Consider the following 57,671-nt stretch of genomic DNA (forward strand, 5'->3'; position numbering starts at 1 on the left):
TTTTATCAATAATCCCTCATTCATTATCTTCATCTGATAATCGAGTGGAAACGCATAGGATAAACTTGTAACCTGAGATCCGTCTACGCCGGGACTATGGATAAAACTCTAAATAGATATCAAAGGTTTTGACAAGTCTGGTTTTTTTAAGATAGTCTCCATTAAAACGTAACAAAGTGATAATTGGCGTCTAAATGGTTTAGTTGCATTATCTATCTGTATTTTCTATTAAAAGTAGAAAAAAGGAGGTAGATATGGACAGAGACCAACTAAGGAATATCAACCCAAACCATCTTCACGGATGCCATCCAGCAGATCTCAGCAACCATTTTGGAGAACCTCTATTCCACTTAAGGGTCAAAAAGCCTGAGAACAACTTTCCTTCATTTTCCTCCCGGCTTGGATTGCTTAAACGTATTTTAAGCGACATGTTACGAAGTGATCTTCCCGAAAAAGATCATTTAGCAGAATATATGCGCCAGAGGTATCGTTTAGGTTTAATTATCGCAACAAACAGCTTTTCAACTTCCTGATCGTGAAAACTCTGCAGCAAGGGTTTGGGAACACGGAGGGAGATTCAAGATAGATGCAAGGTCAGAAACCCCTTGTAAATCAATGGCCTTTGCGAAATGGTCGTCGACCAGTCCTGAAATATCATTACTTTTAAGCAGATTAAAACGTACCATCAAATCAGCCAGATGCTGAATTTCCTCTTCTCTTGGTACAAATTGATCGTATTCAATTCTGTTTTCAGGCGTCGTTAATGCAAACTCTACCAGCTCCACCGGTTGATTCCAATAGTCGGACGCAATAGTTGCCGCCGCCCTGCAGTTTTTCTTCGCCCACACTCCAGACCTGGCAGCGCCCTGAACAAGGATCTTAACAATCTCATGATTATTTTCTATAAAATCTTTCCGTACCAGAGCGAGGTTACAGATAAAATTGGGCCAGACATCCTCCACATACTTTAGAACCTTTGCATCACCACTTTTTAGCGTCTGAGCGGCAAAAGGCTCACCGACATAATATGCGTCAAGGGAACCGGCGGTTAATGCAGAAGCCATATCAGGCGGATTCATCTCTACCACTCTGATCTGCCCGCCTAAAAAATTTTTTTCCATAAGCTGCATGATACTGATGTTATGCCCTGAATAACGCATGGGAACAGCAACAGTTCTGCTGGCAAGATCACTAATGTGATTAACATTTAGGCCTTTTCTGACCACAAGCGTACTTTCGTGACGGTTGCCTATATAAATAATTTTAACATCTTCGCCCTGCTGCCTGAGCACTATCGCAAGCGGAGCAATCATAAAAGCAACCTGAATTTTGTTGTTTCGAAACGCTTCCGCCATCTCTGCAAATGAGTTAAACTTTATTGCGCTGAACCGAATACCGTTACCGCCTACGGTTACATGATCCAGCAGGGGAGCAGCAAGATTTGTGATCACCGGCATATACCCCATTTTAACAATTTTTCTTTTTCCATGATCGAAATTGAGCCACCAATGGAGTGACGATATAACCGCTAGCCATCCCACACTTAAAACACATATACGCCAGGCTAAGGAGAGCTGGAAATTATTTTTAAAAAAATTATACCGCATAACTTACACCGAGCATTAAGAATACTTCATCACGAAGTTCTCTGAGCTTTGCTTCTTTCTCAAAATTGCGAGGGTGTGGAAAATCAAGTTTGCGTTCAAGTTTTACACACGAAGGTCTTCCGCTCATGACAATAATACGGTCACCCATAATAAGAGCATCATCAATATCATGTGTGACCAGCAAGGTTGTTTTGCCGAGGAATTCATGCATGTTGACGACTTCTTCTCGTATTTTCATATGCGTTAAAAAATCAAGGCCGCTGAAAGGTTCGTCCATAATAAGCATATCGGGATTAACGATAATTGCCCGTGCCAGTTCAGCCCGTCGTTGCATTCCACCAGAGAGCTGATGAGGATAGTGATCTTCAAACCCTTCAAGTTCAACCATTTCAATAAATTCTTGTATCTTTTCTTTTTTCAGATCGATATCCTTCATATGCCGCAAGCCAAGCTCAATATTCTCCCATACGGTCATCCAGGGAAGAAGACCGCTGTGCTGAAAAACAAAAATATTATCTGAACTCGGTCCGTCAACCTGGTTATCATCAATAAGAACACCCCCCGAGGTCGACTTATCGAAACCGGCTATTATACCAAGCAAAGTAGATTTTCCGCATCCGGAAGGGCCTAAGATACAAACCATTTCTCCATGATCAAACTGAAGGTTTATATTGTCCAACACACGGATTATCTCTCCGAACCCTTCCGGGTCATCAGGCTCCCGGCGAATCCGCCGCCTGTTTTTAAACTCCTTGGTTATATTTTTTAAAACAATATGCCTCATACTTTTACTACTTCCCAGCTGTAACCGCCAGTTTGCTTATATTGCCTTCTTCTATGTTCTTTGTGTGTTTGTGGTGAAATTTGTTAAACCACAGATCCCCAAAAAGCCGAATCTATCCTGCCTAGCCGTCTCATGATGTAATCGAGCAACAAACCTATTATGCCGATAACTATCATTCCGTCCATCACATAATCCATACGAAGGGCATTCCGGGAATCTAAAATCAGGTACCCCAAGCCCGACTGGACTGCAATCATCTCAGCGGCAACCACAACAAGCCAGGCTATGGTTACAGTTAATCTCAAAGCTGTAACCACTTCCGGGATTATTGCAGGAATGACAATTTTCAATACTACTTCAGACCTGCTGAAGTTAAAGTTTGAAGCAACCTGGAAATAGATTGGATTGATTGAGCATACAGCTACGGTAGTTGACACAACAAGAGGGAAAAAGCTTGACAGGAAAATAAGAAAAACAGCGGGTTTATCACCTATTCCAAACCATAGCATTGAAAGCGGAATCCAGGCAAGTGGAGATATGGGACGTAAAAACTGAATAATCGGATTCAGTAAAAGTCTGGCTGACTCCAGTCGTCCCAATAAAATACCAAGCGGGATCCCCAACAGTATAGCAAAGTAGAACCCGGTGGTAACCCTGAAAAGGCTTGCCACAGAGTGCTTAAATAAAGTACCGTCGGCAGTCAATTCCCACAATCCTATAATAACTTCAGACGGCCCTGGGAAAACATGCTCACTCCAGCCGCTGAAACGCGCTGTCAATTCCCATAACAAAAGAGCAAGGGAAAAAATGAAAATCGACAGAATAAAAGGTGAATTTCTTGTTGGTATGGTAGTCACTTTAGTTGTTCTTCAGCTATTATTTTTTCTTTATCAAACCGAACATTATAATAATCAAAGGCTTTAACCATGTTTTGCATATCCTCGATATCCTGCCGGACTATTCTAAGATCATCTTTTATTTCCTCAGGGATACCGTCTCCCCCTGATTTTGCACCGCATACCCTGACAATCCTATCCATCAGTATAATATCCTGGCCGGTATGACTCCAGACATGCAGCAGTATTTCCTGCAAATCTATTGCCAGGTCATTGATCAGCTCTCCGATCTTATTGATTTCGCTATTGGCGCATTCCGACACCATTGCATCCAGATGTCCCCTGGTCATCTGGTATACAGTCTTTCCCATGTGATCAATAGGTCTGACAAAATAACGCATAAAAACATACATGGATGCGATCACACACAGCAACAAGGCGGATATGCCCAAGATCACGCGATCTTGTATGCGCCTCAGTATATTTGTTATTTCATTCACCTCCGGAAGTGCATATTCGCTCTGCGAAAACTGCCTGACCATGTCCTCTGCGATTTCCTTTTGCAGGCGGTCACGCCCCAACTCGTAAATCAAACCGATCCCAACAAGAAAAATGACAAAAAATACCAGGGAGAAATAGATCAATATTTTTTTGCTAATACCGGGAACGCGATTTCTCCTGATCTCATCTATAACATTCCCAGACCGCTTTAGGTAATGACCTCTTTTTTTATTATCTTCCACTGCACCTGATCCTTAATATGAATCATGATTCTCTGAAATTACGGATTTTCTATAATCTCAAGTATTTCTCTCGATTTGTTCTTGTTGACATACCCTACGGCACCCAGACGCTGAGCATCCTCACCATATTTATCCTTGTCCAGATTGGAAAGGAAGAGGATCCTTGCTTCATCGTCGTATCGAAGAATTTCCTTTGCAGCGGCAAAGCCGTCCATATCCCGCATGGTAATATCCATTGTCACCAGATCCGGTTTTAAAGATTTGTAAAGCTCCACCGCTTCCTTACCGTTTTTGGCTTCCCCGACTATGTTATGGCCTTCGGGTTGCAAAATTTTAGTAATCATCTTTCGCATCATGGAAGAGTCATCAACAATTAAAATGCGCTTGCTCATTGGCCTTCACCTTTTCATTGATAAGTTTTAAAGCTGTTGTCCATTACAGTTAACGTCTGAAAAATTGAGCACTGGTTAGTTTACTTGCCCAAAAAGATACCATCCAGCCATCGCCCGGTCTTTACGGTTCCGTCCGCATAAGTCAACGTTCCATAACCGGTAATCATTCCATCTTTCCATTGCCCGGTATATACCCTGCCATCCGGAGATGTCAGCGTACCATGCCCGTTTCGCTTGCCGGCATTGAATTGGCCGACGTACCTTCGCCCATCGGGGAATATGTATGTGCCGTAGCCTTCCTGCCGATCGTCGATAAAATCGCCTTCGTATTCCAAACCGTCGGGATAAATCAGTCTGCCGAATCCGTATCTCTTCCCATTAATAATTTTCCCTTCATATATCTTTCCGTCCGGAAGTATTACGGTCTTTTCTTCGGAAAACGTTTCACCGGCTTCATTTTGGGATCCGCCTTTTTCCTGGTGAGTTGAGGAAAGAGGTTTTAATGCCCGCTGCCTGCTTTTCTTTTTTCTGCCGGTACTTTTCTTGCTGAATTTTTTACGTGTCGCACTGTCCCTGCCTTCTCTATTCTTGACAGCAGTCGGTAAAGATCCGTTTAAAGACGACTCCGGCTCAAGTTCGGGCTTTTGCTTCACGAATGTAGGTTGTACAGCGGTTTCTTTCTCCAGATGTAGATCCCTGTTTAACCGGCCCTTATGGCTTCCACTGCTGATACAGCCTGCAAAAAACAATATCACCGAAAAACCGATGATTATCCGTAAAAATACAAGCGCGGTCGTTTTCAAGGTTTTACCCCTTTCCCCAATCGGCTACATATTGGCGAAAATACCGTATTTGATGTCAACCAGACAATCACGCACCGGCTCATAATCGGCCGGGTAAGTCCAGCCGGTCACCTTGGAATCTCTGGAAACCTTTGAATCCGCCTCAATGAGCATCAGAGCCTTGGATACTTTTCTGGCGATTATCGTATCGGTTTTTACCGTTTTTGCCATTGGCCATACGGGATAAAGTCGCGTGCTGTGAGCAAAGGGAAAAGAGTCACGAATCTGATTAATGACATAAAATTGACTCATACTGATCAGACCCTCTTCTTCCATCCTTTCAAGGGTGTCCGACCTCACGGTACCGACATCAACGGCTCCTGATTTTACCGCCATCACGACCTTATCATGCGTGCCGCCTTCCAAAAAGGCCTTACAATCCTTCCTGGGGTCTATACCGTTTTCCATCAAAAGTCGCCAGGCCATGTGAGCACCGCCAAAGGAAGAATATTTCACACACATAAACTTTTTTCCTTTGATGTCGGATAATTTTTTAATGGAACTGTTTCTCCTGGCAAAGATAACACCGCCGAATTCATAGGTGGCAAGGCCTTTTTTAGCATTCATCAGCGTTGCAATTGCCTTCACGCCGTACTTTTCACGCATCACCACATAAAATGCCGAGTTTGCCAGCAGGAAGTCAATTCTTCCGGTCTTTACTGCCTGGTCAATTTCTACAAACTTAAGAGGCACAACGGTAAACCTTTCTCCAACCCTTCTTGTCAGGTACTCTGCAGTGGAATTCCATTTTTCATAAGTCTTTTGAGCTCCCCGTTTGGCCAAAATTCCGATCTGATAATCTGCCTGCACCGAGGCGGAAAATGCCATTGTGATCATCATTGCCATAGCAATAATGACTAATTTAATTTGATTTTTTTTCATAATCTATCCTCCATTTTAATAGAACGGTTCAAGTTCAAAACCTCTCTGTTCATGCGTTATCTGCCGAGCATACCTTTTGCCAGGCTGTAATACTGAATCCCGGCTCTGCTCTTTTTGTTATGGTAAATGGCTGGCTTGCGCAATATTTGTGACTCCTTGATTTTCGTATCGTACTCTATAATGGTGTTAAAGGTTCTGCCGTCATATTTTTGTTTCAATTTAGTACGGATCAATTCTGATACGACAGCACTATCTTCGTACATGGTAAATAGTATCTTATAATCGATATCAGGATTGGTTTTTTCTTTGATCAGTTGAATGATCTTGATTATCCGGTTCACTCCGTATGTCGCCAGATATTCACACTGGCAGGGAATGATTGCAAGGTCGGCAGCCGTCAAGGCATTTATGGTAAAAAATTCAATCGATGGTGGCGTGTCTATCAATATATAATCAAATTGATCTTTAATGGCATTCAGTTCATGCTTTAGAATGTATTCATAATTGGCTGCATTAAAGTATTTTTTGTTTAACAAAACCATATTCTTACCTGAAGGCAACAGTGAAAGATTCGGATAAGGCGTTTTGATGAGGATTTCGGCCAAATCCTTATTCTCGGAATTTAATATCTCATAAAAAGATTCCGTACTCTGGTAACCCAGACAAACGGTTAAATTTGATTGGGCATCAAAATCGACCAGCAAAACCCTCTTGTTAAGCAGGGCCAGAGATACACCAAGGTTCAGGCAGGTGGATGTTTTAGCCACACCTCCCTTTTGATTGGTAATAACGATGGTCTTCACCGGGGTTTGTTTTTCACTTTTTCCCTCCCCCACGCCAAAAAGCTGATTTGTCCCAGATGAAGCAAATTGAACTTCCTGTTGAACTGCCGCAGTTTCCACCGCATGTTTAGTGCAGTCTGCTTCTTGCTCAGGTTCCTGGATTGTGCCTGGCCTGAATACGGAAAAAACATAATTGCATTTGGAGCATCTGACCTTAACGCTTTGTTTTTTTATAACGCCTTCATCCAGCTTAAAACTGGATTCACAATTTTTGCATGTAACAATCATGACAACACCTTATTTGGTTTCTTCAAATTTCCCGAACTTTTATGGACCGATTTCAAGTTTCCAGCCGTAAACGGCTTTGAAAATTTAAGCGCATTTCTTGCACACCCTATGCCGACCTGCTCATTATCGATTCTATGGTCCCGGGCATTGTTTTCTCATTCACCACGATATCCACCGTTCCGCTTTGAATGGCATGGTGCGTCAGGTTGGGGTAAACACAACATTCGGCATCCTGAGCGACAGTGACCCCACCTTCGCTTTTAATTCTTCCAAAACCCTCTGCCCCGTCATCCCCAAGTCCGGTCAATAATAAACCGATGGCATCTTGGCGATAGATCTCGGCCGCTGAGGAAAAAAGAACATTCAAAGGACGCTGGGTACCATTATGCCTCTTCAAACAGGCTTCTCCGTCAGAATTCAGATCCATACAAAATTTGTTTTTATTGGAGCTGATATAGCAGGTTCCGGGCTTAAGAGTCGTGCCATCTCTGGCAACCTCCACCTTCCAGGGTACCAGCATATCGAACCTTTCCACGAAAGAAGAAATAATTTGCGGTGAGATTTCCTGCACCACCACCACCGCAGCCGGCAACTCCGGCGAAAGGCCCGAGATCAAACGAATGATCGTATTCGGTCCGGTCAGGTTTGTTCCCACTGCAAGAATATGATCCAATGAGCGGTACCCGTATAGATCGGACAATTTTTTAGCGGTATTTGATTTTTTTAGCTTTACCCTGCGCATGTTTTCAAGATTCACTGAATGTGCGATTTTGATCCGATCAATTACATGCTGCCTTTCTCTGCCAATATCCTGGGAAATGGCACCGGATGGTTTTGGAATAAAATCCACTACGCCAAGCCGCAGGGCGTCAAATGTAATGGCCCCATCGCTGAATAAAGAGCTTAAAACAACAATGGGTACCGGGGATTCGATCATAATATGTCTTATGGCCGTCAGCCCGTCCATCACCGGCATGTCAATATCCAAGGTAATGACATCGGGATGCAGCTTTTTTATTTTACTCAACCCCTCTTTCCCGTTTTTCGCGGTATCCAGAACTTGAATACCGTCATCCTTTTCCAGAATATCAGTTACGGCTTTTCGCATGAACAAGGCGTCGTCCACCACCAGCACTTTTATTTTTTTTTCCATATCATCATTAGTTACAAATTCGAGCCTGATTTTAAAAACGTTTTGCTGACGACTTCAGTAAAAATGGCCAGCAAAGCCAACACAGATTTAAATAAAATATCCTGATTCAATCGTTCACTTACTACTCATTCCTTTTGCTCCAGGATCTGCTCCACGATTTCTTTGGTACCGGCCTCGCAATCCACCAGCCCGGACTGAAAGGCTTTTTCCAAGGGACCCGGAACCATACAGGAGCGCAATGGTTGAGTAATAATTCGACCATTTCTTTCTTTAATACTCCGCAAACCCTCCAGATCACCGACATCGGCACCTGACAGCAGCACTCCCTGAATGGGTCCGCTGAATGAATTGCAGACAGAAAGTAGGAAACCGTCAAAATGATGATTCGTTTGGCTGCCTGCTCCAACCGTATTTTCCATATCCACATTATAGTCGCCCTGTACGTTATTAAGCCTTAAAGAAACCCTATTCGTGCCTATATAACATTGTCCCCCAAACAAAGAAGCGCCCTTTTCCACCGGCAAAACGGTCGCATCGCTCCTTTGGTTTAGATAATCCGACAGAGGGATTATGAACTCAGGCGGCATATCATGGAGGGCAAAAATACCGACCTGTGTATCATGGCGTAAAAGATTGAACATATTCACCAGTTCGTTAAATGCTCCGGCCCCCGAACTGATTACCACCAACTGTTCACAGGGTAACCGTTTTCCTGAGGGGCTGGATGGCCTCATTACCACCTTGGCATCTTTCCCCCGTTTGAATCCGCTGATTCGAGCTCCTGCGGCAATTCGTATTTTTTCTATTATTTTCAGTTGCTTTACCGCCACATCATCGGTCTTTTTCGGCTTGTTGATAAAATCAACCGCTCCGAGACGTAAAAACTCAAAAATATTTTTCTGGGACCTGTTACCGATGCTGCTGATGATAATTACCGGGCAGGGGTTTTTTATCATTATATGCTTTAATGTCGTGCTGCCGTTCATCACCGGCATATTCACATCAAGTGTAATAATGTCCGGCTGCAGATCATTCATTTTTTTTAAAGCCTCTTCACCGTTTTGTGCGGTTCCGACGATTGCAACATCACCCTCAGCGATGAGGATATTTGTCAGGATTTTGCACATCATGGGCGAATCGTCCACAATTAGCACCCGTATTTGGTGAATCTTGTCAACTGAAACAACCTCGTTGGAATCTTTTTGCTTATCATGTTCAGGGTCGGTTTCCTCATCTTCCGCCAACATTGCCTCATTTCTCATATCAGTCTTGTGCGCTGCTTCCAGAAGAAGGTACTGATAGCTCTTTTCAATTGTCGGTTCAGCAACTGGTACACCGGTTAGCGTTTCGAAACGGCCACTCTCCCACAGCAGGATCTCGTAAAAGGCTTCTTCCCCGGTTATATCCTCATAAACAGCATGAACGATCTCCCCGTCTTCAATTACGATAGTTCCTTTCTGAAAGTCCTGCACGACGCTGATAGCCATGCTGGCCCCGGCCAGGCAGCACATTTGAATCAGATCCGACAGCTGAATATTTTTCAAAGTGCCGGCGAATCCATTCTCTTTTGCGGTGATCTGTTCCCGCACCATCTGTAACAACTGCTCTGTCTTGAATGGTTTTTCAAGAAAACCGAGGCAATTACTCTGTTTAACCTCATGCCTTATATCAGGAGTACTATAGCCGGTCATAAGTATTACTTTGACTCCAGGATGATGGCCCCTTATTTCGGCCAAAAGATGCAGACCAGAGATACCCGGCATCTTAATATCTGAAACAACTATCAAAACATCTTCACGGGATAAAATCTCCAGGGCCTCCCGTCCGTTTGATGCGGTCAGCAAACCGTAGCACTCATGGTCATCGGCCATGGCCTTTGATAAACAGCTGATTATCCTCGGATCATCATCTACGATTAGAACCTTTTGGGTGTTGTCTCCCATGCCTGCCTTTTCGACTCCAAACATTGTTTTGTTTAGGGCTTGCTAATAATTGTTTCTTTGGGCGCGTTGTGCCCGGCTGTAAACATAAAATATTATAACCGGTTTTATTAAAGAATATATGTGCTCATGATTTGTGCAAATCCTGAACCGCTGTTTCTATCTATCGTTCTCAGTGAATGGAATGCTCCGGTTGATGCTCTGCTTCGGCCCTAGCATCGGAAATCCAGGACGGATTATATCCCGCAATTTCTATAAGGTCAGGATTTACTATGGTATTTAACTGTTTCCCAATGGAAAGTTCAACCAGTTCAAATATATCAAGGATAAGGGATATTCGCCCGTCTCCGATGATGGTGGCGCCGGAAAATCCACTTTTTTCCTGTAAATAATCCACCAAGGGTTTTATCACCACTTCCGCCTGACCTTTCAGTTCATCAACGACCAGTCCGACCCTTCTTGTGCCCGTGCTAACGATAACCACAAAAATCCTGTCAGGATCGAGCGCTTTCGACACTGTGCCAAATTCTTTCGACAAACGTACAAGGGGAAGGGTGCGATCCCGGAGTCGAATGATTTCCACGCCTTCTAAAAACGAAGTTTCCGATTCGCTAATTCGGATCGTCTCTTCCACATTGGATAGGGGAATGGTATAAATCTCGGTACCCACCCGGACCAGCAAAGCCGGAATAATGGCAAGCGTCAACGGTATTTTAATGCAAAAACGGGTTCCTTCGCCAACCACAGAGTCGATGTCGATGGTGCCGTTTAATTTTTCAATGTTTCTTTTGACGACATCCATGCCGACCCCGCGACCGGAAGTGTTGGTTACTTTCGCCGCAGTAGAAAATCCCGGTTTCACTATAAGATCCAGCACTTCCCTGTTGGTCATTTGATTCAACTCGGCTTTCGAACAGAAATTTTTTTCTACAGCCGTGGCCTTTATTAAATCGGGGTCGATGCCCTGTCCGTCGTCGGACACTTCTATGACCACATGATTGCTTTCATGGTATGCCTCCAGCGTCAGCCTTCCAAAATCTGGTTTACCAAGGATTTTACGCTCCTCAACAGCTTCGATCCCGTGATCAACGGAATTGCGAATAATATGAATAAGCGGGTCGGAAATTTGTTCGATAATCATTTTATCCAGTTCAGTGTCTTCACCCTTGACTTTCAGCCGCACTTCCTTTGAGGTATTGTGAACGAGATCTCTGACCAGCCTCGGGTAACGATTAAAAAGCTGGGAAATAGGCAGCATTCTTATTTTCATCACATCTCCCTGCAGTTCGCCGGCGACTCTGCCTAAAGAGACGGTTGCTTCGCTGAGTCTGAAAGCAAGGCCGTTAATCTTTTTCACCTCGCCTTTGCTCATTCTATAGCTTTCCTTTAAATATTGCTGTAACTCCCTTAACTCGTTGTGTAACTGTGAAAACCAGGCCCGACTCACCACCAGCTCACCCACCTGGTTCATTAAATTATCTATTTTTTTGGCATCTACACGAATGTTGCGCTGAACTGATTTTACATGTGCCTCAGGAAAGGCTTCTTCTTTAATCAGATGTCTTTCGGTTCCTGTCCGATCGTTTTGTTGTTCCTGGGTTGCATGCAGGCCGTTTGGTAACTCATTGGCTGCAAGGTTTTCTGGCAAGTCGTAAGAGCCACTGCCGTCTGTAACGCCCTCACCGCTTGAGAATAAGCCCTCCTCCGCTTCGCCGTTCGTGTTTTGAACAGCCATAACCGGTTTTATACCGGTTTCACTGCCGTCATGATCTGGATCGGTAATTTTGCAAGTCTCATCGCCCTGGGTAAACAGCAGCTTTTCTATTTCATTTTGAAGATTTTCTTCTGAGACATCATGTTCCGGCATCATGAAAGCATCAAAGGCTGTGCTTAGTTCATCGCGAAGTTGCCGATCTTTCCCTGTCCCTTCCGATTCATCCTTTGCGGTATGCTTGCCTGTCTCAGATATCGGTTCATCCACGGGATTCACTTCCGGTTTTTCTTCCAAAGAGTCTTTTATATTAGAAGCGTCGATCCCATTATGGTTTAAGTCTAATAAATCTGTTTCCCTAAGTTGAGGAAAAAACCCCAGCACCTTTTTAACATTTTCCTCCATAAATCCAATTAACACCTCATTGCCTGAAGCCAATTCCTCTAATGCCTGGGCAATACACTTACGCCAGTCATCATAAAACGCTACCAGGTTTTCATACCCCATGTAGTTTGCAGATGATTGAAGGCTTTCGACGCAGTCCGAACAGTTGTTCAACATCTCAGTCTTGTTTTCCGCACTATCTACTGACCATATGCTCGATCTTAACGTAGACAGGTTCTCCTTCAGCTGCTCAATAAAGATGTCAAAAAGCTCCTTGTCATATTCTTCTTCATTTATCTCTTTGCAAACAGCCCTTAAGACAGTTTCCTTATCAGTAACGGTCTGTGTTGTCCTATCGTCTTCGTCCCCGGGCTCACGTAAAGCTTCTTCAAGGTGCTCAACGATTTCTTCAGGCTGTGCACGCTGATCTTCAACGGCGCATTCCTTTTCGGAATTCTCTTCAATATTCACATCACCGTTTGATAATTTGGTGATTTCTTCGATAAGATCGTCAATTTTTGTCTCTTCCTTTTGACTGTGCACAAGGTCATCGACCAGTGTTGACAGTCGGTCCTTAGCCTTAATGAGAATATCGATGATTTCTTCATTGAGCTCTTTATCACCATGTCTCAGCGTTTCCAGAAGGCTCTCCAGTTTATGGGACAACGTGGAAATTTTCTCCGTACCGATAAATTCTGCAGCGCCCTTTATGGTATGCATCGATCTGAAAATATCGTTTAAAATTTCACTGTTCTCGGGGTCTGTCTCCAGTTTCAACAGACTGGCTTCGAGTTCTTCAAGATGTTCCCCCGCCTCGGTTATAAAATCTTGAAGTAAGGATAAATCAATCATAATATTCTCCTTTGAGGCAGTTTCAAAATGCTTCCCAGTGAAAGCTGAATTTGAAATCAGGGAAGGTGACTGCGGCGTCATCAAGGGACAAAAAGAGCGTTATAAAATTTTCTCCTGTGGATATTCGCCATTTTCTCATTCAGCTGAGTATCGATTAACTTCAGCTTTCGCCGGAATTTCGGTTTTCTAAATTTTAGGCCGATTTGACTTCTTTGAGTAACTTGATATCCTCTATCTTTAGAATATTATTAAAATCCAGCAGGATAAGCAGGTTCGCATCAATCTTGCACACACCCTGAATATAATGCCTTTTCAGCCCTGCCACCACCAGGTCGGGTGGCTGCTCAATTGTACTCTCCCCGATCTTGAGGACCTCTGTTACTTTATCGACTATAAAACCGGTCACACGCCCACCGATGTCGAGAATCAGAATCCAGGTATCTTGCGACTCATTGCTGTTGGTCTTTCCTTCCCGCTTGATAAGATTTAGCCGTTTCCGCAATTCTATCACCGGAATAATGCTTCCGCGAAGGTTAATTATACCTTCAATAAAATCCGGTGAATTGGGTACCGGAATGACCTGAGCCGATCTGATAATTTCCTGAACCATAAGAATATCTACACCGAACATTTCTTTTCCGATAACAAAACCCACCAGTTGCCTGATTTTTTCTTTTACCGGTTCGTTCTGCGTTACGGTTGTGTTTGCTTCTGGCATTTCAAACCTCTTATTTAATTAATTAAACAATATTGCCTGATACCAGCAATATGGGGTTTTTAAGCGCAGGCACCATCTGTCGTTTAACATTTAATGAAATGGGTGACTGGGTGTTTTTCGCTTATTTATCCCTTCAGCTTATATCTCCGGAAACTGCCTGTATACTTCTATCGATCTTGAACTGCGCCACCTGCTTGGTTAATTCCTTTGAAAGGTTTTGCAGTTCATTTGTAATCTCCACTACCTGCCCGGCCCCTTGAACGGTTTGTTTCGCTCCGGCTGCCTGTTCTTCGGCAATAGACGTCACCTGCTGAGACCGTTCAGCCTGCATGCTGGTCAGTTTCTGCATTCTGTCGGTACGTCCGGCAATTTTCTCCATTTCCCCGGCGATGGCAACAGCATCCATGTTTGCCTGTTCAACCATGCCTGCGATTTCTTTTGATTTGCCTACCAGCACTTCGAGCGCAGCCTGAGTCGTTTCACGCCGCTCACCCTGTTTCCCGGCCATTCCACCGATTTCAATGGCTAGCACATTCAGCTCTTCCATCATGGCATTTACTTTTTCGTTAGATTCCGCCATGAGTTTTGCCGCGTTTGATATTTCCTCGATCGCTTTCAGGTTGGTCTCGCTGCCCTCAGCAATTTTTTCCAGGGCCTTTTTGGACTGGGTGGAAAGCTTGGTTCCTTCGGAAACACGGTTCGCCGAATCCTTTATAAGCTGCGTAATCTCCTTGGCGGCTTCGGAAGAACGCTGCGCAAGTTTACCAACTTCGTCCGCAACCACTGCGAACCCCTTTCCGTGCTCTCCTGCACGGGCCGCCTCAATAGCAGCGTTGAGTGACAGCAGGTTGGTTTGCTCGGCAATTTCGGTGATCACGGTGATGATTTCCGCGATTTGCTCGGAAGATTCGGAAATGGCACGCATACCATCAACCGTAGCGGCAACCGATTCGGAACCTTCCTCAACCGCCTTCAGTGCCCTTTCCCCGAATCGAGTAGCCTGAGCGGACGCTTTGTTCATCTCCTTAACTGATTTGGCCATTTCACTCACAGTCTCGTTAACCTTTTTCACTGATTTTTCCTGTTTCTCAGCCAATGCCACCACCTGGCCTCCGGTTTCCCCCATTTCGGCCACACGTTCAGTCGCCGTTTTCGCTTCCTGGTCCTGGGCTTTTACAGATTCCACCACCAAATTCATAGCCCTGGTAAGTTTCTCAGTCGTTTTGGTTGATTCCTCGGCGGCTTCCTTCTGGGCGGAGGATCCTGAAGCGACTTCACCGGCCGTTTCTCCCATTTTGCCGAGGACATCGGCAGCCCTTTCCACTTTCGGCACCGTTCCCTCAGCACGTTCCTTGTTGGCCGCAGCTCGTTTCGCCACATCTTCGGCATGTTTCACCACATCTACGGCTGATTTCCCCACCACCCCGAAAGAACCGCTGAGCTGGTGAAGCATGTTGTTAAATTCCCTTCCCATTTCACCGATTTCGTCATTGCCTTTCACCGGTACCTCAATGGTGAGGTCACGCTCCGTGGCAACCTTGTGGATGACCTCCGATGCAGCCACAATCGGATTGGCTATACCTCTGGCCACAAAAAACACGACAGCTACGAGTAGCACTAGCGCGACAATACCAATTGCGATACTGATATTCCTGATTTTCATCACGCCGGCTAAAACCTGCGCCTTTGGAACAGAGGCAAGAACCAGCCAGGGAGTACCGGTCTTTCCGATTTCAACCGGCATACCGATCCTTTTAACAAACGCCTGCGCCGTCTTTGACCAGCTATCAGCGGTAAAACCGTTACCCGATTTCATGTCGCCTAAATAGGGCTCTGCCCACGGGTTGGTATTTATAAAAGAATTACCGTGTCTTTCCTTTTTTGGATGGCAGGCATAGAGTGCCCCATTGGATATCAGACTAATATAGCCCGTGTCGTAGAGTTTGGTAGTCGACATAATTTCGTTCAGTTTAGTCAATTCCATATTCACACCGGCCACCCCGACAATTGTATTGGCATACTTGATGGGAACGCACAGAGTCGTTATTAACACATCCTTGCCCTTTACCTTTGATTTATAAGGCTCGATAATTGTCTCTTTTCCTGTTTTTTTGGGGAGCAGATAATAGTTCCCTTTCCCTTCTTCAATATAGTCCTTTAAAGGCTCAATATCGACTTCTCCCTCCATCTTATTCCAATGAGGTACATAACGGCCTGTACTGTCATGCCCCACGGCGTTAATAAAGTCCTGATCCCTGCCGTCCAAAGCATTCGGTTCCCAGCATGTCCACACTCCGACAAACGACGGGTTCTGTTCGAGTACGTTTTTCAAAATACCGTCGATCATGTCTCTGGGAGGAACACCCCTTTTTTTCATACCCTCCAAAGATTGTGACAGTGTTCTGGCGGCTTCCATACCGACCTCCAGCTCTGCCAGCACTCTTCCAGCCATCTTGCCGGCGGTTTCAGTTGCGCTCTCGATGGCCATTTTACCGGCAAGGGTGGACGACTGTTGAGTAATGATAAAAATTGCAGCCGCAAAAGCGATGGTGGTCACCGACAAAATGTAAACCAGCATCTTTGTTCTTAATTTGAGTTTTAATTTCAGCTTTTTTAACATAACGAATTCCTCCACTGATTTTTTGTTGAAAACACCCGTAGTTACCGGTGGCTTCCATAGTTTGTTTTAAATATATAAAGTTTATGAATCTGATATCGGCCTGTTAGACGAATTCCTTTAATATATATTATTCTCTTCCAACGGTGCATCATCCAATGGATGTTTCGGTAATGTTAATTGTTCCTGTTAAGATGGTTGCGGCTCAACGCATTGATCTTTTCGGCGATCTTCACATCCGGTATAATTAGCGGGTGTTTGCATTTATCGATGGCGGCACAGGGCATCTCTCTAAACAAACAACATTTCGGATCCTGAACAATGGCTCTTCCCCCCACTCTGACAACCTCGCCAAGTCCCTCTGCCCCGTCATCACCGGAGCCTGAAAGTATTACGCCAACCGCACGGTTTTTCATGACCTCTGCCACAGAAAACATAAGCATATTTACAGAACCTCTTCTCTCTGAAAAAGGAGAAAGGCTTATCTGTAAATTATACCTATTGCCCGACGAATGAACCGTCACATACTCCTCACCTGAGCAAAGATAACAAACACCCCCTTTGATGGCATCTCCATCTTTTGCCCGCCTAACTTTTACAAAACTATGGCTGTCAAGATAGCCTGCAAAAGCATCCACATGCTGCGAATCTGCATAAATAACTACCAGCAGTGCAACCGGAAGATCAGGAACAATTTGTGGTATAATTTTTAAGAGTGCGCCGTATCCGCCCTCGGACGAACCGATTGCAAAAATACCTTTGCACTCATTTTTATTCGGTTTCTTTTTTGACTTTTCTTGGGGAATCGATCTAATATAATGGACCGATTCAATCTTAACTTCGGCTGCAAGCTTTACCTTCTTAATTATATTCAGTTCCTGCTCTCCGAGACTGTTTCCATTTGTTTTGGATGGTTTTGGAATAAAATCGATCGCCCCGTATTTTAACGCGTCAAATGTCACCGACGCTCCTTCCTGAGTCAACGAACTTAGCATAACCGTGGGTGTTGGACTCTTAATCATAATGTGTTTCAATGTGGTAAGCCCGTCCATGACAGGCATATTTATATCCAGAGTAACCACGTCAGGATTCAACTTGGGTAGAAGCTCCAAAGCTTCCCTGCCATTGCCGGCCTCTCCCACCACCTGAAACTTATCCTGATCCTTAAAAATATTTGAAACAGCTCTGCGGATTAACCTAGAATCATCGACTATTAAAAGTTTATACGGATCACTCATAACGTATTCTTTCTACTAGCAATTTGGCTTGATCTACATTGCATAAAATATATATCGTCCAATTGGTTAAAAAACTTAAATTTTTTTTATCTATTTTGCTTTTTCGACGGATGTTTCAGTAATCCACAAAACTGCCTTTAATTGTCAGCCATAAGTAAACCCACCGGCAAATTGCTTTCCTCAGTCAAGATATTGACGCCAAATCGCTTGCACATGCGACAGCACCGCCTTATAAATATCCCGGTTAAAACAGCACTATTTACCTGAAACCATAAGGAATATGCCATATCGGTCCAACCGAACTTAAGTGATTTGTCCCTAAGGTTTTTCTATTCCCAGTAAATTATCAGCAATAACTATGCCACAGAAGTTTTTCCTCTGGAAAAGGAATAGTTATGCCGGTAAATGGATGTAATAAAATGAAGTTATAAAAACAGGGAGAGGAAAACGGGATGCCCTGGACCAATAAAAAAGGGACACCGCTTTCTTGCTTCGGTATCCCTTATCTTTTAAAATGGCGTCCCCAAGGGGATTTGAACCCCTGTCGTCCCGCTTGCAAAGCGGGATGTCCTGGACCAATAAAAAAGGGACACCGCTTTCTTGCTTCGGTATCCCTTATCTTTTAATGTGGCGTCCCCAAGGGGATTTGAACCCCTGTCGTCCCGCTTGCAAAGCGGGATGCCCTGGATCAATAAAAAAGGGACACCGCTTTCTTGCTTCGATATCCCTTATCTTTTAATGTGGCGTCCCCAAGGGGATTTGAACCCCTGTCGTCCCGCCTGCAAAGCGGGATGCCCTGGACCAATTAAAAAGGGACACCGGATTCTTGCTCCAAGGTATCCCTTATCTTTTAATATGGCGTCCCCAAGGGGATTTGAACCCCTGTCGCCCCGCCTGCAAAGCGGGATGTCCTGGACCAATTAAAAAGGGACACCGGATTCTCGCTCCAAGGTATCCCTTATCTTTTATTGTGGCGTCCCCAAGGGGATTTGAACCCCTGTCGTCCCGCTTGCAAAGCGGGATGTCCTGGACCAATAAAAAAGGGACGCCGGATTCTCGCTTCGGTATCCCTTATCTTTTAAAATGGCGTCCCCAAGGGGATTTGAACCCCTGTCGCCGGCGTGAAAGGCCGGTGTCCTGGACCAGGCTAGACGATGGGGACGGATGCCATCTTTGCGTCCCCTACCCCAAACTACGTGATCTTTAATAGCCCTTTATTCCTGTCGTCCCGCTTGCATAAGCGGGATGTCCTGGACCAGGCTAGACGATGGGGACGCATGGTGGGCCGTGCGCGGCTCGAACGCGCGACTCTCTGCTTAAAAGGCAGATACTCTACCAACTGAGTTAACGGCCCGATGAAAAACTGTTTATTTAACCATATATTTTGTTGTTGTCAACAAAAAGTATCGAAATTTTTTATTTGCGCCAAAATTCGGGGACCAGAAAAATAATTACCGTAAATATCTCCAGCCTCCCTAAAAGCATGCACCATATCAGCAGCCATTTGCCCAGATAGGGTATCTGCGAAAAATTTTCTGCAGGGCCCACCATCCCGAACCCCGGGCCGATATTCCCAATACAGGCGGCAACCGCACCAAAAGATGTCACCAGATCAACCCCTAAACCGGCAAGAAGAACCGAGCTTAACGCAAATATCCCAATGTAAAGTGCAAGAAAACCCAGGATGCTTCTCATCACATCTTCAGGCACTGTTTTTCCGCCTATTTTTATATGGGTCACCGCACGGGGATGAATGATGGAAAATAGTTCCTTATAACAAAACTTAAAACAGAGCATCACCCTGAGGCATTTTACCCCTCCCCCGGTGGAACCGGCTGAAGCACCTAAAAACATACATATTAAAAGAATAAACTGGGACATGGCCGGCCATTTTTCATAGTCCGCTGTGGCATAGCCCGTGGTGGTCACAATCGATACCACTTGAAAAGCGCCATAACGTATGGCCTCTCCAACCTTCTCATATACACTGCCATAAATATTGAAACTCACAACGGCAGTCAGGAGAATCACCCCTCCGAAAAAAAACCGGCATTCCGAATCGCGCCAGAAAGCAAGCGGCTTTCCCTTTAGCATCTGGTAATGAAGAGAAAAATTGATACCTGCCAACAGCATAAATACAATAAATATGATGTCAAAATAAACGCTGTTAAAATGAGCGATGGAAGTATTTTGAGTTGAAAAGCCACCGGTGGGCATGGTTGTAAAAGTATGACACAGTGCATGATATAAGTCCATGCCTCCCAGCATGAGGAGGATGACTTCTGCCATTGAAATAAGCGCATAAACCTTCCAGAGAAGCCTGGCCGTATCCCTGATGCGGGGTTTCAGTTTGTCGGGAACAGGGCTTGGTACTTCCGCCTTATAAAGTTGCATTCCTCCCAGCCCTAAAAAAGGAAGAATCGCCAACGACAGGACAATAATACCCATTCCACCCAGCCATTGAATAAAGCTTCGCCAGAAAAGAAGTCCTTTGGATTGAGACTCAATATTGGCTATAATCGAAGATCCGGTGGTGGTAAAACCTGACACCGATTCAAAAAAGGCATCGATAAAACTAAAGTCGGTTCCGATATAAAACGGAAGTGCGCCAAACAGACCGGCAGCCGTCCATCCCATGGCCACAATCGCCATACCTTCACGCTGGCTGATAGAGTTGGTTTTTTCGCTTCTGAAAAGAATATGAAATATGAAACCGAAAAGGATGGTGATCCCCATTGACTTTAAAACAGGGAACACACTTTGATCCTGGTAATACAGACCGACAAACAGCGGGAAGACCATGGTGAATCCCAAAAAAAGGGTCAATATTCCCGTAATATTCAGAATATAACGCCAGCGCATCTAAAAATACTCTAGTTTTACCGCAAGAATTTTTTCAATTTTGGAAACCGCTTTTCTTCTGGCAAAAATAATGACCTTGTCATCCGGCATAATGACACTTTCCCCGGAAGGAATAATAATTTCATCTTTCCTTATTATTCCGGCAACCATGGCTCCTTTGGGAAATGAAATGTCTTTTAAGGGCTTGCCCACAATATCGGATGTTTCCAGCGCCACCGCTTCCATGACCTCAGCCTGTTCCCCTTTGATGGATATGGAGGAAAGCACCTTACCCTTTCGGATGTGCTGCAAAATCGTATTAATGGCCGAAAGTCTGGGGCTCACCACCTGCTCAATACCGATGGCTTTCATCAAGGGGAAATAGCTGAATTTGCTGATTCTAGCAATGGATTTTCGGGCCCCCATCCGTTTTGTTAAAAGTGAAGTTAAAATGTTGGTTTCTTCATCATCGGTAAGGGTGATGACAAAATCAGTATCCTGTATATTCTCTTCCGAAAGAATTCCCTGATCCGACCCGTCTCCACAAAGGACCACTGCCCGGTTTAATTTTTCTGCCAGCTCGGTGCACCGTTCGGGCTTAATTTCAATGATTTTGCTGTGAATCGGCTTTTCTTCCAGAAGTGCGGCCAGACGAAATCCGATTCGCCCCCCTCCCACAATCAAAACACGGCGCAGGGGCTGAGCATGCTTATCAAAAACACCTAGGGTATCTGACAGCTTATCGGCTTCACTTATAAAATAGACCAGGTCTCCTGCCATCAGTCGATCATTCCCCCGCGGGATAATCAACTCTTCATCACGAACAATGGCAGCAATCAGCGGCCGTTTCCCCCCTGTTTTTTCGGGAAGATCTGAAAGTTTTACCCCGGAAAGCCCGGCGCCCTGGTCAAGGTAGATCCCGATAAATTTGATGCGGCCATCGGCAAATTCCCCCACATCGGCCGCACCCGGCACACTCATCAGGCGGTCAATGGTTTTTACCACTTCAATCTCAGGATTGATCACCGTATCGATGTGGGGTGCATATTTTTTAAAATTTTCATGATATCCATCATAATCCGCATTGCGGATACGTGCCAGTTTTTTGGTGGTGGGAGAAATAATGTCCGCCACCAGACAGGAAACAAGGTTTGCTTCATCGCTGTTGGTGACTGCCAGAAATATCTCGGCGCTTTCGATGCCTGCTTCCGCCAATACCACCGGACTGCTTCCGGAGCCCTTCAACACCTGGACATCTATATTATCCGACACGCGGCGCAGGGCCCCATCGTCCTTATCAATCACCACCACATTTTTATTCTCGTCGGCAAGATGGCTGGCGATATAAAAACCAACTTCACCTGCGCCCACAACCACGATTTTCAAATGAGTTATTCCTTTGTTTTACTTTTAATTCAACCACCACGATCGCCAAACATGGCGAGGTGATAAAAAAGACCTATTACTATGCCATCATAGTACCACGGCCACTGAACACAAGCATACGATAATGAAAAGTGCAACCCAATCTTTTCCTGAGGCCGAAAGTACCGGATCTGTCCTGTGTTCAGAAAAGCATCTCGCCTCCATGGCCAGTGCCAGGTCATCTGCACCATCAAAAGTACGCCGGATCACCGGGATTAGCAGTTTTATCAAGCGGAATAGCGGATTTTTTCTAGCTTCGATACCCCTTGCCCGCTGGGCATCCGCCGTATCTTTTACCTGCGTATAAATCACCGGCATAAATCTCAAAATCAAACTCATCATCACGGCAATCCTTTTCCGCGGAATAAAAGGAAAAGGAAGTAAAAACCATTCAACGGCGGCCTTTATTTCTGAAGGCCGGGTGCTTAACACAAATGACAGGCTGAAAAAAACCACCAGTAAAAGACGCCAGCAGACCATCGCGGCCTCATAAACACCCTGTTGGGAAAGAACGATAAACCGCCACTCGACCAAAGCGGATCCTGTAGTGGAAAATGCCCGGGCAAAAAATATCAAAATCATCAAAATGAAAAAATACCTTAGGTCCATTAAAGACGATCGTAGGGGAAAACGTATGTAAAGCAAAACCGTGATAAGCATCAAACTGATAATAAATAGTGCCGCATGGTCTGCTTGAATAACCGTCAAACTGACTAATACCAGGGAAAAAAGCTTAAACCGAACATCAAGTTGGTGCAACATTGATTTTCCGCAGTGATAGCTTAAAACCGTCAGCTCAGCCATGAGACAACCTCCATCCCCAGTCGGGTCGCGCATGGCATTTTTACCCCGAACATTTCTGCATCCCGCATTATTTCAGCAGGCACCCCGTCCCTGGCCACCTTTCCATCCTGCATGATCAACAGTCGATTTGCATGGGCAATCACCTTTTCAATATCGTGAGTGGTCACAATAATGGTGTGTCCTGAATGATGCAAAGATACAATCTGTTTTAGCACCTGTCTGACTCCGGGATAGTCAAGGCTGGAAAAAGGTTCATCAAAAACGATAATTTTCGGCTCCATGGCAAGAATGCCTGCAATCGATAGCCGCCTTTTCTCACCACCCGAAAGCAAATGAGGACTTTTGTCTGCGTGCTGTGTCAAATCAACCGATACCAGGGCGGTTGAAACTCTTTTATCTATCTCCTGCCGGTCAAGGCAAAAATTCTCCGGGCCAAATGCCACATCCGCATATACCGTTTCTCCCACAATTTGGCTGTCGGCATTTTGGAATACCATGCCGACCATTTGCCTTGCCTTTTTAATATGGCGTGATACCTCGAGTCCTTCTAGTAAAACCGTCCCCTGGGTTGGCAGAAGAAGGCCGTTTAAATGTTTTAAAAGGGTGGTTTTGCCACTACCGTTTTGCCCTCCGATAACGATGAACTCTCCTTCACAGATTGAAAGGTTGATTCCGTCTAGTCCAACAGTACCGTCTACAAAACGGTGAGTCATATTTTTTATTTCGATAATGTTCACTCAATTCCTCATTATTACCGGCCGCAGTGACTTTGCAATAGCCGCAGCAGCTGCAATCTTTAATGCGTCACCGATTAAGAATGGATACATCCCCACTGCCAGAGTTTTTGAAACAGTCATGCCGGTCAGGATCTTTAGCCATGTCACCCCACATAGATAAATAATAATACAACCACAACTCATTGCAATTACATCAAAAACCATATTTTGCTTTACTTTTTCCGTGATAAGGCCGATGACGTATACCGCAGGAAGATATCCTAAAAGATATCCACCGGTAGGTCCGACCATGCGTGAAATTCCCCCAAGACCACCGGAAAAAACAGGCAGTCCGCACGCCCCGGCTAAAAGGTATACACCAACACTGGCAAGACCCCACCTGCTTCCGAGCAAAAGACCGGAAAGCATGACAAACATATTTTGCAAAATAATTGGAACCGGCCCGATCGGTATGGACAGATATGCCCCGGCTGCGGTTAAAGCGGCGAGCAAAGAGGCATATACCGTCATTCGAAGTTGCATTGACGTGTTCATATTTGATGAAAGCAGTCTCCGTAAATAATTTTTTTTATGGATCCGTTTTCCAGTTCCAGAACCAATGCACCGTTGTCATCCACATCGATTGCCAAGCCTGCGGAAACCTCCCGGTTGGTGACTATTTTTACCCGTCGACCGATAGTGGTGTTGCACTTTTTCCACCTGGATATCGTCTTTTCCAGTGTATTCAGCTGAACTGTTTTTTCAAATTCATCTAAAAATTCGGACAGAAGTTTTTTTCTGGTTAGCTGTCTTCCGATCATTTTTTTTAATGATGTGGCCCCCGGTTCTTTTTTTTCTGGATCATTATTCACATTGATTCCCATGCCTACGTTTATAAAGGTAACCATATCCCCTTCCGCTTCCATTTCAGAGAGCATACCTGAAACCTTTTTTCCATCACATAGAATATCGTTGGGCCATTTTACCATGGCATCCACGCCGTATAATTTGCGCAATACCCTGACCAGGGCCAGAGAAGCGGCAAAGTTTATCCTCGGGCTTAGGACCGGGGATATCGGAGGCCTTAGAATAATTGTAAAATACAGACCTCCTTGGGATGAATACCAGGTCCTTTTTAACCGCCCTCTTCCCTTTGTCTGACATTCGGCAATCACCACAGTAAAATCAGGACTCCCTTTTCTGGCAAGATTTCCGGCGATGTCCATGGTAGAAGTCACTTTAGGAAAATATTGAATCTTTGGTTCCCTTTGGGGAAATTCCCATGGAAAAAGAACGTCAGGGGATCCTGCAAGTTGATATCCCTTTGAGGTGGTGATGATATCATATCCAAATTCCTGAAGCTTATTCATATGTTTCCAGATGGACACCCTTGAAATCCCCAGCTGGGAACTGAGTTTCTCCCCGGAAACAACTCCCTTTTTTTGTTGTAAGATACTAAGGATGCGTCCTTTCATTTCCCAAATAACCTTTTTTTGGTTAACCTTTAAAGAAAGCTACGTTAACGACACTTTCATCGGGTGTCAACTAAAATTATTTTTCGGCGAGCCTGAGTAAATCTTTTCACAAAATTAGGGTAATTTTTTCTATATTATTATATTATTTCGTTTAGTTATAAATTCTTATTATTTTGTAATAGTTGAATAACTGTCTTATAAACTTGACAATTATGGGTTATTATTGTAATTGGCATAAAGCTTGCTTTGACCTATGGGGAAAAAGGTCAAACCGGACAAGCAGGATTAAATTAATCATAAAAAGGCTGCCCCTTGATAAACACATTAAAAAAAGAAATATTTAAAAATGATAATGGCGGAAGACGTTCGGGTGAAGACAGGCGGGAATTTGCATACTCTGATTACACGCCGGAAAGAAGATCATTCAAAGAACGCAGAAGCGGGTTTGACCGCAGAATCGAACTTTGTCTTGAAAAAATAGCCACAGAACGCAGAAAATATTTTAATAATGCCTCATTATCTCTCTGTTGAATCTGTAACAGGACGAATGAAAGACCTATGAAAGGAATCACTTTCATGCTGGAAGGCAACCCGAAACCCGTTATTATTAAAATGGTAGATGGAACAAAGGCCAGAGGCTCTATTTACGTTTATGAAGGAAAGAGAATAAGCGATATTATTAAAAATGCGGATAAATTTATCGCGCTTTACAATACTTCAATCGCAGGTTTTCGCGATAAAACGGCCATCTTGAATAAAGAACAGATACTATATATCATTCCGGAAGATTGATATTATTCACCCCGCCAGAGACCCGGTAATGAACATACTAAACAGAATGACTAAAAAAAAGAAAACCCCTGAGGACCTGACGGAAATATCAAAAATTATTGCACCGTTAATTGATAGAACCGCCAATGATATTTTTATGTCCCACTGCAACGAGCTGCTGGAAAAACCAATCACCTATATTGTTCCGGCAATATGGGGAAAAGGGGTAAATGGTGATCTCACTTTAACCCAGGCAAAAATAAACGATAAAATAGCGCCGGTGATTGCACGAATAAAACGGCTGTTTGAATTTAAAAATTCCAGCGGTGAGCAAGAGTTTGCCTTTGAATATCTTTTGCGAGGTTTGTTTGTCGCCAAAATTACCTTTATGATTGAATTGAAGAAAAATCTTGATTTAAAATCAATCGTTGCGGCAAAGGCCGGCAACGAAATTCTTTCCAAGACCAGGCCCATCGGAAATGCGTAAAGCATAGATAATTTGTCATATCCTACAACCTTCCCAATAGCTTATCGTGTATATTGTCAAACCCGCCGTTAGACATAATCAGTATAATATCATTCGGCTTTGCCCTGTCCAGCAGAAAATCAATCATCAATTCGGTGTTGGGAAAAAAGTAAGCATCCTTTCCCCGCTTTTTCAGGTCATCCACCAGCTTTTCAGATGAAAACCGCTCAGCACGAGGAATCTTGTTCAGCAATGGGGGTTTGCGGATACATATCAGGTCCGCCGATTCAAATGAATCCGGATAGCTATGCTGAAAAACCTTCCGCATGGAAGAATTTGTCCTGGGTTCAAACACCGCAATAATCCGCCCGCTATTATAAAAAGGTCTGACCGCATGGATGGTTTCTTTAACCGCAGTGGGGTGATGGGCAAAATCATCCATCACCGTTACCCCACGTTTTATCCCTCGAACCTCCTGCCTTCTTCTTATACCCTGAAAGGTTTCCAGGGCACCGGCAATGACTGCAGGTGGGATATTCAACCTGTCGGCCACTGCGATGGTGGATAAAATATTTAGCAGGTTATGCAGGCCGATAAGGTTTGTCTTAAAGGCTCCAAAGGTCAGTCCCCGCTTTAAAACCTCAAACAATGTCCACGGAGGTTCTATGGAGATATTATTTAGCTGCCAGGTTGACCCCATGTTCCGACCATAGCTGTCAACCTTGCATTTTTTGCCTCTTATAAGTTCCTGTACATGTTTATCACCATCATAGGCAACAAGGGTGTTCCTTGGCGAAATTGAAGATATAAACCGGTTAAACGCTTCCTTTACATGATTCATATCTTTAAATATATCCGCATGATCGAATTCTATACTGGTAAGCAGTGCCATATATGGATGATAATGTAAGAATTTAGGACCTTTATCAAAAAAGGCCGTATCGTACTCATCACCTTCTATGATAATATGATTGCCTTTCCCCAGCCGATAGTTGCTGTCAAAGTTTTTTAATAATCCCCCTATCATGAAGCTGGGATCAAGACTCGCTTTATAGAGTATCCAGGCAAGAATCGATGATGTGGTTGTTTTGCCGTGCGTCCCTGCAATAACAATCGGTTTTTTGCCCGCCGCAACAAAGCGGTTTAGGGCCTGTGGCATGGAACAAAAATGAAGCCCCATTTTATCCGCTTCCACCACCTCGATGTTATCCTGGGAAACTGCATTTCCCACCACCACCAGATCTGTGTTGTGGGTGATATTTCTCTCGTTAAAACCATCGGCGACCTTTATGCCTTTCTGGGTAAGAAAGCTGCTCATGGGGGGGTATATTTTCCGGTCTGAACCGGTGACCTCAAAGCCCATATCCTTGAGCATGCTGGCAAGGGCTCCCATACCCGTACCGCACACTGCAATCAGGTGAATTTTTTTAACCTGTGGCGGAATTCGGTTTTTGCTTAAATCCATTTATTCAGATCCCGTTATGCGTTTCACTCAAATTTCACATCCTTTCATTAATCAAAAAAGTTTTCAAGAAATCATTGAATGATCTGTTTTTTTAGCACATGATTGGCAAACATAATTGACCCACACGGATGGCAATATATGGACCAGGGAATTAAAAAAGTTTTAAGAAATTTTGCCAAGGGTTCGGGGCATATCACCGTTCTCACCGGAGCCGGTATCTCTGCGGAAAGCAATATCCCCACCTTTCGCGGGCCGGAAGGATTTTGGACCATCGGCTCAAAAGAATACCATCCCCAGGAAATGGCCACTTACCGGATGTTTATGCAAAAACCTGATGAAGTGTGGAAATGGTATTTGTATCGCCTCGGTATCTGTAACCAAGCCGAGCCGAATAAAGGGCATCTTGCTTTGGTGGAAATGGAAAAGTTCTTTCAAGACCGTTTCACCTTAATCACGCAAAATGTGGATGGGCTGCACTTGCGCGCGGGCAATTCCTTGGAAAGGACCTTTCAGATACACGGAAATATTTTTTTTACCCGTTGCGCTGATGAATGCACTTCAACCATTTACCCTGTCTCCCCAAATCTTCGAGCCATAACCAAAGGTGAAGATCTTGACGAAACTCACAAAAGGCTACTACTGTGTCCAGAATGTGGAAGGTACACCCGCCCCCATGTTTTATGGTTTGATGAAACCTATAACGAAGAATTTTATCGCTATCATAGCTCCTTAAATGTTGCCGGACGAACCGAACTGCTTATCATTGTCGGAACATCAGGTGCAACAAACCTTCCCAACATGGTGGCCCGGGAAGTAAAAAACCACCACGGGATCATCCTGGATATAAATATTGAGGAAAACCCGTTCTCAAATCTGGCTTTAAACAGCCGGAGAGGCTATTTTATCAAGAAACCGAGTAGTGTGGCCTTGCCTGCAGTAATGGACATATTTGCCGGTTAACTTATTTTATCAAATCGCTGAACACTTCCTCTGCAGCCTTAATCGTTTGATCAATGTGTTCATTTGTATGGGCCGAAGAAACAAAAAGGGCCTCGAACTGAGACGGAGCAAGATAAATCCCCTTGTCCAACATCCGTTTATAATAGGCGGAAAACATATTTAGATCACTGGTTTTGGCCTCGTCAAAGTTATTGACCTTTTTATCGGTAAAAAAGAGCCCCATCATTGAACCGACCCGGTCCACTGAAACCTTTACACCTTCTTGTTGGGCAGCTTTTTTTAGACCGGCAGCCAGTCGGCTAGACTTTTGGTCGAGTTCCTGGTAAAACCCCGGTTTTTTTATCTGTTCAAGGGTGGCAATACCGGCCGCCATGGCCACGGGATTGCCGGAAAGCGTCCCCGCCTGGTAGATAGACCCCTGCGGAGCGATTTTTTCCATGATATCATGCCTGCCGCCATATGCGCCCACCGGCAAGCCGCCACCGATAATTTTTCCAAAACAGGATATATCCGGAGAAATTCCGTATAAGGATTGTGCCCCACCATAGGCGACTCTGAAACCGGTCATTACCTCATCAAATATAAGCAAGCTGCCGTTTTTCTCAGTCAGCTCCCGTAATCCTGCTAAAAAACCGTCCGCGGGCACCACCAGGCCCATGTTCCCCGCCACAGGCTCCACAATGATACAGGCTATGTTTTTCCCCTGCTCATCAATGATTTTTTTCACCCAATCAATGTCATTATAGGGTAGTGAAAGGGTGTGTCCGACAAACGATTCCGGCACACCTGGGCTTCCGGGAATGCCCAGTGTGGCAACTCCGGATCCTGCTTCCACCAGAAGTGAATCCGCATGCCCATGATAGCATCCGTCAAATTTAATGATCTTATCCCGCCCGGTAACGCCGCGGGCGAGCCGTATGGCGCTCATGGTGGCTTCCGTACCGGAGTTTACCATTCGCACCATCTCCACCGATTCAACCGCTTCAATAACAAGTTCGGCAAGCCGGACTTCAAGATCGGTTGGTGCGCCGAAACTGGTACCTCTCTTCAGGACATCCCCGATCGCTTGGACCACTTGAGGATGCCTATGCCCAAGGATCATCGGGCCCCATGAACCGATATAATCGATAAAGCGATTCCCGTCTGAATCATAAACCATGCATCCGTCTGCACGATCGATGAAAAGCGGCTTTTCCCCCACCGATTTGCATGCACGTACGGGACTGTTGACACCCCCCGGGATCATACCCAAAGCCTTGTTAAAAAGTGCATCTGATTGTTCGCGTTTCATGTTAAATTCCTTTCCCTATTATTTCCAAACCTGTTGACATTTCTAATGATAAAGATAAAAAATATCAAACGGAATATACATATTTTTTTAAACAATGTAAATAGTACCGTTTATGAACGAATAATCAGTACCCATCACCAAACAAGAACAGGCGAAATCACATATTTTGGGTTTTTGTGCTTTGGTGTAATTTTTCCAATCCCGCTTTTCATTTCTTTAAAAAGGTTTTAATACATGGGGCATCAAAAAAGATCTCCTCAGCAACTTGCCAAGCTTATTTTCTACATGCTGGGTCGCAAACCGGATGAGTTCGGACTGGTGCCGGATACGGATGGGTTTATCAAAATCAAGGAATTATTAAAGGCCCTTGGTGAAGAAGAAGGCTTAAGATATGTACGCAGGTTTCATATCGATGAAATCCTTTTGACCCTGCCTGACCCGCCCATTGAAATTTCACAAAACCTTGTCCGGGCAAAATCCCGTGAACATTTGCCTGAGCGGATACCGGCACCCAATCCCCCCAAACTCCTGTATACCTGCATCAGAAGAAAAGCGTATTCCGTTGTCATGGATAAAGGAGTATCCCCCATCGGCCGCGGGCATGTGATTCTTTCATCGGAGAAACAGCTGGCTGAAAAAATGGGAAACCGGATCGATAACCCCCCGGTGCTCCTTACAGTTCAGACCCAAAAATCGGCTAACAATGGTGTGATATTCTTTCGCGCAGGCGATTCGCTTTTTATGGCGGACAGAATTCCTGCCGGCTGTTTTACCGGTCCGCCCCTGCCAAAAGAAACACCTGAGCCTAAAAAAGAAGATCCCTTAAAAAAAGAAAAACCAAAAAGCCTTCCAGGGACTTTCTTAATGGATCTAACCGATGAAAAAGACGGCCATAAGAGATCCAAACAGCAAAGAAGACGAAAGGAAATCGCCTGGAAAAAGGAAAGGAAAAGGATGAAACGGAAAACAAAAAATAGGTGGGAATGGCAATGAGCTTTATTGCTGTGACCCAACCCGGTGATCCGATTGTTTTTGTCAAAAAATAAATTGACAGTCAGTTTTAAAACTGATACCAAGCTTACCGTCTGTTTGCATCCCTTACCGGGCCGTTAGCTCAACTAGGCAGAGCACCTGACTCTTAATCAGTAGGTTGAAGGTTCGATTCCTTCACGGCCCACCATAAATTTTTTTTCAGTAAACACCTGCCCGGAAAAAATCCAGATTTTCCTCTGAATCGATCATTACCACAGCTGTTACATAAATTTCACATCTGGAAATAACAGTCTCTTGATTTGAAACAGATTTTCAGTTATAATTAGTGTTTATCTTTATTTTAAATCAATCGGATTCGAACTATCATCCGGATGGTTTTGGAGCGTTTATTTGCCAAGGGTACAAAATATTAAAAAATGTCCTGGCTATGATTTAATTTTTCCGAAATTAGATAAATGCATAAAATCATAAATCCCAAACCTTACCAAACGACAAACATCTTTTATAGATGATCCAGGGACAATGATGGCTGAAAAACCGACCTATGAAGAATTGGAAAAAAGAATCCTCGAGTTAGAAAGCGCTGGATTGGAGCGGAAGCCGGCAGAGGAATGGCAGCGAGACAGCGAGCAATTGATGACCGACATATTTGAAAGTATTCAGGATGGCATTTCTGTTTTAAATCCTGATCTTTCTATCCGCCATGTGAATGGTGTCATGAAAAAATGGTATTCGGCAAACCTTCCCCTTGAAGGCAAAAAGTGTTTCCAGTGCTATCAGAATGCCAACAAGCCCTGCAACCCATGCCCCACACTGCGATGTCTCCAATCAGGGAAGACGGAAATGGATATAGTGGCTGGACTCCCGGGTAGTGATATTGAGTGGATACAACTTTTCAGCTATCCGATTAAAGATCGGAATTTAGATAAAATAACAGGGGTGGTGGAATTTGTCCGTAACATCACCGAAAGAAAGAAAAGGGAAAACGCATTAAAAGAAAGCGAGAAAAGATTAAACATCATATACGAATCTGCACCTGATGCATACTACATCAATGATTTTGCTGGTGTGTTTGTTGACGGAAATAATGCTGCAGAGAAGCTGCTGGGATATTCCAGAGAAGAGCTCGTCGGCAAGAACCTTGCGGAAGTCGGATTATTGCCCGAGCATGAGGTTGAAAGAGCAATCAAAGCCTTAAACGAAAATATTAATGGAAAAGGCACCGGACCGGACGAGTATACCCTGAAAAGGAAGGACGGCACCATGGTCCCAGTGGAAATATCCACCCATCCGGTAAAAATGGGTGGCGAAGACAGGGTGCTGGGCATCGCAAGAGACATCACTTTACGTAAAAAGGCTATGGAAGAAAACCTCAAACGCCAGCAATACCTCGAATCGGTGTTGTATCACGCACCCGACGCCATCATTACCCTGGATTCTGAACACCGGGTGGTCGACTGGAATCGCGGCGCGGTCAATATATTCGGCTATACCCCAAAAGAAGCCATCGGCATTAACTTGGACGATCTGATTGCCCCCGAAGAAAGTCACATCGAGGCCGGCGGAAAGACCCGGCAGGTACTGTCCGGAAAACGGGTGGAGGCGTTTGAAACGGTACGCTACCGAAAAGACGGGACGCCGGTGCAGGTGATTGCCTCCGGTTCTCCCATTATGATAAACGGAGCCATTGCCGGAGTGGTGGCTGTGTATACCGATATTAGCGACCGGACGCGGGCCGAAGTCGCACTGAAAGAAAGTGAGCAAAAGTTTCGAACCCTGGTTCAACAATCGCCGTTCGGAATCTCCCTGATCGAAAAGGATGGCCGCTACCTTTATGCCAACCCTGAATTTAGAAAAATGTTCGGATATACCATCGAAGATATCCCCACCGGTGCCGCCTGGTTTGAGAAAGTTTATCCGGACAAAGCGTATCGGGACAAGGTGATTCAAACATGGAAAGCAGACCTTAAACAAACCGCCTCCGGACATCCGCGACCGCGAGCGTTTACAGTCACATGTAAGGATGGAACCTGTAAAGACATCTATTTCAGGCCGGTCACTATGGAAAACATGAACCAGTTTGTCATTTACGAGGACATCACCGAAAAGACAAAACTGGAGCGACAGCTCCAGCAGACCCAGAAATTTGAAGCCATTGGCACGCTTGCCGGTGGAATCGCTCATGATTTCAACAATCTGCTTATGGGGCTCCAGGGCCGGGCCTCACTCATGTCGGTTGACCTTGAATCTTCCCACCCCCATTGGGAACATGTCAAAGCCATCGAGGATTACGTCCGCAGCGCGACCGATCTGACCAAACAGCTTTTGGGTTTTGCCCGGGGAGGCAAATATGAAGTGCGACCCATCGACATCAATGAACTACTGCATGAAAGTGCAACCATGTTCGGCCGGACGAAAAAAGAAATACGTATCCACACCAAATTGCAAAATCCACCACCGGTGGTTGAGGCAGATCGGAGGCAAATCGAGCAAGTCCTGCTGAACCTGTATGTTAACGCATGGCAGGCCATGCCGGATGGCGGTGAGCTCTATCTGGAAACCAAAATCTTCACTTTGGACGATGCTCGCTGTAAATCCTACCAGCTGGAACCGGGCCACTATGTCAAGATTTCGGTTACAGACACCGGCATCGGTATGGACGAGTCTGTCTGCCAGCGCATTTTCGATCCGTTTTTCACCACCAAAGAAAAAGCGCGTGGAACCGGATTGGGATTGTCCTCGGCCTATGGAATCATTAAAAACCACGCCGGCACCATTACGGTATACAGTGAGGTCAATCAGGGAAGCACCTTTAACATCTATTTGCCGGTATCCCAGGCAGCGGCATATCGAGATGATGGTCCCACAGAAAATCATCTTGTCAAAGGATCGGAAACCGTTCTGTTGGTTGACGATGAAGACATGATCATTAAGGTAGCCCGGGCCATGCTGAAAAAATTGGGTTACCGTGTGGTGGTGGCAAAAGATGGCGAGCAGGCGGTGGATACGGTCAATACAAAGGGCGACCAAATTGACCTGGTCATCCTCGACCTGATCATGCCGGGGATGAAAGGCGGCGAGACTTTTGATCTCATTCATAAAATTCAACCGGCGATGCCGGTGATACTTTCCAGTGGTTACTCTCTCAACGGTCAGGCACAGGAGGTGATGCAACGGGGATGTAACGGATTTATTCAAAAACCATTCAACATTTCTGAATTATCTCAAAAAGTTCGAACAATCCTGGATGAAGCCAACAGCGTTGCTAAAGGATAGAAACCCTCTTTACCAGCAGACCGGCATGGGTAATGGCTGCGATTGAACCAGAACAACTTTCAATGTCATGCTTTGCTCGACTCATGGTTATTTTGTTCACTCCGATCGTTTGGCATACATCGTTATTTAGTTGAGTCACCACACCGATATTTATGCGGCGAAGTTTTGACATCATGGAAAGTGCGGTTCCTCCGTTTCCTGCATAATTTTTTGCTAGCCGGTCAAACGCCCTTTCCCATGTTCCGATTTCAAACCACGGCAGAAATGTTTTTGAACCGATACCGTCATGGCATTCGGCCAGCACGATCAAATTTCCTCCATCATTTACAAACATAGCGGCATGATGCAGAGCCTTATGACTTTGAATGAAATTGATATCTTTCGGATATCCCCCGCAGGAAGCAATGACCAGATCATAATTTTTATCAGTAACTATCTCGCAATTTTTCCCGTGTTCTGTGCATGCCTTTTGAAAATGCCCTTTCCCGCTGCCAACCAATAAATCACTGACATTTCCCCTGCGGTCAATAATTCCGTGAATGGACAAATCCGCCGGACAAAAGGTTTCATACTCCGCCAAATCTTCTGCCAGGGGATTTCCATCAAGCACACCCGGCATACAGGATAGGGAAAGTGTTCTGTTTTGTCTGTCTAAAAACAATCCATGGTTTTTATAAATCGCCTCCAATCGTCCCAACCCAGGAAAAATCAATTTCCGCCCTCCACCATATCCGGCAAAATAGTGGTGGGAGACCGCACCAAAGGTAATAATAAAACTTGAATCTAAAATATCCCTGCGAATATAAACCGGAGTGCCGCGCTTGGTTTCACCCAATTTTTTAAAAAGGGCGTGATCTCGACAATCATGGTGAACAAAAGTATAATTCTTGTACGTATCTCCGTAAAGCGCGTAAGATTCATCATCGGTTTGACGCATGTGGGTGCCGTAAGCAATATACAGTGAGATATTGTCTGTTTTCGCCCCGAACGCTTTAAGCGTTTCAATTAACACCGGCAGCAGAAGCGGATAGCCGCAAAGACGGGTTTTATCTGCAACCACGATAGCGACATCAGAAAAATCGGGCCGTAATCGTTCAAGCTCGCCTTCCAGTCGGCTTTTAAACTCTGCAGGTGTTATGTTAGCATCGGATTTATTTATCTCATAAATCCTATCATGATCCGGCAGTTTAAATTGAAACTCCTCTTTACCGTATTTCAACAATACTTTTTGGGACATCCAGTTAATTCCTTAAAAATTTATATCATTAGAGCCGAATTCAAGGGCCGATCGCCTCATTTCCCAGTATTGCCCTGTCCTACAAAAGAGCATATATTTTAAAAAAAAGAAGTTGCCAAGCATTACAGTAGTTGTAATAAATTTTCCTGCACGACTAGATATAACGAAGCACGAACCTAAAGTTCGACCGGGGAGTTGCCTATAGGCCCGTTACCAGACTTAACAATTTTATCTATAAATGAAAGTACGGCAGCTATCTCGCTTCAATTAGATTTGAGCCAGCCCCAGGGGGAAGAATCCCACGGCGGCGTTGATCGTCTCTGCCTATGTGGATTTAACTGAGAAGATAGGGGGCGTTTTAAGATACCGATCTCATTTGTTATGTCTGGTAACGGGCCTATAGGCAACTCCCCGGTCGAACCGAGCTAAGATTGAAAAACGAGTGTTTGTTTCTGATAAATATATTAATACGGTGACCCTGGTTCTTATTGCTTGCTCCCTTGATGCTGTTTGTGTATGATAAAAGTGATACCTTTGGAACAGGAGGAAACCATGATTACTGTTAGAGACATTATGACCGACGAACTCATCACCCTTACCCAGGATATGGATATTGCCGGAGCGGCTAAAATTCTACTCGATAACCGGATTAACGGTGCGCCGGTAGTGGACGATAGCGGACAACTGGTGGGCATTCTGTGTCAAAGCGATTTGATTACCCAGCAAAAAAAGCTGCCAATCCCCACCCTTTTTACCTTTCTCGACGGTCTCATCCGGTTGACCTCTATGAAACAGCTGGAAAAGCAGGTCGGTAAAATCGCAGCCCTGCGGGTTTCGGAAGCCATGACCCCTAAACCGGTTACGGTAACCCCTGACACCAGGCTTGACACCGTAGCCGCCCTGATGGTGGACAACAATTTTCATACCCTGCCCGTGGTCGATGGCCCGAAACTGATTGGAGTCATCGGTAAAGAGGATGTGCTTCGCACCCTTCTACCCACCAGTAAAAACCATTGAAAGTTGTATATTATTGCCTTATCGCCTGTTCACAGTCTAACACGTAAAATCATAATGGTAAAAAAGACCAGGCCCAGCAGGGAAAAATACAGACCATTGAGGATTCTTTGATATTTCATTTTAAGTATCTGGTCGGGTTCATTACGAATCAAATCTTTGAATTTCCGATAGTCCCCAAGCGAACCCTTAATCACATCCACTGTTTGTCCTTTTTCTTTCAAGATCATCTTGATTTGTTGCAAATTATACAGGGTAAAAACTACGGTGAAGATCAATGCAAACTCGAGCAGTCCCATGGCAATATTTTCCTTTTGTTGGTGATATGAGACCTTTGAAAAATGGTAATTTTTGTTCGAGTTCAAGAAAGGCGAAAATTTCAACCACAGGAATATATTGAATATTTCGAGGATTGAAATTTGAGCCTGACGCAGAAATCGGACAAAAAGTGCCGTTTTGCAAAAGTCTCGATATAAAGTGTCTCTACAGCCATACCATCCGTATTGGCCAGCACCATGTCTTCTGGCCAGGCGGTCTCATTTTACTGTCCCATTGCGCCGTAACTGTGCAACCCGGGCAATAGGTTTACCCCAAAATAGGTAAAAAGAACCGCTGCAAAACCGGCGATGGAAAGGTAGGCAATCCTTTTGCCATGCCATCCCCGCATCATCTTGGCATGCAACAGTGTGGCGTAGACAAACCATGTAATAAGTGACCATGTCTCTTTAGGATCCCAGCCCCAGTAACGCCCCCAGGCCGAATTGGCCCAAACCGCCCCGGTGATGATACCTATGGAAAGGAAAAGAAATCCTAACATGATCATCTGATAGGTCAGTTCATCGAGTGTATTTGTGTTAGGAAATCGTTTGAGCAAAAGGCTTTTCTCTTTAGTATCGATTTTTTTGATGATGAACATCAGGCTTGTTCCAAAAGCGATGGCAAAGGAAGCATAACCAATAAAGCAGGTAATTACGTGGGCAATCAGCCAATTACTTTTTAATGCAGGTATCAGAGGCTGTATGCGATCACTGATCAGGGAGGCATACGCCATGGCAAAAAAAGCAAGTGGTGTCACAAATGCGCCTATGGTACGATTTTTATATTTTTGCTCAACAAACAGATAAATGATTAGAATGGTCCATGAAAAAAAGACCAGGGACTCATACAGATTGGAAAGGGGGGCATGACCGATACCCATCTGGTAGGATTCTATCCATCTTAACATAATGCCTGCCGTATTACCTGCCAGTCCTAAAACTGCCGCCCAGAAAGCCGCCTTACCAGGGGTTTCCTTTTTAAAAACCCACGACACAATATATAAAAAGGCTGCCAATCCGTAAACAAAGGTGGTCACTGATAATATCATTGAGCTGTTCATAATATTTTTTACCTCATTACTTCAATTCTCAAGTATGAATCCTTACGGTCCCGGCTTATCAAGTTTTTCCGCCAGTACTTCAATCTTTCTTTGCATCCCCATTTTATTTTTATTTGAAGTGCCGGCAACCATAACCATGCTGCGATTCCCCTTGCCGGTGACTTCAATGCAAAGCCGCTGATGGGACATGAAAAATGTGACGAAACATCCGATGATCATTAAAATAAACCCCGAATAGACCACCCACACTCCAGGATCCTTTGTCACCTGAAGACCGGTAAAATATTGGTGACTGTGGCTTGCCACCGCAATAACCACATCACCCTTTCTCATCTTATCAAAGCTGGAAAAACGCAGAGGAAGCAGTATGTTAATCGGGTCTCCGGTTTTTGGCGTTAGCACCCCGATAAAAGCCTCGCCAATATTATGGCCTTTAAAACCGGCAGAACTGCTGTAATCTTTTATGATAAAAGTCCCCAGGCCTTCCGGTATATCAACCGTCTGGTTAATGACAGCCTTTTTTCTGTATTCCATACCGGTTTCTCTATTGGTAAAGCTCAGGGTAACTTCTTTAGGAGCCAGGGTGCCGTAGCTTTGCTGAAATATATTAATCCCCTTGTAACGAAGAGGATCATTTACAATGATATCTTTTTTTAAAACAGGTTTTCCCTTTTCCATAATGACAAGTCTGGAGCGAAATTCTTTGGGTGCGCCGGAATCATAAAAACTGACACTGAAGTCTTCGCATGTAATCTCAAAATCGAGCACATGCCTCTGGTTGGCATTTCTTAAATTTATACTCTTTGCCGATTCCCCCTCGGGTATATTGACAAATCCTTCAAACCCGAAAATTGAACCGATCAACCCGCCAAGCAGCATTAATATAATGCTCAAATGTACGATATAAACGCCCAGGCGTGTCCAGCGCCATTTCTCTGCAAAAAGACAAAACCCGTTATCCGCCTGCTCAATTCTGCTGTATCCATAGCTTCGCGAAATTATCGGCTTATAGATCTGTTCCAGTTTGTCGGGACGACGACTTTGGGAAAATTCTTTTTTATAATCAAGACGCCTGAAATTTGAAACATTGAACGGCGGAACTTTTACCAATATAATCTTTAGGGTGGCTTTGATGCGATCAATGGAACATATAATGATATTTAGGGTCAGCAAAAGGAGAAGAATCTGAAACCACCAGGAATGGTACATGTCAAAAATATCAAAGACTGAATCCAAAAAAGAAAGAATTTTATACCAAAACTCACCGTACTTGTGAAAATATTCAGATGCAGTCCCGCTTTGCGGTATAACGGTTCCGATAATGGAAGTCACTGCAAGGGAAAGCAGAAGGACCACGGTCAACTTCACTGAAGTGAAAAATTTCCACACTCTGTCTATAGTATCAGGCGAGTTCGCCTTCATTATTTTTCCTTTATATTTCTTAACAGACCTTTGAAAAATCGTATCCGGTTACACCCATTGGGAACAAAAAGGCTGCACAATTTAACCCTTGCCCATATCAGAACATTAATCATTAGGCAACGGGAAAGGAATTTTTATAATTTTTTACAACGCCATCACTATTTATCCACCGGTTTTATGATAATCGTTGCCGCTTTACTGTTATCAAGGTATTTTTCTGCAAGTGCGGATACTTCATCCGCACGGATTGAAGCATAGTCTCTTAAAATTGTCCGGCTCCACTTCAATTGCTGCGGATAGGTTACCGATTGACACAGAACCGTGCCCAGCCAGTAGCTGTTTTTCTCCAGCATTTCCTTAATGCCTGTAAGGGTGGGTTTAAGTGCGCGCTTTAGTTCTTCCTGTGTCACGCCGTTTTGGGAAATATCTGATGCTATTTTCTTTATCTGTGATTGGATTAAACCGGCCTGTGCTGGATCTATATATGCCATGGAATAAAATACGCCATACCCGGGATATGCCCGTTTTGGCGAGTTAAAGGCAAAGGTTGAATAAACTGCGCCCAGCTTTTCCCTGATATTTTCCCTGAGTCTGTCGGAAAATATCTCTGCCAGCACGGACAGGCGGCGTGACCGGTTAATATCCCATAAATCCTCACTGGGATAGGCAACAATCACAATTCCTTTATTAATTTTTGTGGGAACCTCTGTTTTTAAAATTTGGGCCGCTGGGAACTCAGGCAGGTCCGATCTTTTATCGTGCTCGGACTCCTTGCGCACCGGAAGGCTTCCAAGATATCGCGATACGGTATCTATCATCAGGTCGATATCAAAATCCCCCACCACGGACACTTCAAGCCGGCCATGTTTCAAAGGTTTGTCGATCCATGACCGGATATCCTTAAGCGTCAACTTTTTGAGTTCATCAAATCCAGGAAGTCCGAACCGGCTGTCTCCTCCCGCTAAAAAGCGCCTGCCGGAAAGCATCATGGCACCGTCTATGGAACTGGAAAGGGCCTTGTACTCTTGCTCAAACCGTTTGATTGAAAGCTGATAAGCATTTTCCCTATATCCCGGATCAACCAGGTGTGCATAAATAAGCTGAAACAGCAATTCAATTTCCTTGGTCACTGATGTTCCATTAAGAGAAAACTTATCTTCGTCTATTTCAAAAAAAACGGATGTATTCTTTCCTGCAAGGGCGCGTTCAATATCATCTTTCTCAAGTGAGCCGAGTCCGCTTTCATTAATCACCGCTTCACTCAATTGAGCAAGTCCGGCTTTGTCAGCAGGCTCCTCTGATCTGCCCGAACCAAACGCAAGCAAAACTTTTACTTCATCTGCCTTAAAATCGGTTTTTTTAAGATTCAGACGGACACCGTTTTCAAAATCAACCTGGACAATTTTAAGATCATCTATGACTGTTTTGGCAACAATCCGTCCCCTGTGTTCCGGTTCCGCAAGATATGGAAAAGTAACCGATTTTTTATCAACCGGTGGCGAAACTTTTACCTTCCGGCTTTGGTTAAAGGAAGACAGGATGATATCTTTTGGATCAATTTTACCGGAAGAAATCTTTGCATTGCCTGTAACCAGAACCAGCCTGTGTTCGGGCGCCCATGTTTTCCGGAAAGATTCATGCACATTCTTTAATGCCGCCGAACGGATAACCGGGGTAAAAAGCGTTTTTCCCTGGCCGGGCGACTGCAGCACCCTGTCATTATTTACATGGCTTATAATGTCCCGGGCAAGAGTACGGCTGTTTCTGGTTGGCGCCTTTTTTACTGCATTATCAAGACCTGAAATAAAATCTTTTTTAACCCTGTTAAGTTCTGATTTAGTAAACCCGTGTTCTATGGCCTGTCTTAATGTCTGTTCGACAACGGATAGAGTTTCTTTCCAGTTTTCCGGGCTGCAGTCTGCGGTAATCGCAGCATATTCTATCTGACGCAGGTAAATTCCCGAGCTAATGGCTGCCGATGTAAATGGAGTACCGGGTTTGCCGACCATGGCATCCAGACGGTCCTGCACCATCCGGCTGGCAATATCCCTAAGCAGCCACTTTTTCTGCAATGCAAAGGAATCCGGAGTTTTATCAGTCTTTGCTATCACTTCAATGCTCACAGTTGTATTCCCGGTTTCCTTTTCAAAATGATAGAACGATTTGATTCCTTTATGATTGATCTTCCCTATATCAGAATCAGGCTTAGGTGACGCCCTGGGAGATATGGAAGAAAAGTTATCTTGTATGAGTTTTGCCGCCACTTCCGTGTCAAAATCTCCTGCCATAACAATGACCATCTTTTCAGGCCGATACCATGTATCGTAGAATTTTTTGAAAAGGCTCTGGTCTGCATTTTTAATAATAGATTCTTTACCGATGGGAAGCCTTTCAGTTATCCGGGTATCAGGAAGCTCAAACTTTAAAGTTGAAATAAAGGTGCGGTACGATGCACTGTCACGGGTCCTTTTTTCAGCCAGAACCACCTTCCTTTCTCTGTCTATTTCGGATGGTAATAGCAAAGCGCCCTGAGCATAGTCTTTTAATACCACCAGGCCTTTTTCAAGATCTTCCCGATCTCCATGAGGCAAAAGGACATCATAAACCGTTTCGTAAAATCCGGTATGGGCATTTGCGTCGGCGCCGAACTGCATGCCAATGCTCTGGAAATACTTTACCAGTTCTCCCGGTTTAAAATGGGTGGACCCGTTAAACAGCATATGTTCAAGAAAATGCGCCAGGCCCTGCTCGCTGTCCGATTCATTCATTGAACCTGCCTGAACATTAAGATGCATGCTCACCCTGGCTTTGGGCTCGTGATTCTCCATGAGTACATATCTCAAACCGTTTGGCAGTTTTCCGAACACAATTTCCGGGTCAGGATCAAGATCGCTTTTTTCATGGGGCCAGCATGGCATTTCATCAGCACCACATGCATTTATGGTACCCGGTAAGGCGCTATTTTGTTTAGGTTGATTTGAATCGGCGGCTTGAGACAACCCCGTGACTGGAAACACAACCGCCCATATAAAAAAACCGATAACCAAGCTTTTAAACGAGCTAACGGACATATGACTATCCCCTGTTTGAGTGGAAAATAAAAAGTCTTCAGTCTGCTACCAGGCAAACTGAAGACTTTTAAAGATTCACAGTTGTTTACGGTTTGAAACTTTAACCGGGAAAATAGAAATTCGGTAGAGATCGGTGGCCAAATCTCCAATTTCTATTTTTCTAATTTCAACGTTCCCTGAACGCTCACAACCGATTCCTGAATTTAAATCGCTTTTAATATATACTACTTCTTAATATAAACACCTCGTGAAACCGTCTTGATTTTGCCTTGTTTAGTCAGTTTATACAGTGCATTGCTAAGCTGTCTTCCCTCAAATCCGGTTTTTTGTTTTATTTTTTCAATGGCAATTCCCTTCTTGGTCCGCTTAATTGCATCAAAAACACTGCCAAGAACGGTTGTGCCTTTTGCAGCCGCCGGTTTTTTAACTGCTGCTTTTTTCCGCACCGCAGGTTTTTTCTTGGTAGCAGGTTTTCTCTTAACGGCAGCTTTTTTCTTTGCCGCTGCCTCAGCTGCCTGCATCTTCTCCACGTTTTTAGAAAGTTTCTCCAGCTGTTTTGAAAGGTTCACCAGAGACTTTGACGCCGATGCCAGTTGTCTTTTCAACTGTTGCTGTGAAAGTGTCACCAGTTTTTTTTGTACGGTTTTTAGCTGTTTTTTTACTTTCTTCATTTCTTATTTTCCTCCCGGGTTTTTGGGTGAATATTTATGAAGAGATATCCTTTTTTAAGTAGTATATAATACTCTTTTAATTGTCAACCATTTATGCGATAAAGTAATAGAACTATTGACAACACAACTGTTTCCATGAAAGATAATTTGCAACCGTTCAGGGGTTCAAGGTTGCATTCTTGTCTCATGGCTCCATTTTGGAGGTGTATTTATATGAGTAGCGACTGGCTTTGCTTGAAAGATACGCCAGGACAAGCCCGGCTTCCTCATTCCCAATCTGATAATTTGCGGCGCTTTGGCAATTATGTGGCAAAACCGGCATTTTTTATGAGAACTTCGGGTCTTTACTTTTGCCCTTGTTTCTAACCCTGAACGTTGAACCCTGAACCTGTGAACGGTTACAATAAAACCCGATATACCCTATAGTGATGGAAAATGGTAGAGCAATCACATCTTTACAACCACAAACAACGCTTTAATATCAAATACGAAGAAGAGCTTAACCCCGCCCAACTAGAAGCAGTCACTTCTCTAGACGGTCCCATGCTCGTTATAGCCGGAGCTGGTAGTGGAAAAACCCGAACACTGACCTACCGGGTGGCACGTCTTGTTGAACGGGGCATTTCACCTGCCTCGATTCTACTTTTAACCTTCACCCGCAAAGCTTCGGCAGAAATGCTCAGCCGCGCAGCACAACTATTGGACAACAGGTGTGAAAGGGTTTCCGGAGGAACTTTTCATTCTTTTTCCAATTCCATGCTGCGAAAGTATGCGTCCATCCTTGGCTTTGACAACAAATATACCATACTTGACCGCGTGGATGCGGAAAGTTTAATCGGCATGCTGAGAAAAGAACTAAATCCCGGACCAAAACATCGCTCGTTTCCCAGAAAGCGTACTTTGGCAAATATTTTCAGCAGATCGGTGAATAAAGTAATTTCCCTTGAAGATGTCATTTATAATGATTATCCCCATTTTCTACCTTATCTGGATGATATTGTTAATCTTGCCATCGAGTATAAAAACCGAAAAGTGATGCATGGCTTTTTTGACTACGATGATCTGTTGGTCTCTTTCGACCTTCTGTTGAAAAATCACACGGATATACGGGACAGTATATCATCGTTATACCAGTATATCATGGTGGACGAATATCAGGATACCAACCAGATACAGGCCTCTATTTTATACTCCTTAACCAGTAAAAATAAAAACGTGATGGTGGTGGGAGACGATTCTCAGAGCATCTATGCTTTCAGGGGGGCAAATTTTAAGAATATCATCGATTTCCCCCAACTGTTTCCGGAAACCAAAATTATCAGCCTGGAAGAAAACTATCGCAGTGTCCAACCCATATTGGATCTGACCAATGTTATTATCGACCGGGCGGCGGAAAAATTTTCCAAGAAGCTTTTTACCCGAAAAACCGGCGGGGTAACACCCTTGCTGGCTTGCACCCAAAGTGAAAACGACCAGTCGATGTTCGTTGTTGATAAAATCCAAGAGCTGAACATGAGCGGGGTTCCCCTGAGCCGAATGGCCGTTTTGTTCAGGGCCGGATTTCACTCCTTTGACCTTGAAATCGAACTTGCCAGAGAAAAAATTCCTTTTATCAAGGTCGGCGGTTTCAAATTTACTGAATCTGCGCATATTAAAGACGTGCTGGCACACCTGAAAGTGATCGCCAACCCGCATGACCGCATAAGCTGGTACAGGATCCTGCTTTTAATAGAAAAAATAGGGCCCAAGACCGCCCAAAACATATATCAGGCAATACATAATGAGCGGTCGGGATATACGGGGATTTTCACCATCAAACTCAAATCAGGCCTGAACCAACGTCTAAGCCGGCTCAGGCAGCTTTTCTCCAATATAAATTCCAATCCTTTGTCGGTTGCTGAAATGGGAGAAATCATTTTACACTACTATTTGCCTGTTTTAAAGGACAGGTATGACAATCACCCCAAGCGCGCAAGGGATCTCGAACAACTGTTAGCTATTATGCAACGTTATAACAGCCTTGAACAATTCTTAACCGATATGGCCCTTGAACCACCGAACACCAGTATGGATAATACATTTACCGAGACTTCGACCGATAACAACCGCCTGGTTCTTTCAACCATTCATTCTGCAAAGGGCCTTGAATGGCACACCGTGTTTATTATCTGGACGCTTGATGGTCGTTTCCCTTCCATACATTCTTTAAACAACGAAGAAGACCTGGAAGAAGAACTCAGGCTGATGTATGTGGCGGCCACCCGTGCACAAAATAATCTTTTTTTTACCTATCCAGGTCATACTTATGATAGGGGTTCAGGCATGATATTTTCCAGGCCGTCGCGCTTTATTGACATGATACCGGATGATATACTTGAAAAGTATTATGTTGATTAACCGCATATCCCGTGATATGCACAGCGGAAATTTATAAACTCATTTTATAAGGTACTGTTGAGACAGTCAGCCGTTATATTTAAGAACGGCTTAAACCAGCAACTCGAAACCTGTAACTATGTCCCCGGAAAATTACATCCTGATTATCGGCTACATCTTTGGATTTTACATGGCGTGGAATATCGGCGCTAATGATGTGGCCAACTCCATGGCATCCGCCGTCGGTGCGAAGGCGATTACCATACGCCAGGCAATCTTTATTGCCGGCATCCTGAATGTTCTCGGTGCGGTCTTTATCGGTTCTCATGTCACCAATACCATACGCAAAGGAATCGTCTCGACTGACATTCTCACCGACCCTCATCTGGCCCTTATCGGTGCATTGTCCGCCCTTCTTGCCGCTGCCCTGTGGGTGAGCTTTGCCACCTGGAAATCCCTTCCTGTTTCCACTACCCATTCCATTGTTGGCGCCATGATCGGTTTCGGCATCATGACCGGCGGTTTCTCTGTAATAAACTGGGGGAAACTGGCTGCCGTTGTAATGAGCTGGGTTATTTCTCCTGTTTTTAGCCTTATCATTTCATTTATCATGTTTAAAGTTATCATACGGTTGGTTTTATCAAAAAAAGACCGGTTTATCATGGCACTCAAATCATCACCGTTTTTTATCGGGCTTGCCTTTTTCGTGGTAATCCTGTCTTTTCTATTTAAAACACCTTTGGGGAAAACGCTTTCGGTCAGCACACCTGAAGCCTTGATTATCGCTCTGATTTTGGCCGTTTTGTTAGGATTTTCCGGAAAGATGCTTTTAAAACGCTTCATTAAAAGTGACCCGTCCAACGGAACTGAAGAGGTTTTCCGACGGATCCAGATAGGCACCTCATGTTATGTTGCACTGGCCCAAGGTGCAAACGATGTGGCCAACGCCATCGGCCCTCTTGCGGTGATCTATTTTCTGGCCAAAACGGGAGGCGTAGGAGCAAAAGTGCCGGTACCTTTCTTTCTTCTTTTATTCGGCGGGGTAGGTATTGCTTGCGGAATATCAATGGCAGGCTACCGGGTCATGGATACCATCGGTAAAAGAATTACCACCCTCACCAATACTCGCGGATTTTGTGTTGATTTTGCCGCGGCAACCACCGTCCTTGTTGCCTCGAAGTTGGGCCTTCCGGTTTCAACCACCCATGCGGCAGTCGGCGGTGTCATGGGGGTGGGAATCGCGCGTGGAATCGAAGCGGTCAACTTCTCGATTATTTTTAAAATTATAGTTTACTGGGTTTTGACCGTTCCGGTGGCGGCCATCACCAGTATAATCATTTTTAAAATACTTCAACTCATTATATAAAGGAGGTGACTATGCGTTTACCTTTCTTTTCAATGTTTATCACGTCGCCTTTTGATGGATTACAGGAGCATGCTGAGAAGGTTACAGAATGTGCATGGTCTTTCCAGCAGGCAATGGAATGTCATCTTTCACAAAAAAGCAAGCCCTTTGAAAAATTCAGACAGGAAGTGGACACACTGGAAAGTGAGGCCGATGCCATAAAAAGGCGAATCCGCGGCCATCTGCCCAAAGGGACCATGATGCCTGTGGATAAATTCCAACTGTTCAGGTACTTAAGAGAACAGGACCAGGTTCTTGATGCTATGGAGGATGTGCTTGACTGGCTTTCTTACAGACCCGACCCCGGAATCAGAAATGAAATTAAAAAGGATTTTCGCCTTCTGGTAGATGCAGTGGTAAGCCCGGTGGAAGAAATGACCAAAATGGTGACCGAAGCAAGAGAATACTTTACAAATTTTTCAGAAAAGCAGCGAAATCTTGTTAAGGATATCATCAGGGAACTTCGCGGGCATGAACATCAGGCAGACAAACTGGAAGATAATATAAAACAAAAAGTATTCAACATGGAGATAAATCCGGTCACCGTATTTCATACCATAAGATTGGCTGAATTCATCGGATCCATCGCAGATCACGCAGAAAATGCCGGGGATATGATGAGAGCCATGCTGTCAAAGTAAGGGATAGGCAGAAAGCAAAGAGGCACAAAGGCAGAAGAAAAAAGTAAAGAATTGACGCTCGTCGGAGATCCCGCCAGACGAGGAAGGGCGTGGGTTCCAAAATTGAACAAATACCGTATTTAGACGGTTAGGTAAAAAACATAAGCACCTGATGGCATCGTTCCAAGGCTTATATACCCCCGTTAAAAATCAGCGGGATAAAAAGGCGTAGCAGTAGATGAGCCTTGGAACGATGCCATCAGGATTCAGAAAAATACTCTGCCGTGTAAACCTTAACCGTTGTTTCCCTGTCCTTCCAGCATTCCCTTTCCATACCTCCTTTCTGACAGAGGTGCCCCAGGAAATCTTCTCTGTCAGGAAGTTGATCCCAGACCTGCGGAAGAAATGTGGCACTTTGCCAACCTCGGGAAAGTATGACTCCGTGGATTTTTGGTTTAAGCTTGTTTTTTAAATCGTCACCATCTTTAAAATCAACTTGTCGAGGAGCAGTCAGCACGCTGATTTCGATATCTATATCCGGCAGTTCATTCATTTCCACCTCCGGAAACCGTGGATCGTGAAATGCTGCATTCAATGCGTTTTCCTCAACATTGAACACCAGGGATCGAACAGGCTCTATGGTGCCGATACACCCCCTGAGAATTCCGTCTTTATGGAGGGTGACAAAACATCCCCTCTTTTCCTTTAAACCGGAAGAGGTCTTCTCCGGCCGCACTATCTTTGAACCGGCATCAATCTCCGCCTCTATGGTGGTTCGAGCCAGTTTAAGCAGGCTTCTTCTATCTTCATCCGTCAGCTTAGACATGCTTTTTCCAGTTCATATCGGATTAACTTAAAAATTCCCACCAGATATAAAAAGCAAAGGCCAGAAAAGCAATAAAAAATGAAAGGTAAGACATCCAGTTTACCTGCCTTTTAGCCATGCCGTGCTTTTCAACAGCTCCAAGCCTGGTTTTACATTCAGGACATCTTTTCACATCAAGCTTCACGTAAGTGAAACATTCCGGACACCTCTTTGTCGCGTGAACCACTTCTTTTTTTTCTGCATCATCCGGCATCTTTCCTTATCTCCTTTAATCTAAAAAGCCGTCCTCAATTGAAATTTCACTTTGGCCTTCCAACTGTGTCACCCATGCATTAAATGTTTGATATTTTTTCTGTTGCAGCAGTCTTTCCACAACACTCTTCTTTTTCTCTGCGAATTCTTTCACAGGCGGCTTTTTCCTATTTTTAAATCTGATCACATAATATCCTTTTTTCCCTTTTATCACGTCATCGGGAAATTTCTTTTTATTTGAAAGCAAAAAGGCTGATTTTGCAATTTCGTTTTCAAATCCGATATTTTTAATTGAACCATTTCTTTTAAAAAAACCGGTGGTCTCCATTTTTAAACCGGATTTGACACTTTCTCCTTCCAGAGATTCTATTCCCCCACCGGCCTTGAGTGCAGCCAGTAATTGTTTTGCGTCTGCCCTGGCCTTTTCTTCCCGTTTTTTATCTGTCAGGACCACCTTTACTTCTTGTTTTACATCTTCTAAAGGAGGAATCTTTTCATCAATTTTTTCAATCACCTGGATGATATAAAACCCGTCTGTTAAATCCTGAATATCGCTGATTTCCCTAAGCTCCATATTAAACGCTGCTTCGGTAAATTTAGCGCTGTCTGCAACACCTTTCACCGGATTCTTTTTAGTAAAAAAATCCGTTGTATGTAAGGTGAAATTTTGCAAATCAGCAAGTTTTTTCAAATCGTCTCCCTCATCGGATGCCTCATAAACTTCATCTGCCTTATCATATGCCAGGTTACCGGCTTTCTGAGTCAGCAGTTTTTCCTTAATTTTAAGCCTGGCTTTGTCAAAAGATACGGTAAATTCTTGGTTTATTTTATCCACCTTGATAATATGCCAGCCGAACCGGGTACGTACCGGCTCGCTGATCTCTCCGGATTTCATGGAAAACGCCTTGTCCGAAAATGGTTTTACCATGGCTTCCTTTTTGAATGCACCCAGGGATCCCCCTTTAAACCTTGTCGGGCCTTCGGAATATTTTTTTGCCAGGTCTGAAAAATTTTTTCCTTCCCTGGCCATCTTCATGATTTCAAGTGCTCTCTTTTTTGCCTTTTCTACCGTCTGGGCATCGGCATCTTTGGCGACCTTTATCAAAATGTGACTGGCCTCAACCGTTTTCGGAGTGTAAAATTCACTCTGATTTGTTTCGTAATAGTCCAGCAACTCGTCGTTATCAATTTTTACCTCCGGCTTGAACGAATCCGGATTAAAGTGCAAATACTTCGCTTTCAACCTGACTTCCGTTTTATAAGTCTCTTTGTGTTTTTCAAAATATGCCTTTATTTCATCATCGGTCGGTCTGACATTTTTATACCTTTCAGTTGCAAAAAGAACGAAATCAATATCAACAGAGGCGTCCTGGTATTCAAAATATTCCCTAGCTTCCTGTTCGGACACCTTCACATTTCCCGTGATAAATGCCCTGAGTTTTTCGGTTAACATGGCCTCTTTCTGTTCAACTTCAAATGTTTCAGGAGTGAGCCGGACGCTGCTTAAAATTCTATTATACCTGCGACTATCAAACACCCCGTCTGTCTGAAACGCGTCAATGTTTCTGATGGCTGCTTTGAGTTCCTCATCAGTCACCCTGAAATTCAGCCTTTTGGCTTCCATCAGCATTAACTTTTTTTCTACCAGTTGGTTTAGGGCCTGTTTTCTTAATCCCAGGCTTGCGATCATCTCGTCGTTCAACCTGTCCCCAAATCTTCTCCTGACCTGTTCCTTAAGATTGTCGTAGGTTCGGTTGTATTCATCCAGTGTAATCGGCTCATCATTGACACTGGCAATGGTGCCTTTGGCTTTGTCACGAATATTAACTCCCCAGAATACAAACACAACGGCAATTAGAAATATAATCGCTTTTACCATCCAGCTACCGGCTTTTTTCCTAATTAAATCGAGCATGTGATTCCTTTCCTTTTAAACAACAGCTTAATTCTATTATACCAATGAGACCTATTAAATAATTAACCGGATCTCCTGTTTTTTCTTGTCAATCTTTGACCCGATAGGTTCCAGGCAAATGGCACACAGGTATTCGTACTTGTCACCCTCAGGCAAGACCAAAAGAAGGCGCTTTCTCACCGGAACCGCCCGTTTACATTTAGGACAATACAGCTCGGTGGCATCGAACTCTTTAAACATGCCCTGCTTATTCTCTTGGCTAGCGAACCCCTTGTTCTGTTTTAAAAAATTTTCCGGATTCAATGTGAAACCTGTCTCGGTAATCAATTTTTAAAATTTATAAACTAGAAATTTTAATTTCTTACCCGACTTTTGTCAAGAATTACCTATCTGCCAAAAGCTTTTTTCAGCAAAACATGGATTTAAACCTTAAAGTGACTGGAGACAATGGTGGTTGAAATAGATTGACGTTTTTAAATCCAAAATAAATATTGACACCCCTAGCGGTTTTTGTTAGTTCCTCCTTTATTATTCGGGGCTGTAGCTCAGCTGGGAGAGCGCATGACTGGCAGTCATGAGGTCAGGGGTTCGAGCCCCCTCAGCTCCACCACCATATAATTCAGTTCCCAGTTCGTAGTAACTTGCTGATCACACACAGATTACTGCTGACAAGTCGATTTCAGTATTTTGCCCGATTGCAACGGAATTCATGACCAAACCTGCTAGGCGTAGCCGTAACAAACAGTAAAGGCGATCCCGCTGCCTAATCCCCATCTCCCCCTTGACATCATTCACGCATTGTCCTAAAAACGTGTCTGTTTTTGAAACAGGAGATCACGCGTAACCATGAAAAAGAAACGCCTTATTTATATTTTAGTACTTTCCATACTGGTGGGCAGCTTTGGATCCGCGTTTTTTTTTGTTATATCGGTGATAGCATCCGGACCTGATACAGTGACCACCCCGGAAAAGGAAAAATATACTCAAGGGACGATTGTTCACTTGTATTTTGCCAATAAGGAAAACTCCTTTCTGATGGCAGAAAAAAGAGTGCTGGTACAATCTGATAATCCGGCACAAAGGGGAAAACTGATCATTGAGTCCCTTATCAAAGGGCCGAAGGAAGGACTCATGCGAACCATCCCTTTGGGTAGCACCTTACGGACGTTTTTTGTCACCAAAGATAAAACAGCCTATGCCGATTTTTCACCGATCATCAGTGAGAAACATCCGGGTGGATGCAAAGCGGAAATCATCACCATATATTCAATTGTGAATTCATTAATATTAAATGTCCCCGAAATAGATACCGTAAAAATACTCATTGGCGGACGTGAAGCTTTGACCCTTGCAGGTCATATTGATTTGCGTTTTCCATTAAAAGCTGACATGCTTCTGGTGAGATGAAAAAAGCACACAAAATAAAAGATATCCGCAATATCGGTATCATCGCCCATATTGATGCCGGGAAAACCACCGTAACCGAGCGGATCCTATACTATACCGGTCGCTCCCATAAGATAGGCGAGGTTCATGACGGTGAAGCCGTAATGGACTGGATGCCTGACGAGCAGGAACGCGGCATTACCATCACGTCTGCGGTAACCACCTGCCAGTGGAAGGGAAATGAAATCCATATTATCGATACCCCGGGGCATGTCGATTTTACCATAGAGGTGGAGCGCTCATTGAGAGTCCTCGATGGAGCCATCGGTGTCTTTTGTGCGGTGGGAGGCGTTGAACCCCAGTCGGAAACGGTCTGGCACCAGGCTGATAAATATCTTGTCCCTAAAATCGCCTTTATCAACAAGCTTGACAGGGTGGGTGCAGATTTTTTCGGCACTGTTGAAATGATGGTAGACAGACTCAATGCAAACCCTTTAATTTTACAACTTCCGGTTGGTTCTGAAGATCATTTTTCCGGTATCATCGATCTGGTGGAAATGAAACAAATCATATGGGATGAAGAAACCCTTGGTGCCACCTATAGAACCGAAAGTATACAACCGGATCTTCTCGATCGTGCAAACCAATATCGCGAAAAGCTGATCGAAACAATCGCAGAACATAATGATGATATTATGGAGGACTACCTGGCGGAAAAACCGGTGGACGCACAAAGCCTTTATGATGCAATCCGAAAGGCAACCATCGATTTAAAACTGGTTCCCATATTATGCGGATCCGCTCTAAAAAACAAAGGAATCCAACCGCTCATCGACTCGATCGTCCGCTTTCTCCCGAGTCCTATCGACATTCCACCGGTAAAAGGAACGGACCCTGAAACAGGAAAAGTCCGTGAATGTGAAGCAAAAGATACCAAGCCCCTGTCAGCACTTATCTTCAAAGTCTCTATGATAGAAGGAAGAAAGCTTTCTTACGTGAGGGTCTATAGCGGAAAAATGAAGGCCGGTGGAGAGGTTTACAACCCCACCCTTAAGAAAAAGGAAAAGCTTTCCCGCATACTGGAGATGCATGCCAATAAAAGGGAAAGAGTCGATAGTACAGCAGCGGGAAATATTGTCGGGGTGGTCGGGTTAAAGAATTCTTCAACCGGTGATACGCTTTGCTCAATTGACCATCCGGTTTTGCTGGAAAAGATAGAGTTTTATGAGCCGGTCATTTCGGTTGCGGTTGAACCTAAAACCCACAGTGATCAGGAAAAGCTGGATCAGGTTCTGGAAAAATATATGGTGGAAGACCCCACCCTGAGGGTTCGGGAAGATAAAGATACCGGGCAGACGATTTTGTCGGGCATGGGAGAGCTTCATCTTGAAATTATAATCAGCCGTATGTTGCGCGAGTTTAACACCAGCGTGAATGTGGGGAAACCACAGGTTGTTTACCGGGAAAGCATTGAGAAAGAAATCAAAGCCTGTTCAACATTCGACAAAGAAGTTGCCGGACATCATCATTTTGGAGAAGTTGAATTAAAACTCAAACCTCTGGCCCGGGGTACCGGCAACAGGTTTTTATCGAATATTACACCGGAAACCATACCTGACGCGTTTGTGCCTGCAATTGAAAAGGGCGTCATGGAGTCTTTCGAAAGCGGTGCATTGATGGGATATCCTGTGGTTGATGTGGAGGCTGTTCTTACAGGAGGATCGTACCGAGAATCTGTTGGCACTGAGCTGGCTTTTACCGTAAGTGCATCCATGGCATGTAAGGAGGCTCTGGCAAACGGCAACCCCTATCTTCTTGATCCCATTATGAATGTTGAAGTGCTTGTTCCCGAATCTTATATGGGGGATGTGATCGGTGATTTAAATTCCAGAAACGGAAAAATTGAAGCCATCACAGCCAAAATGAACACCCAGGAGATAAAGGCCACCGTACCACTTGCTCGCATGTTTGGCTATTCAACCGCCTTAAGGTCGGCCACCCAGGGCCGAGGCACATTTACCATGATGTTTTCTCACTTTGATCGCAGTTGAAAAAGGCTATGAACGTCGAATATTGAATATTATCATATTATAAACAGCTTAATTCGCTTTAGCCTCTTTTTTCCTCTCCTGCGCATACCTTTTGCTGACTTTTTTCAGCAGATTTTTAATCTCTTGTCTTCTATGCGGATCTGTCGTCTTTTCTAAAGCCTTTTCAAACTGGATCACCGCATTTTTATTCTCTCTTTTTTTGGTATAATAAATGCCGAGCGTATAATGCGCATCGGCCAGCTTGTGCTGCTTGCCATAGGTATTCCCCAGAAAATAGAACCCCGGCTTATAACCTGGATGTTTTTTGGTAAGCATTCTTAGCGTGGATTCGGCATCTTTAAATCTTCCCAGTTCCATCTGGGACCGTCCAATATAAAAGAGTCCTTCCGGATCGTCCGGAGCAATGCTGACAGCGCTTTCAAGCATAGTGAGTGCTTTTTGATACTGCCCGTCAAGAAAATAGATCCGCCCCAGAGCAACTAAAAATGTCGGGTTAAAAGCCTCTTTTTCCAGTGCTTTTTTAATATATGCCGCCGCATCTTTTCTGTTTCCCATCCTTGCCAGTACCAGTCCGTATCCATAGTTCGCCATGGAATTTTGCGGATTTTTGCTGACCGCATTTTTATATTTCCTTAAGGCAAGTGCTTCATCAGAGTAGAGTGCAACCAGGCGTGTGTTAATTTTTTTAAATTCAGCGGAATCTGTCTTTGAGAACTGTTTTTTTCCGTTTTTTTCCAGCCACGTATCAATATAAGCCAGTCGTTCCTCAGGTGCGGGATGAGTGGTCAGGTAGGGAGGAATTTGTTCTGTCCCAAACCATTGTTTGCTTCGAATTTTAGCTAACATGGTAAGCAAACCATACCCCGAGTAGCCTGCTTTGGTGAGATGATTAAGCCCGATCTGATCTGCCTGCCTCTCGTCTTCACGACTGTATGCCAGTGCCATGGATTGACCGGCGGCCATCGATCCCACTATTACGGCACTGCCGACTTCTCCAGCCCCTTCTGCGCCAAGGAATATTCCTGCAGCAATACCGGCTAAAGTTGCAATGGAAATCTTTTTGGATCTATCTATCTTCTGTGAAATATGACGGCATAAGACATGTGCGATTTCATGACCCAGGATACCTGCAAGTTCCTCTTCGTTTTCCATTGCCGCCATCAGCCCGCTGTATATAAAAATGTGGCCGGCCGGTGTGGCAAAAGCGTTAAATACATCATCCTTAATCACATAAAAACGGTAGGTAAATGGCTGGGGGGAAAGAATCGAGACAATTTTCGCCCCCACCTTATTCACATAATTGACAATAGCAGGATCTTCCACAAGCTCTAAATTCTTTAGAACAACCCTCATGAACTCTCGGGAAAGTTCTTCTTCCTCGGCAGCCGTTATACTTAAAGCCGCTTTTGGCATAAAAAACCCGGTGACAAACAAAAAAAACAGGGAAAGCAATAATAATTTGGTGACAAATTTCATCGGCATATTTCTTGTTACGAAAGGTTTATCCACTGAGATCACACCAAACACAGAAAATATATAGTTTTATTAATTTGTTACCTCTGTGTGCGTTGTGTACCCGGTGACAAATTCGGTTTTTTACCAGTCTTACAATTTTGACGCTTTATCTGTTTACCTTTTTTTTAAATCCTTTTCAAACACCTTTTTTTGTGTTAGAGATTTTTATTATGGCACAAATTTTATGCATAGCCAACCAAAAAGGCGGAGTTGGCAAAACCACCACTGCGGTGAATCTATCAGCGGCTTTAGCCGTTTCAGAAAAAAGAACGCTTCTGGTTGACTGTGATCCACAGGGCAATGCGACGTCTGGAATCGGAATCGATAAAACCAGTATAGACCGCACTTTATACCACGGCATGCTCGGGGAAGCTCCGGTTCAAAGTCTTGTTGTTGACAGCGAAATAGACAGCTTAAAGGTGATACCGTCGAACGTGGAGCTTATCGGCTATGAAATCGAAATGATTTCAAATTCCCAGCGAGAAAATGCGTTAAAAAAGCTTCTTGCCGATCTGGAAAATTCTTATGAATTCATTATTATAGATTGCCCCCCTTCTCTGAGTTTGCTGACAGTGAACGCACTGACAGCGGCTAATTCTTTACTGATCCCCCTGCAGTGTGAATTCTACGCCTTAGAAGGCCTGGGCCAGCTGTTGCAAACGGTAAGACGAATCAAACACAATTTGAATCCCAATCTAAATATTGCCGGAATCCTTTTAACCATGTTTGACAAAAGAACCAACCTGTCTTATCAGGTAGCTGAAGATGCTAAAAAGCACTTCAATGACAAGGTGTTCAAATCGGTCATTCCTAGAAATATTCGGCTGAGTGAAGCCCCAAGTTTTGGCAAACCGATACTGATGTATGATGCAACATCCACTGGCGCGCAAAGCTATTTTGATCTGGCAAAGGAAATCATCAATTTTTATAAAGAGAAAACATAAATGAGTTCAACCCAAAGAAAAGTGGAAAAATCTCCGTGCCAAACATGAAAAAACGAAAAAAATTAGCCTTGGGAAAAGGACTGGATGCGCTTATTCCAGACATTAAATCTTCGGAAGACAAGCCTTTGGACTATTTCTTTTGTGAAACCGATCTGATCAGCCCCAATCGTTATCAGCCCCGTCTTCAGTTTTCTGAAGATGAACTTAAGGAATTGTGTGATTCCATAAAAACACAGGGCATTCTTCAACCGCTGCTGGTTAGAAAAGACAATATCGGTTATGAACTTATTACGGGTGAAAGACGCCTGCGAGCAGCAAAAATGGCAGGACTCAATAAGGTGCCCGTGGTTATAAAAAATATTTCAGATGCAGAGCTGCTGGAAATGTCAATTGTGGAAAATATCCAGCGGGAAGATTTTAATCCCTTAGAGGAGGCCGAAGCCTATCATCGTCTGATCACCCAATTCGACCTCACCCAGGACCAGGCAGCCATTCGTGTGGGAAAAAGCAGATCCGCGGTGGCCAACTTTTTAAGACTCAGGCAACTGCCGGATGAGATAAAGGCCAGTATTTTGGATGGCTCTTTAAGTATGGGTCATGCCAGGGCTTTGTTAAGTGCCGAAGTACCTTCTCAACAAATCGCCGCCTGGCGTGCGGTGGTATCTAAAGGTCTATCAGTCAGGGAAACGGAAAACCTGATAAAAAAATTAAAAGCAGGAAAGAAAAAACCCAAAGAATCACAGCCAAGTTCAGAAGATATATACTTTTCGGATCTGGCCGGTAACCTTTCTAGTTATTTTGGGACCAAAGTTCAGATAAAAAGAAAGGGACAAAAGGGAAAGGTTGAAATCGAATTCTACAACAATGACGACCTCGATCGACTCATAAACCTTTTTAAACGAGATTAAGACCAATGGCGTCGAAAAGAGTCTCATCTACTAATTTATATATGGGCCTCTTTTTCTAGCCGTCAGGCGCGAAGCCTTTTTTACCCATTCATCAACACCAATGTCTATCCATATAATAATCGATGGCTATAATCTGATCCGCCAGTCATCTTCTTTGAGCCCGCTTGACCGCCGGGACCTGCAACTTGGCAGAGAAGCGCTGGTTGATTTGCTGGTAACATATAAAAGAATAAAACATCATAAAATAACGGTCGTTTTTGACGGAACCAATGCTGCTTCCTCTTCCGGCCACAAAGACTATATTGGCGGAATTGAAATAAAATTTTCCCGTAGCGGTGAATCGGCTGATTCGGTTATCAAAAATATGGCCGCAGGAGAAAAAGAAAAAGCCCTGGTGGTAAGCTCTGATCGGGATGTGGTGGATTCCG

At 44.2% G+C, this 57,671-nt stretch carries 49 protein-coding genes and 9 tRNA genes (1 of these 58 running past the window's edge); 18 read left to right on the forward strand and 40 right to left on the reverse strand.

Annotated features, from left to right (window positions below; translation table 11 throughout):
* The first annotated feature begins 254 nt into the window (after nucleotides 1–254).
* Nucleotides 255–533: a hypothetical protein gene (locus SWH54_00560; GenBank protein MDY6789740.1), complete on the forward strand. Its 279-nt coding sequence runs from the start codon at nucleotides 255–257 to the stop codon at nucleotides 531–533.
* On the opposite strand, the gene SWH54_00565 is transcribed toward SWH54_00560, so the two are convergent.
* From SWH54_00565 to SWH54_00695, 27 genes are all read right to left on the reverse strand, one after another.
* A complete protein-coding gene (locus SWH54_00565) occupies nucleotides 522–1,607 on the reverse strand; it encodes an ABC transporter substrate-binding protein (protein MDY6789741.1) in 1,086 nt (361 codons plus the stop codon). The two genes, SWH54_00560 and SWH54_00565, sit on opposite strands and share 12 nt — an antisense overlap.
* Nucleotides 1,597–2,391 (reverse strand): ABC transporter ATP-binding protein, encoded by a 795-nt coding sequence (locus SWH54_00570; GenBank protein MDY6789742.1) that lies wholly within the window; start codon nucleotides 2,389–2,391, stop codon nucleotides 1,597–1,599. Before SWH54_00570 ends, SWH54_00565 begins: the two co-directional genes overlap by 11 nt.
* A gap of 83 nt (nucleotides 2,392–2,474) precedes the next feature.
* Nucleotides 2,475–3,248: an ABC transporter permease gene (locus SWH54_00575; GenBank protein MDY6789743.1), complete on the reverse strand. Its 774-nt coding sequence runs from the start codon at nucleotides 3,246–3,248 to the stop codon at nucleotides 2,475–2,477.
* Nucleotides 3,245–3,970 (reverse strand): hypothetical protein, encoded by a 726-nt coding sequence (locus tag SWH54_00580; protein ID MDY6789744.1) that lies wholly within the window; start codon nucleotides 3,968–3,970, stop codon nucleotides 3,245–3,247. Before SWH54_00580 ends, SWH54_00575 begins: the two co-directional genes overlap by 4 nt.
* A 38-nt stretch (nucleotides 3,971–4,008) precedes the next feature.
* Entirely contained in the window at nucleotides 4,009–4,362 is a 354-nt protein-coding gene (locus tag SWH54_00585; protein MDY6789745.1) for a response regulator, read from the reverse strand.
* A gap of 80 nt (nucleotides 4,363–4,442) precedes the next feature.
* Nucleotides 4,443–5,165, reverse strand: coding sequence for a hypothetical protein (locus SWH54_00590; protein MDY6789746.1), 723 nt, complete (start codon nucleotides 5,163–5,165; stop codon nucleotides 4,443–4,445).
* A 24-nt stretch (nucleotides 5,166–5,189) separates the two neighbouring features.
* Complete coding sequence (locus SWH54_00595; protein ID MDY6789747.1) at nucleotides 5,190–6,086, reverse strand: phosphate/phosphite/phosphonate ABC transporter substrate-binding protein; 897 nt, start codon at nucleotides 6,084–6,086, stop codon at nucleotides 5,190–5,192.
* Between the two features lie 56 nt (nucleotides 6,087–6,142).
* A complete protein-coding gene (locus SWH54_00600) occupies nucleotides 6,143–7,156 on the reverse strand; it encodes an AAA family ATPase (GenBank protein MDY6789748.1) in 1,014 nt (337 codons plus the stop codon).
* Nucleotides 7,157–7,262: 106 nt separating this feature from the next.
* Nucleotides 7,263–8,309 carry a chemotaxis protein CheB gene (locus SWH54_00605; protein MDY6789749.1) on the reverse strand — a complete coding sequence of 349 codons (1,047 nt, stop codon included), beginning with the start codon at nucleotides 8,307–8,309 and terminating at the stop codon, nucleotides 7,263–7,265.
* A gap of 125 nt (nucleotides 8,310–8,434) precedes the next feature.
* Nucleotides 8,435–10,276, reverse strand: coding sequence for a response regulator (locus tag SWH54_00610; GenBank protein MDY6789750.1), 1,842 nt, complete (start codon nucleotides 10,274–10,276; stop codon nucleotides 8,435–8,437).
* 145 nt (nucleotides 10,277–10,421) lie between these two features.
* Nucleotides 10,422–13,196, reverse strand: coding sequence for a chemotaxis protein CheA (locus tag SWH54_00615; GenBank protein ID MDY6789751.1), 2,775 nt, complete (start codon nucleotides 13,194–13,196; stop codon nucleotides 10,422–10,424).
* A 193-nt stretch (nucleotides 13,197–13,389) separates the two neighbouring features.
* Nucleotides 13,390–13,914, reverse strand: coding sequence for a chemotaxis protein CheW (locus SWH54_00620; GenBank protein MDY6789752.1), 525 nt, complete (start codon nucleotides 13,912–13,914; stop codon nucleotides 13,390–13,392).
* 133 nt (nucleotides 13,915–14,047) lie between these two features.
* A complete protein-coding gene (locus tag SWH54_00625) occupies nucleotides 14,048–16,534 on the reverse strand; it encodes a methyl-accepting chemotaxis protein (protein MDY6789753.1) in 2,487 nt (828 codons plus the stop codon).
* 173 nt (nucleotides 16,535–16,707) lie between these two features.
* The gene (locus tag SWH54_00630) at nucleotides 16,708–17,769 is read right to left on the reverse strand and encodes a chemotaxis protein CheB (protein ID MDY6789754.1); all 1,062 of its coding nucleotides are present in this window, start codon (nucleotides 17,767–17,769) and stop codon (nucleotides 16,708–16,710) included.
* Nucleotides 17,770–18,284: 515 nt separating this feature from the next.
* Nucleotides 18,285–18,360: transfer RNA gene (locus SWH54_00635), tRNA-Ala, on the reverse strand.
* A 37-nt stretch (nucleotides 18,361–18,397) separates the two neighbouring features.
* Nucleotides 18,398–18,473, reverse strand: a tRNA-OTHER gene (locus SWH54_00640).
* 37 nt (nucleotides 18,474–18,510) lie between these two features.
* Nucleotides 18,511–18,586, reverse strand: a tRNA-Ala gene (locus SWH54_00645).
* A 39-nt stretch (nucleotides 18,587–18,625) separates the two neighbouring features.
* Nucleotides 18,626–18,701, reverse strand: a tRNA-Ala gene (locus SWH54_00650).
* Nucleotides 18,702–18,740: 39 nt separating this feature from the next.
* A tRNA-Ala gene (locus tag SWH54_00655) sits at nucleotides 18,741–18,816 on the reverse strand.
* A 37-nt stretch (nucleotides 18,817–18,853) separates the two neighbouring features.
* Nucleotides 18,854–18,931: transfer RNA gene (locus SWH54_00660), tRNA-Glu, on the reverse strand.
* Between the two features lie 116 nt (nucleotides 18,932–19,047).
* Nucleotides 19,048–19,123, reverse strand: a tRNA-Lys gene (locus tag SWH54_00665).
* A 62-nt stretch (nucleotides 19,124–19,185) separates the two neighbouring features.
* The gene (locus SWH54_00670) at nucleotides 19,186–20,631 is read right to left on the reverse strand and encodes a TrkH family potassium uptake protein (protein ID MDY6789755.1); all 1,446 of its coding nucleotides are present in this window, start codon (nucleotides 20,629–20,631) and stop codon (nucleotides 19,186–19,188) included.
* A complete protein-coding gene (gene trkA, locus SWH54_00675; protein MDY6789756.1) occupies nucleotides 20,632–21,996 on the reverse strand; it encodes a Trk system potassium transporter TrkA in 1,365 nt (454 codons plus the stop codon). It lies immediately after the preceding gene.
* 87 nt (nucleotides 21,997–22,083) lie between these two features.
* Entirely contained in the window at nucleotides 22,084–22,839 is a 756-nt protein-coding gene (locus SWH54_00680) for an energy-coupling factor transporter transmembrane component T (protein ID MDY6789757.1), read from the reverse strand.
* The gene (locus tag SWH54_00685; GenBank protein MDY6789758.1) at nucleotides 22,827–23,576 is read right to left on the reverse strand and encodes an ATP-binding cassette domain-containing protein; all 750 of its coding nucleotides are present in this window, start codon (nucleotides 23,574–23,576) and stop codon (nucleotides 22,827–22,829) included. Before SWH54_00685 ends, SWH54_00680 begins: the two co-directional genes overlap by 13 nt.
* Nucleotides 23,577–24,098, reverse strand: coding sequence for a biotin transporter BioY (locus SWH54_00690; protein MDY6789759.1), 522 nt, complete (start codon nucleotides 24,096–24,098; stop codon nucleotides 23,577–23,579).
* A gap of 8 nt (nucleotides 24,099–24,106) precedes the next feature.
* Nucleotides 24,107–25,030, reverse strand: coding sequence for a biotin--[acetyl-CoA-carboxylase] ligase (locus SWH54_00695; protein ID MDY6789760.1), 924 nt, complete (start codon nucleotides 25,028–25,030; stop codon nucleotides 24,107–24,109).
* 312 nt (nucleotides 25,031–25,342) lie between these two features.
* On the opposite strand from SWH54_00695, the gene SWH54_00700 reads away from it, so the two are divergent.
* Genes SWH54_00700 through SWH54_00710 form a run of 3 tightly spaced genes read left to right on the forward strand, consistent with a single transcriptional unit; the run spans nucleotide 25,343 to nucleotide 26,288 of the window.
* Complete coding sequence (locus SWH54_00700; protein MDY6789761.1) at nucleotides 25,343–25,561, forward strand: hypothetical protein; 219 nt, start codon at nucleotides 25,343–25,345, stop codon at nucleotides 25,559–25,561.
* A gap of 27 nt (nucleotides 25,562–25,588) precedes the next feature.
* Nucleotides 25,589–25,822, forward strand: coding sequence for a hypothetical protein (locus tag SWH54_00705; protein ID MDY6789762.1), 234 nt, complete (start codon nucleotides 25,589–25,591; stop codon nucleotides 25,820–25,822).
* Between the two features lie 28 nt (nucleotides 25,823–25,850).
* Nucleotides 25,851–26,288, forward strand: coding sequence for a hypothetical protein (locus tag SWH54_00710; protein MDY6789763.1), 438 nt, complete (start codon nucleotides 25,851–25,853; stop codon nucleotides 26,286–26,288).
* Nucleotides 26,289–26,310: 22 nt separating this feature from the next.
* Here SWH54_00710 and murC read toward each other — a convergent pair whose 3' ends face one another.
* Complete coding sequence (gene murC, locus SWH54_00715) at nucleotides 26,311–27,732, reverse strand: UDP-N-acetylmuramate--L-alanine ligase (protein ID MDY6789764.1); 1,422 nt, start codon at nucleotides 27,730–27,732, stop codon at nucleotides 26,311–26,313.
* 138 nt (nucleotides 27,733–27,870) lie between these two features.
* On the opposite strand from murC, the gene SWH54_00720 reads away from it, so the two are divergent.
* Entirely contained in the window at nucleotides 27,871–28,692 is an 822-nt protein-coding gene (locus SWH54_00720; GenBank protein ID MDY6789765.1) for a Sir2 family NAD-dependent protein deacetylase, read from the forward strand.
* Between the two features lies 1 nt (nucleotide 28,693).
* Here SWH54_00720 and hemL read toward each other — a convergent pair whose 3' ends face one another.
* Nucleotides 28,694–29,983: a glutamate-1-semialdehyde 2,1-aminomutase gene (hemL, locus tag SWH54_00725; GenBank protein MDY6789766.1), complete on the reverse strand. Its 1,290-nt coding sequence runs from the start codon at nucleotides 29,981–29,983 to the stop codon at nucleotides 28,694–28,696.
* A 234-nt stretch (nucleotides 29,984–30,217) separates the two neighbouring features.
* Here hemL and SWH54_00730 point away from each other — a divergent pair, with 234 nt between their 5' ends.
* From SWH54_00730 to SWH54_00740, 3 genes are all read left to right on the forward strand, one after another.
* Nucleotides 30,218–30,976: an RNA 2'-phosphotransferase gene (locus SWH54_00730; GenBank protein MDY6789767.1), complete on the forward strand. Its 759-nt coding sequence runs from the start codon at nucleotides 30,218–30,220 to the stop codon at nucleotides 30,974–30,976.
* A 110-nt stretch (nucleotides 30,977–31,086) separates the two neighbouring features.
* Nucleotides 31,087–31,163: transfer RNA gene (locus SWH54_00735), tRNA-Lys, on the forward strand.
* A gap of 335 nt (nucleotides 31,164–31,498) precedes the next feature.
* The gene (locus tag SWH54_00740; GenBank protein MDY6789768.1) at nucleotides 31,499–34,252 is read left to right on the forward strand and encodes a PAS domain S-box protein; all 2,754 of its coding nucleotides are present in this window, start codon (nucleotides 31,499–31,501) and stop codon (nucleotides 34,250–34,252) included.
* On the opposite strand, the gene larA is transcribed toward SWH54_00740, so the two are convergent.
* Nucleotides 34,242–35,489: a nickel-dependent lactate racemase gene (larA, locus tag SWH54_00745; GenBank protein MDY6789769.1), complete on the reverse strand. Its 1,248-nt coding sequence runs from the start codon at nucleotides 35,487–35,489 to the stop codon at nucleotides 34,242–34,244. The two genes, SWH54_00740 and larA, sit on opposite strands and share 11 nt — an antisense overlap.
* A 552-nt stretch (nucleotides 35,490–36,041) precedes the next feature.
* Between larA and SWH54_00750 the strand changes: the two genes are divergently transcribed.
* The gene (locus SWH54_00750; protein MDY6789770.1) at nucleotides 36,042–36,506 is read left to right on the forward strand and encodes a CBS domain-containing protein; all 465 of its coding nucleotides are present in this window, start codon (nucleotides 36,042–36,044) and stop codon (nucleotides 36,504–36,506) included.
* A gap of 29 nt (nucleotides 36,507–36,535) precedes the next feature.
* On the opposite strand, the gene SWH54_00755 is transcribed toward SWH54_00750, so the two are convergent.
* The 5 genes from SWH54_00755 to SWH54_00775 form a co-directional block, all read right to left on the reverse strand.
* Nucleotides 36,536–36,802, reverse strand: coding sequence for a hypothetical protein (locus SWH54_00755; GenBank protein MDY6789771.1), 267 nt, complete (start codon nucleotides 36,800–36,802; stop codon nucleotides 36,536–36,538).
* A gap of 242 nt (nucleotides 36,803–37,044) precedes the next feature.
* Nucleotides 37,045–37,881, reverse strand: a complete 837-nt coding sequence (gene ccsB / locus SWH54_00760; protein ID MDY6789772.1) for a c-type cytochrome biogenesis protein CcsB — start codon at nucleotides 37,879–37,881, stop codon at nucleotides 37,045–37,047.
* 42 nt (nucleotides 37,882–37,923) lie between these two features.
* The gene (locus SWH54_00765; protein MDY6789773.1) at nucleotides 37,924–39,303 is read right to left on the reverse strand and encodes a cytochrome c biogenesis protein ResB; all 1,380 of its coding nucleotides are present in this window, start codon (nucleotides 39,301–39,303) and stop codon (nucleotides 37,924–37,926) included.
* Nucleotides 39,304–39,461: 158 nt separating this feature from the next.
* Nucleotides 39,462–42,374: an insulinase family protein gene (locus tag SWH54_00770; GenBank protein ID MDY6789774.1), complete on the reverse strand. Its 2,913-nt coding sequence runs from the start codon at nucleotides 42,372–42,374 to the stop codon at nucleotides 39,462–39,464.
* A gap of 224 nt (nucleotides 42,375–42,598) precedes the next feature.
* Entirely contained in the window at nucleotides 42,599–43,045 is a 447-nt protein-coding gene (locus tag SWH54_00775) for a hypothetical protein (GenBank protein MDY6789775.1), read from the reverse strand.
* Between the two features lie 435 nt (nucleotides 43,046–43,480).
* Between SWH54_00775 and SWH54_00780 the strand changes: the two genes are divergently transcribed.
* The 3 genes from SWH54_00780 to SWH54_00790 all read left to right on the forward strand — a co-directional run bounded on the left by SWH54_00780 (nucleotide 43,481) and on the right by SWH54_00790 (nucleotide 47,467).
* Nucleotides 43,481–45,442, forward strand: coding sequence for an ATP-dependent helicase (locus SWH54_00780; protein MDY6789776.1), 1,962 nt, complete (start codon nucleotides 43,481–43,483; stop codon nucleotides 45,440–45,442).
* Between the two features lie 118 nt (nucleotides 45,443–45,560).
* Nucleotides 45,561–46,787: an anion permease gene (locus SWH54_00785; GenBank protein MDY6789777.1), complete on the forward strand. Its 1,227-nt coding sequence runs from the start codon at nucleotides 45,561–45,563 to the stop codon at nucleotides 46,785–46,787.
* Nucleotides 46,788–46,798: 11 nt separating this feature from the next.
* Complete coding sequence (locus SWH54_00790) at nucleotides 46,799–47,467, forward strand: TIGR00153 family protein (protein ID MDY6789778.1); 669 nt, start codon at nucleotides 46,799–46,801, stop codon at nucleotides 47,465–47,467.
* 238 nt (nucleotides 47,468–47,705) lie between these two features.
* Here SWH54_00790 and amrA read toward each other — a convergent pair whose 3' ends face one another.
* The 4 genes from amrA to SWH54_00810 are packed head-to-tail and all read right to left on the reverse strand — an operon-like array spanning nucleotide 47,706 to nucleotide 50,679.
* A complete protein-coding gene (gene amrA, locus SWH54_00795; protein MDY6789779.1) occupies nucleotides 47,706–48,272 on the reverse strand; it encodes an AmmeMemoRadiSam system protein A in 567 nt (188 codons plus the stop codon).
* Nucleotides 48,273–48,294: 22 nt separating this feature from the next.
* A complete protein-coding gene (locus SWH54_00800) occupies nucleotides 48,295–48,525 on the reverse strand; it encodes a hypothetical protein (protein MDY6789780.1) in 231 nt (76 codons plus the stop codon).
* A gap of 15 nt (nucleotides 48,526–48,540) precedes the next feature.
* Nucleotides 48,541–50,439 (reverse strand): SurA N-terminal domain-containing protein, encoded by a 1,899-nt coding sequence (locus tag SWH54_00805; GenBank protein MDY6789781.1) that lies wholly within the window; start codon nucleotides 50,437–50,439, stop codon nucleotides 48,541–48,543.
* A gap of 54 nt (nucleotides 50,440–50,493) precedes the next feature.
* Entirely contained in the window at nucleotides 50,494–50,679 is a 186-nt protein-coding gene (locus tag SWH54_00810; GenBank protein MDY6789782.1) for a cytoplasmic protein, read from the reverse strand.
* Between the two features lie 294 nt (nucleotides 50,680–50,973).
* Here SWH54_00810 and SWH54_00815 point away from each other — a divergent pair.
* The 3 genes from SWH54_00815 (at nucleotide 50,974) to fusA (ending at nucleotide 53,876) form a co-directional block, all read left to right on the forward strand.
* Nucleotides 50,974–51,049, forward strand: a tRNA-Ala gene (locus SWH54_00815).
* 236 nt (nucleotides 51,050–51,285) lie between these two features.
* Nucleotides 51,286–51,846 (forward strand): GerMN domain-containing protein, encoded by a 561-nt coding sequence (locus tag SWH54_00820; GenBank protein MDY6789783.1) that lies wholly within the window; start codon nucleotides 51,286–51,288, stop codon nucleotides 51,844–51,846.
* Nucleotides 51,843–53,876 (forward strand): elongation factor G, encoded by a 2,034-nt coding sequence (gene fusA, locus SWH54_00825; GenBank protein ID MDY6789784.1) that lies wholly within the window; start codon nucleotides 51,843–51,845, stop codon nucleotides 53,874–53,876. Before SWH54_00820 ends, fusA begins: the two co-directional genes overlap by 4 nt.
* A 48-nt stretch (nucleotides 53,877–53,924) precedes the next feature.
* Here fusA and SWH54_00830 read toward each other — a convergent pair whose 3' ends face one another.
* Nucleotides 53,925–55,352: a M48 family metalloprotease gene (locus SWH54_00830; protein ID MDY6789785.1), complete on the reverse strand. Its 1,428-nt coding sequence runs from the start codon at nucleotides 55,350–55,352 to the stop codon at nucleotides 53,925–53,927.
* A gap of 209 nt (nucleotides 55,353–55,561) precedes the next feature.
* Between SWH54_00830 and SWH54_00835 the strand changes: the two genes are divergently transcribed.
* The 3 genes from SWH54_00835 to SWH54_00845 form a co-directional block, all read left to right on the forward strand.
* Entirely contained in the window at nucleotides 55,562–56,335 is a 774-nt protein-coding gene (locus SWH54_00835) for an AAA family ATPase (GenBank protein MDY6789786.1), read from the forward strand.
* 44 nt (nucleotides 56,336–56,379) lie between these two features.
* The gene (locus SWH54_00840) at nucleotides 56,380–57,243 is read left to right on the forward strand and encodes a ParB/RepB/Spo0J family partition protein (GenBank protein MDY6789787.1); all 864 of its coding nucleotides are present in this window, start codon (nucleotides 56,380–56,382) and stop codon (nucleotides 57,241–57,243) included.
* A 100-nt stretch (nucleotides 57,244–57,343) separates the two neighbouring features.
* A protein-coding gene (locus tag SWH54_00845) for an NYN domain-containing protein (protein MDY6789788.1) crosses the window boundary here: on the forward strand, nucleotides 57,344–57,671 show its 5' portion. 194 nt of this gene lie beyond the right edge of the window; 328 of the gene's 522 nt are visible here — the first part of the coding sequence; the start codon lies at nucleotides 57,344–57,346; the stop codon falls past the right edge of the window.

The organism is Thermodesulfobacteriota bacterium (assembly GCA_034189135.1).
Lineage (GTDB): Bacteria > Desulfobacterota > Desulfobacteria > Desulfobacterales > JAUWMJ01 > JAUWMJ01.

What these genes read in the sequence shown, in the direction of transcription:
- SWH54_00560 (MDY6789740.1), top strand. Translation starts at nt 255, where the DNA reads ATGGACAGAGACCAACTAAGGAATATCAACCCAAACCATCTTCACGGA.
- SWH54_00565 (MDY6789741.1), bottom strand. Translation starts at nt 1,607, where the DNA reads ATGCGGTATAATTTTTTTAAAAATAATTTCCAGCTCTCCTTAGCCTGG.
- SWH54_00570 (MDY6789742.1), bottom strand. Translation starts at nt 2,391, where the DNA reads ATGAGGCATATTGTTTTAAAAAATATAACCAAGGAGTTTAAAAACAGG.
- SWH54_00585 (MDY6789745.1), bottom strand. Translation starts at nt 4,362, where the DNA reads ATGAGCAAGCGCATTTTAATTGTTGATGACTCTTCCATGATGCGAAAG.
- SWH54_00595 (MDY6789747.1), bottom strand. Translation starts at nt 6,086, where the DNA reads ATGAAAAAAAATCAAATTAAATTAGTCATTATTGCTATGGCAATGATG.
- SWH54_00600 (MDY6789748.1), bottom strand. Translation starts at nt 7,156, where the DNA reads ATGATTGTTACATGCAAAAATTGTGAATCCAGTTTTAAGCTGGATGAA.
- SWH54_00605 (MDY6789749.1), bottom strand. Translation starts at nt 8,309, where the DNA reads ATGGAAAAAAAAATAAAAGTGCTGGTGGTGGACGACGCCTTGTTCATG.
- SWH54_00610 (MDY6789750.1), bottom strand. Translation starts at nt 10,276, where the DNA reads ATGTTTGGAGTCGAAAAGGCAGGCATGGGAGACAACACCCAAAAGGTT.
- SWH54_00615 (MDY6789751.1), bottom strand. Translation starts at nt 13,196, where the DNA reads ATGATTGATTTATCCTTACTTCAAGATTTTATAACCGAGGCGGGGGAA.
- SWH54_00620 (MDY6789752.1), bottom strand. Translation starts at nt 13,914, where the DNA reads ATGCCAGAAGCAAACACAACCGTAACGCAGAACGAACCGGTAAAAGAA.
- SWH54_00625 (MDY6789753.1), bottom strand. Translation starts at nt 16,534, where the DNA reads ATGTTAAAAAAGCTGAAATTAAAACTCAAATTAAGAACAAAGATGCTG.
- SWH54_00630 (MDY6789754.1), bottom strand. Translation starts at nt 17,769, where the DNA reads ATGAGTGATCCGTATAAACTTTTAATAGTCGATGATTCTAGGTTAATC.
- SWH54_00670 (MDY6789755.1), bottom strand. Translation starts at nt 20,631, where the DNA reads ATGCGCTGGCGTTATATTCTGAATATTACGGGAATATTGACCCTTTTT.
- SWH54_00680 (MDY6789757.1), bottom strand. Translation starts at nt 22,839, where the DNA reads ATGGCTGAGCTGACGGTTTTAAGCTATCACTGCGGAAAATCAATGTTG.
- SWH54_00690 (MDY6789759.1), bottom strand. Translation starts at nt 24,098, where the DNA reads ATGCAACTTCGAATGACGGTATATGCCTCTTTGCTCGCCGCTTTAACC.
- SWH54_00695 (MDY6789760.1), bottom strand. Translation starts at nt 25,030, where the DNA reads ATGAAAGGACGCATCCTTAGTATCTTACAACAAAAAAAGGGAGTTGTT.
- SWH54_00705 (MDY6789762.1), top strand. Translation starts at nt 25,589, where the DNA reads ATGAAAGGAATCACTTTCATGCTGGAAGGCAACCCGAAACCCGTTATT.
- SWH54_00710 (MDY6789763.1), top strand. Translation starts at nt 25,851, where the DNA reads ATGAACATACTAAACAGAATGACTAAAAAAAAGAAAACCCCTGAGGAC.
- murC (MDY6789764.1), bottom strand. Translation starts at nt 27,732, where the DNA reads ATGGATTTAAGCAAAAACCGAATTCCGCCACAGGTTAAAAAAATTCAC.
- SWH54_00720 (MDY6789765.1), top strand. Translation starts at nt 27,871, where the DNA reads ATGGACCAGGGAATTAAAAAAGTTTTAAGAAATTTTGCCAAGGGTTCG.
- hemL (MDY6789766.1), bottom strand. Translation starts at nt 29,983, where the DNA reads ATGAAACGCGAACAATCAGATGCACTTTTTAACAAGGCTTTGGGTATG.
- SWH54_00730 (MDY6789767.1), top strand. Translation starts at nt 30,218, where the DNA reads ATGGGGCATCAAAAAAGATCTCCTCAGCAACTTGCCAAGCTTATTTTC.
- SWH54_00740 (MDY6789768.1), top strand. Translation starts at nt 31,499, where the DNA reads ATGATGGCTGAAAAACCGACCTATGAAGAATTGGAAAAAAGAATCCTC.
- larA (MDY6789769.1), bottom strand. Translation starts at nt 35,489, where the DNA reads ATGTCCCAAAAAGTATTGTTGAAATACGGTAAAGAGGAGTTTCAATTT.
- SWH54_00750 (MDY6789770.1), top strand. Translation starts at nt 36,042, where the DNA reads ATGATTACTGTTAGAGACATTATGACCGACGAACTCATCACCCTTACC.
- SWH54_00755 (MDY6789771.1), bottom strand. Translation starts at nt 36,802, where the DNA reads ATGGGACTGCTCGAGTTTGCATTGATCTTCACCGTAGTTTTTACCCTG.
- ccsB (MDY6789772.1), bottom strand. Translation starts at nt 37,881, where the DNA reads ATGAACAGCTCAATGATATTATCAGTGACCACCTTTGTTTACGGATTG.
- SWH54_00765 (MDY6789773.1), bottom strand. Translation starts at nt 39,303, where the DNA reads ATGAAGGCGAACTCGCCTGATACTATAGACAGAGTGTGGAAATTTTTC.
- SWH54_00770 (MDY6789774.1), bottom strand. Translation starts at nt 42,374, where the DNA reads ATGTCCGTTAGCTCGTTTAAAAGCTTGGTTATCGGTTTTTTTATATGG.
- SWH54_00775 (MDY6789775.1), bottom strand. Translation starts at nt 43,045, where the DNA reads ATGAAGAAAGTAAAAAAACAGCTAAAAACCGTACAAAAAAAACTGGTG.
- SWH54_00780 (MDY6789776.1), top strand. Translation starts at nt 43,481, where the DNA reads ATGGTAGAGCAATCACATCTTTACAACCACAAACAACGCTTTAATATC.
- SWH54_00785 (MDY6789777.1), top strand. Translation starts at nt 45,561, where the DNA reads ATGTCCCCGGAAAATTACATCCTGATTATCGGCTACATCTTTGGATTT.
- SWH54_00790 (MDY6789778.1), top strand. Translation starts at nt 46,799, where the DNA reads ATGCGTTTACCTTTCTTTTCAATGTTTATCACGTCGCCTTTTGATGGA.
- amrA (MDY6789779.1), bottom strand. Translation starts at nt 48,272, where the DNA reads ATGTCTAAGCTGACGGATGAAGATAGAAGAAGCCTGCTTAAACTGGCT.
- SWH54_00800 (MDY6789780.1), bottom strand. Translation starts at nt 48,525, where the DNA reads ATGCCGGATGATGCAGAAAAAAAAGAAGTGGTTCACGCGACAAAGAGG.
- SWH54_00805 (MDY6789781.1), bottom strand. Translation starts at nt 50,439, where the DNA reads ATGCTCGATTTAATTAGGAAAAAAGCCGGTAGCTGGATGGTAAAAGCG.
- SWH54_00810 (MDY6789782.1), bottom strand. Translation starts at nt 50,679, where the DNA reads ATGTTTAAAGAGTTCGATGCCACCGAGCTGTATTGTCCTAAATGTAAA.
- SWH54_00820 (MDY6789783.1), top strand. Translation starts at nt 51,286, where the DNA reads ATGAAAAAGAAACGCCTTATTTATATTTTAGTACTTTCCATACTGGTG.
- fusA (MDY6789784.1), top strand. Translation starts at nt 51,843, where the DNA reads ATGAAAAAAGCACACAAAATAAAAGATATCCGCAATATCGGTATCATC.
- SWH54_00830 (MDY6789785.1), bottom strand. Translation starts at nt 55,352, where the DNA reads ATGAAATTTGTCACCAAATTATTATTGCTTTCCCTGTTTTTTTTGTTT.
- SWH54_00835 (MDY6789786.1), top strand. Translation starts at nt 55,562, where the DNA reads ATGGCACAAATTTTATGCATAGCCAACCAAAAAGGCGGAGTTGGCAAA.
- SWH54_00840 (MDY6789787.1), top strand. Translation starts at nt 56,380, where the DNA reads ATGAAAAAACGAAAAAAATTAGCCTTGGGAAAAGGACTGGATGCGCTT.